Here is a 57,671-nt window from a genome sequence, read left to right as displayed (position 1 = left end):
GGTGAGCGGTCTCCTGGCGCCCCTCCGCTTGGTGGACATCGCCGCGGCGATCGTCATCCTTCTCATCATCCGGCCGCTGGCCGGGCTGGTGGGCCTGGCCGGGTTCAAGGCGGCATGGGGCGAGAAGCTGACGCTCGCCTTCTTCGGTATCCGCGGCGTGGGCTCGTTCTACTATCTCGCCTACGGCCTCAACCACATGCCCGCCGAGGGCGGGGAGCGCCTCTGGGCCATTGTCGGGCTGGTGGTGCTCCTGTCGGTTCTCCTGCACGGCCTGACGGTGACGCCGGTCATGCGGCAGCTCGACCGCAGCCAGGGGCGGGATCCCGATGCCGAAGGCATTCCTTTGTCTGGCGGGCGGGGAGCCGCTTCGTCGGAGACGACCTCGTGATTGTCGCCGAGGATATCAGAAGCGATCGCCATCCCGCATCGATCGGTGCGATCGGCGGCACTCCGGGGCGGCGGCGGCATCGCTGCCGTCAGCGATCGAAGCAGCCCGCCGAGCCTGCTGCCGGTGGTGGCCATTACCGTACTCCTGCGGTCACGCCGGCTCGGTCAGCTTGCGGACCCGGACCTTGTCGATGTTGCGCTCGTTCATCGACACGACCTCGAACTCCAGGTTTCCCGCCGTGACCTTGTCGCCGGCCTCCGGCATATGGCTGAGGCGCCAGAGGATGTAGCCGGCCAGGGTCGAGTAGCGGTCGGTCTCGTCGACGAGGTCGACGTCCAGCAGACTAGAGGCCCTGCGGATGTCGATCCAGCCGTCGACCAGCCAGGAGCCGTCCTCGGCCCGATCGGCGACGAGCTGCTCCTCGTCCTCGTCCGGGAAGTCTCCGGCGATCGCCTCGAGGATGTCGGTCGGCGTGACGATGCCTTCGAGCGAGCCGAACTCGTCGACGACGACGGCGATCTGCAGCGGCGACTTGCGCAGCTGCTCCATGAGGCGGAGCGCGTTGACGCTTTCGTGGACGAGCAGGGGCTGGCGCAGCGACCGTTCGGGGTTGATGCGCCCCTCCTCGAGCAGGTCGCGTAGCAGGTCCTTGGCGAAGGCGACGCCGGCGAAGCTGTCGAGGCTGCCGCGCGCCAGCAGGAAGCGCGAATGGCCGAGATCGAGGATCTTCGACTTCAGCGCCTCCTGGTCGTCGTCGAGATCGAGCCAGTCGATCTCGGTGCGCGGTGTCATGATCGACACCGCGGGACGCTCGGCGAGCGTCAGCACGCCGCGGATCATGTCCTTCTCCTCCGGCGCGAACAGCGCCTGTTCCTCGGCGCGCGACGCGATCGCCTCCGCCGCCTCGCCGAGCTGGATGTCGCCGCGCTTGCCCCCAAGCAGCCGCAGCACCGCGTCGGCGGTGCGGTCGCGCAGGTCGCCGGTCGTGATCAGCCTCTCCTTGTTGCGGCGAGCGACCTGGTTGAAGGCCTCGATCAGCACCGAAAAGCCGATCGCGGCATAGAGATAGCCCTTCGGGATGTGCAAGCCGAAGCCCTCGACGATCAGCGAGAAGCCGATCATCATCAGGAAGCCGAGGCAGAGGATGACGACCGTCGGGTGCTTGGAGACGAAGGCCATCAGCGGCCTCGAGGAGACCATCATCACGCCGATCGACACGATCACGGCGATCATCATCACAGACAGCTCGTCGACCATGCCGACCGCGGTGATCACGCTGTCGAGCGAGAAGACGGCGTCGAGCACGACGATCTGGACGATGACCTGCCAGAAGACGGCGTGGGCGACCTTGCCCTCCTTGTGGCCCATCGCGCCTTCGAGCCGCTCGTGCAGCTCCATCGTTCCCTTGAACAACAGGAACACGCCGCCGCCGATCAGGATGAGGTCGCGGCCGGAGAACTCGAGCGTGAGAAGGGTGAAGAGCGGCTCGGTCAGCGTCACGATCCAGGCGATCGAGGCGAGCAGGCCTAGGCGCATGACGAGCGCCAGCGACAGCCCGATCAGGCGGGCTTTCTCGCGCTGGTGCGGCGGCAGCTTGTCGGCCAGGATGGCGATGAAGACGAGATTGTCGATGCCGAGGACGATCTCCAGCACGACCAGGGTCGCGAGGCCCGCCCACATTGCGGGATCGGCCATCCATTCGAAGAACATTGCGGGTCAATCCGGCGCGCGGGCTCGCCGACCTTTCAATTGGAATAGGGTTGACGGCTCAGCGGGCGTGATCGCGAAGCGGCGTTCCGCGCTCCCGCGCCGGCTCGGCGAGACCAGCAGCCCGCCCGTCCTCCGCAAGATGGCCGAGGGTCGGCCGGAGCATAATCGCGGCCTCCGGCGGCAGCCTCAGGATGCGATCTTCACTCGCCTTGTGCCGAACCCGGATCTCGCGACGATCGCGCTTCCCGAGATTGCCGAAAGACTGGGCGATCTCGCGATCCCGGTCCGTGAACTCGAAGGATTGCAGCACATGGGCGGTCAGGGTCGGCTCCTTCACAGTCAGATCTGGAGCGTCGCCCGCTTGCTGCAATGTCTGAAATCACATTGCGGCGCCGGCCCTGTCCTGCCGCTCTACCCCGCGAGGACGATGTGGGTGGCGCGTTCCGTCGGCGCAAGATCGACGGTGCGATAGCCCGGGGCGCGGAGATCGAGGCCATTGAAGAGCGGCTCGCCCCGGCCGATCACGACAGGCGCCACGGCGAGGTGGATCTCGTCGACGTATCCGGCCTGGATGTATTGCCGCACCGTCGCGGCACCGCCGCCGATCTTGGTGTCCTTTGCGCCGGCCGCAGGGCGTGCCTGGTGCAGGGCGCTCTCGATGCCGTCGGTGACGGAATGGAAGGTCGTGCCGCCCAGCATCTCGATCGGCGGCCGCTGGTAGAGGGTCAGGATGAAGGTCGGCGCGCTGCAGGGCGGCATGTCGCCCACCGGCCTTTCCAGTCCTCGTCCGGCCCACCCCCGTCCGACCACTCGCCGCGGACCGGGCCAGTCAGAGTGCGGCCGAAGATCGAGGCGCCGCAACTTGATTCGGTGGCGGTTACATCAGCGTGCAACACAAGCGTGTACTGATGACCAGGCGAGCGGCAGTGGCGGCGGGAATTGCGCATGCAATTTAGGCGAGATATAATAATAGACTAAGCAACGCAGGGGTGAAGCCAATGTCGAGATTGGATCGGCTTCGCGAAGCCAGGGAGGAGATTCAGCGCGCGGCGCTCGACCGGTGGCGCGCCCGAACGGCGGAACGCGATCGCACGAAGGAAATCATCGCCACGCAAGGCCCGGGTTCGGCCGATTCGCCGGAGCGGCAGGACCTGTTCCGCAAGCGTTTGATGGGCATCAATCTTGTCAACGCCAGAAGCGCAGCGACAGACCTGCCCTTTGGCGTCGAGCGACGCATGGGAGCGTCGCTCGACTGGGTCGGGCTCGCTCCGAGCGAGCAAGCCCGGAAAGCAGGCCGGCCGGTCGCCCGCATCGTCAGCTCGACGGCGCCGAACATCGAGCCCGAGGGCTTTGCCACCGGGTTCCTCGTCAGTACCGATCTGCTCATGACGAACTGGCACGTGTTCCCCACCCGGACGGACGCGGTCGGCTGCGGCGCCAACTTCCTTCACGAGCTGACCGAGCGCGGCCTCGCTCGCGGGCTGACGTTTGCACTGGAGCCCGAGCGGTTCTTCCTCAGCGACCGATCACTCGACTTCGCCGTGATCGCGGTGGCGCCGCTCACCGATCGCGGCGAGGCGCTCTCCGACCTGGGACAGATCACGCTGATCGAAGCGAGGCCAAAAATCCTCAAGGGTCAGCCGGTGAACATCATCCAGCACCCTGAAGGTCAGCCGAAGCGATACGCGGTGGCGCAGAACCGGCTCGTCGACATCCTGGAGGCCGAGGGCTTCCTGCAGTACGAGACGGACACCCTCGAGGGCTCATCCGGCGCCCCGGCCTTCAGCGAGCACTGGGAACTGGTCGCCCTCCACCATGCGTCCATTCCCGCCATGCGCGACGGCAAACCACTGACGCGGAACGGCGAGTTGTGGACCAGGGACATGGGCGACGATGCCGTCCACTGGATCGCCAACGAGGGGACCCGGATCAGCGCGATCGTCGCGAAGTTGGCGACCATGAGCGCCCCCTCGTCCAGCGAAGCGGCAATCTTGCGCGCGCTGATCGCATTGACTGCGGACCCCGTGCCCGAAGCGATCGCGGCAGTCACCGGCGCGATGGGCAAGGAAGCAATCTCAATCAAGACCGCGGCGCCGCTCGCTGCAGCCGCAACAACGTTGCAGGAGACGAGGATGGGAGCCATTCAGTTTACGTTCACGGGGCCGGTCACGATCAACATAAGCGCGCCGGTTACGGCTGGCGCAATGACGACGGCCCCTGTCGCGGGGGCCGAACGTCCGGTTGCCGTCGAGCGATCCATCCGGTTCGATCCCGACTATGACGGCCGCGAGGGCTACGATCCCGGCTTCCTCGACGATGACGGGACGATCGTCGTGCCGACACCGACGATTGCGCCGGAGCGCCTTGCGGAGATCTACAAGGGCGAGGATGGCCGACCGCTCGTCCTGAAATACCACCACTTCGAGCTTGTGATGAACCGGGTGCGTCGGCTTCAGATGTGGTCGGCCGTGAACGTGGACTACTCTCCCGAGCGCAAGGTCGAGGGCGAACGCGAAGACTGGGGGAGCGACCGGTGGATACCGGATCCGCGGATCCCGGCCGCCGTGCAGATCTTCGACGCGGACTTCTACAAGCCGGCGGGCAACATCGACCGCGGGCACATCGTGCGCCGCGAGGACAATGAATGGGGGGATAACGACCTAGAGATCGAGTTCGCCAACAGCGACACATTCCATTGGACGAACTGCACCCCCCAACACGAGGCGTTCAACCAGGCCAATCCGGCGCGGAACGACCGCACTTATCGCGGCCGGGAAGGCGTCTGGGGCGCCTTCGAGAACCACATCCAGCGCAGCCGTAAGGAGCAGGACTCGAGGGCCTGCATTCTTGCCGGACCGATCCTGGACAAGGAGGATCCGAGCGCGGACTTCGGGCGCGGCGTGATCAAGTATCCGATCCGCTTCTTCAAAGTCGTCTGCGTGGCAGACGAGCTGCAAGGTGGCAAGGAGCTGAAGGTTTTCGCCTTCATTCTCAGCCAGCAGAACGTTGTCGACGAGTTTGGAATCGAGCGATTCGGGCCGGGCAAGTTCAAGCGGCATCAGGTCCCGCTCACGGATATTGAGCGGGAAGCCGGCATCGTCTTCGATCCGATGCTCCATTCCGCCGATCTGATGGCGGGGCAGCCTGCGACGGCCTTGGCGTCACTCGACGCCATCCGCGGTCTTTAGCGAAAGGCGGAGTGCCGGCGTTGCACGACCATGGCGCGGCGATCGGTGCGCTGCGTCGAGGTGTCGATGGATCAGTGACACGACCGCAAGCAGGTCCTCTGCCAGGAGGCGAAGGAGATCGGCGGCGCGCCGTGATCGGTCGCGCTGCCTCGCGAGGACGATGTGGGTGGCGCGTTCCGTCGGCACTTGCTCGACGGTCCGATAGCCCAGGGCGCGGCGATCGTGGGGCTATGACATGTGAAATTCTATTGCTGCAGCACATGTATGAAGGTGACGCGCCAACTTTGAGCGCCGTGATTGATGCATTCTCGAGGACAGCGTCGCGATGAATACGGCGGCGACAGGTATTTTGTTCGGCAGGCAAATCGCCTTACCCATCGCGCTGATGCCGTCCGCGGCCATGTTTTCGTCCAGCGAATAACCGCGACTCCGGCAACGCGCGACATCGTGCAAGATCGATTGCCTCGTAAACCGGCTATAGTTCCTCAGCTGATGTCGTATGGCATCGAACACGAGCTCGATCTCGGAATCGGCAAGCGCGGCAAGGATCGCTTGGCCACCGGCTCCAATGCCGAGCGGATGGCGGTCGCCGACACCTGACGTCATCGTCTGCACGTGGAAATGGCCTGCGATGGCGTCGAGGCAAATGGTTTCAAACCCGCTCCGCGCCACCAGGAAAGTCATGTCCCCCGTCATTTCGGCGACCTTGCAAAGGTGCATATGGGCGATCTCCTTGATGCCCTTGGCGGGCAAGGCGGCCAGCCCGAATTCATGGAGCAGGGGGCCGAGCCGATAACCGCGGCCATTCTGGCCCCGCGTAAGCATTCGCTCTTCGAGAAGACACTGGATGAGACGATGGGTGGTCGATTTGTTCAGCCCGCTTCCCTCGGCCAGGTCGATCAACCGCAAGTCGCGTGTATTGCTCGATGCAATCAATCGAAGCAGGCTGATGGCGCGTTGCACCGTCTGTACGGATGTTGGCACATTGCTCGTCATCGACGCTCCCCCCAGCGATGGTGCCGGGACAGAGTTTCATATAGTGGGAAATATGTCATCAAAGTCGCTGGCTCGCGGGCCACGAAGTCGAGCAACACTCCTTCGCTGACGACCACTTAACCCCAAAAAAAGCGCAATTCTCAATATCTTCGGGCCGTCTATTGAGATTTCTTACAGCATTTCATAAATTTCATATATTGGGAAGGACAAACAGGTTTCATTTTGACTTGCCAAGGCAGGGCTTCGAAACTCAGCGGCACAAGGAATGATTGGAGTCATTCATGCTGCACCGCGCACTGAGAAGCTTTTGCCTCCTGTTGTCCGTATTCATCGCGGCGCCGTACGCCAGCACTTTCGCGCAATCCCAACATACGCGGCCGATCAAGGTCATCGTTCCGTTCCCGGCGGGTGATCTGGCGGACGTCATTGTCCGCATTCTCTCCGAAGATATGGCCAAGAGCCTGGGGCAGCCGATCGTGGTCGAGAACCGGGCGGGAGCTTCCGGGCTCATCGGCTTGCAGGCTGTGGCCAGCGCGGATCCTGATGGTCATACGATCACGATGGGCCAACTCGGCAGTATGGTTATTGCGCCGATTATGAATAAGTGGCCGCTCGACATGAGGGCGGCCTTCGAGCCTGTCGCGCTCACTTACACCAACTACGTGACGATCGTCGCGACGCCAAGTTTGCGGGTCAGTTCACTGGAGGAGCTTATCGCGTACTCGAAGGGCAATCCCAAGGCTGTACGAGTCGCCACCGTCGGTTTGGGCAGTTTCCCGCATCTAATGTTCGAAATGCTACGGAAGCAAGCAGGGTTGGACTATACGCACATTCCCTACCGCGGTGGCGTACAGATTGTGCCAGACTTGATCACTGGGCGGATTGAAGTCGGTTCGCTCGGCTTTGCCAACGGTCTGGAATACTCAAAGGATGGCCGCCTCAGGGCTCTTGCAATGAGCGGACGTGCGCGGAACCCGGCAGCCTCGGATCTGCCTACGCTTTCGGAAACCGTGCCGGGACTCGAGATGCTCGGTTGGTTCGGGTTCTTTGCCCCGAAGGGAACGCCGCCTGCGATGATCAACCGCATAAACGCGGCTGTTAATCACGCGATGGCCAATCCGGAAACGGAAAAGCAGATCACCCGTCAGTACATTTTCGCCGCTCCAGGCACGCCGGCCGATTTCGGTCGGTTGTGGAATGAGGATTACGAGCGCTTGTCCAAGCTTATCCGCGAGCTAGGCATAGCGCAGCAATAAGCCAGAAGATCAACAAGCGGGGAGGCCCAAACGACAGTCCGTGCTCGCAGGGTGTTTCACATCGAACTTACTCGCATTTTTTCAGGTCCGTGAGAGAACAATGAATCGGAACATCGGCGCCAGCGTCCTCAAGCGGGTCGCTTACAGCTCCATCAATTCCCGTCCGCCGCTTGCACTGCCCAATAGTGCGCGTGTCGCAGTCTGGACGATCGTCAACGTCGAGAGCTGGAGTCCTCTTGGTCCAATGCCGCGTGCGGTGCTGCCACCGCCGATGGGGCAGGCATTGCTGCCCGACATTCCGAATTGGGCCTGGCACGAATACGGAATGAGAGTCGGCTTCTCACGGTTTCTCGATGTTCTGGGCAGTCGCAGCTTGAAGGCCACGTTCGCCGTGAACGGTACCGCGTGCAGCCAGTACGAGGAAGCATGCTTGGCGGCTCATCGTTGCGGCTGGGAGTTCATGGGGCATGGTTACTTGCAGGAGCCGGCGCACGTGACCAGCGACCAGATGGCCGCGATCACCTCGACGATCGAGGCGATCGCCAAAATCACCGGCGCTCCGCCACGCGGATGGGAAAGCCCCGGATTGACCGAAACCGACGATACTCTCGATCTGCTGGCCGAGGCAGGGATCGAGTACGTCGCAGACTGGGTGCTCGACGAGCAGCCCGTCTCACTGGAGACTCGAAGCGGGCGCATTGTTTCCGTCCCATATACAGTCGAGATCAACGACGTCGTCATCAGCGCAGTTCAGCAGCAGGCGTCAGATGAAATCTATCGCCGCGGCCGAGACCATTTTGATCGGCTTTACCTGGACGGTATGAAGGCCCCGCGCATCATGGCGATTGCCATTCACCCCTATCTCACCGGTGTGCCGCATCGCATCAAATATCTTGAGATGCTCTACGACCACATCATGTCGCACGAGGATGTGGTGATGTGGACTGGCGCCGAAATACTCGACTGGTATCGCACCCAGACGCGGTCCGGGTAGACGGCCGGGTGAGGGATCATACTCGATCGCCCATACACAATGGCCGGGTTGCCCCCTTCGAAAACAACCGAGTGTCCATAGGGTGCTCGCTCAATTTTGTCGAAATCGAGAACCACCATCACGTACAGGGGATCCACCATGGCACAGAATGACGATCACTCGAATGCAATGAAATCTTCAGACGATGGAGAGAGAAACTTCAGTGTCATGGCGGGAGGTGGAGTCGTACCGTTCCGGCTGCCGGCAGGCGCGTTGAATTTCCTCGACCGCAATCAATACAGCTCCAATATGGACGTCGTCGCCTATTTCCCGTCGATCAACCTGTCGATCTTCGGGGACGAGCACTCGTGCATGTGGGCAAAGGGGAAGCGTCGCCTCATCGCGTATAAGGGCGGCTGGGTCGACATCACCGAACCCAAGAAAGCCGTGGTGATCGGCGAGAGCAATCTCGGTGTGATGCAAAGCTGTGTGTACAACAAGGAGCTCAAGAAATGGATCCGGGTAATCGGGCATCAGATGCCGCTGACGCCGGGAACACCGCAGTATCCGCGGGGGAAATATCACCCGGACTATGCGCGCCAGGCGATCGATGATCCAGGCTTTCGCGGTATCAAGACATACGATGTGACAAATCCCGAGAAGACTGAACTGTTGAACGAGTTTGAGACGGGCAGGAATGGGTTCGGCGTTCATCTGCCGTTCTACGACGGCGGCAAGTACGCTTATCTGGCGGCAGGCTGGGACGACCAACTGCGCATGGAGAGCACGGAGCGTGTCTACAGCAACGGCCTGATGATCGTCGACATGACGGATCCGTCGAAGGTGAAGGAAGTGTCGAGGTGGTGGGTTCCAGGTCAGCGGCTCGACGAGGAGGAACTCTATCGTACCACTTATCCGTTTGCCGGCGATCAATGCTCATGGACCGGCAACCGTACCCCCTGCATCGTCCCGGTCAGGGTCGAGGACGGCGGCACCGTCGGCTATGGTGGTTGGGGACATTTTGGAATGTACGTCCACGACCTGTCCGACATCCACAACCCTAAGGTTTATGGCAAGGTTACTCACCCGCTCGAGGCCATCGGCGCCATTCCCTATCACCATGTCGTACCTGTGACGGCGGACCCAGTGCGCTATCCGCGGCTCCAGGATCTTGTCGTCGCGGTGCCCGAAGCGCTCGAAGCTGACGGCCGCGAGCCATTCCATACGAGTTATGTCGTTGACGTGAAGGACCTGACCAACCCACGCATTATCGGCATCTTTCCGCGACCCATGCCGCATCAGGATGCGCCCTACAAGGACTTTGCGATGGCACGCGGGCGATTTAGCTCCCGCGCCATGCAGCACTGGATCGCTCCAGGCAGGGCGCGCCCGGATGTTGTCGCGTTGTCGTATCTCAATGCGGGCCTGCGCTTGTACGACATTTCGGATCCGACGGAGCCAAAGGAGGTCGCTTATTTCGTTCCGCCTCGGGATGGCGAAATGGAGAACTATCTGAGCTGGCGCCGGGGTACGACAGAAGCCGTCTTTATCGAATGGGACCGCAACCTGATCTGGGTATCAACGCACGCAGGCCTGTATTGCTTGTCGGCGCCCTTCCTCGGGGCTCCGATATTGGAGCCGATGGCCGTTTCCCAATGGTCCGTACCTCATGTGAATTTGGGCTGGGACGATTGAATCCAGAAAGACGCATGGAGCAATCGCCAGGCCGAGCAATACGGTCGGACGGTCTTTGGACTTGGTGGAGTTGGATATGAATGATGCGCCGGGTCACTGGGAACAGACGGGCAAATCCATGGCGCCCAAATGGATCAAGCACCCCCAGGATTTCATCGCTGGGGTGGTGCTTATGGCGCTTGCGCTGTTTGCCCTATGGGCTTCGCGCGACCTGCAGGGCATGGACGGAGCCTCCTTCGGTGCCGGCACCGCTCCACGCATATTTGCGGGGCTGCTGTTTACGCTTGGCTTTGGCGTGATGTTGGTCGGCATTCTCTCCAAGGGACCACCGATCCAGAAGTATCGCTTTCGCGGCCCGCTCTTTATATCGCTGGCGATTGTTTCCTTTGCCTTTACGATACGCCCGTTAGGTCTCCTCATCTCCGCTTTCGTGAGCTTCATGCTCGCCGCACTCGCCACTGACGAGACCAGATGGGGCGAGGCGATCATCGTCGGCGTCTGCCTGACGGTCGGTTGCAGCCTGCTTTTTCCCTATGCGCTCGGCCTGCCGTTTCAGCTCTTTCCGCGTTTCATGACTCCGTGAGGCGTGATGGTCGATCTGTTCGCAAATCTCGCCCACGGGTTCGGGGTCGCACTGACTCCCATCAACCTCCTGCTGTGCCTTATAGGCGTGCTCGTGGGAACGCTGATCGGCGTGTTGCCGGGCATAGGCACCATCGCCACCATAGCGATGTTGTTGCCGATCACTTTCGGGCTTCCGCCGGTCGGCGCGCTGATCATGCTCGCCGGCATATTCTACGGTGCGCAGTATGGCGGCTCGACCACCTCGATCCTGGTCAATATCCCCGGTGAGGCGACGTCGATTGTCACCGCACTCGACGGCTTCCAGATGGCCAAGCAGGGCCGTGCCGGTCCGGCACTTGCGATTGCAGCGTGCGGGTCGTTCTTCGCCGGCTGCGTCGCGACGGTACTGATCGCGGTGCTCGGCGCGCCGCTGACGGAACTGGCGCTGGCGTTCGGCCCAGCCGAGTATTTCTCGCTGATGGTGCTCGGCCTGATTTTCGCGGTGGTGCTGGCAAAGGGTTCCGTGCTGAAGGCGATCGCGATGATCGTCTTCGGCCTGCTGCTGTCGATGATCGGGTCCGACATCGAGACCGGTGCCGCGCGCATGGCGTTCAACATTCCTGAACTGGCCGACGGCCTCGGCTTTGCGACGGTCGCAATGGGCGTGTTCGGCTTCGCCGAAATCATCCGCAACCTCGACGGCGACGGTAAGATGAATCGTGATTTGGTGCAGCAGAAGATCACCGGTCTGATGCCAACCAGAAAGGATCTGGAGGATTCGTTTCTTCCCGTTCTGCGTGGGACGGCACTCGGATCGGTGCTCGGCATTCTGCCGGGTGGCGGTGCGGTCATCGCCTCGTTCGCGGCGTATACGCTGGAGAAGAAGATGGCTAGGGATCCGTCGCGGTTCGGCCGTGGTGCGATTGAGGGCGTGGCGGCGCCTGAAAGCGCCAACAATGCGGCGGCGCAGACTTCCTTCATCCCGTTGCTCACGCTCGGCATCCCGCCGAACGCGGTGATGGCGCTCATGGTTGGCGCGATGACCATACACGGCATCGTGCCGGGCCCGCAGGTGATGCAGAAGCAGCCGGATCTGGTGTGGGGCATGATCGCGTCGATGTGGATCGGCAATCTGATGCTGATCGTCATCAACCTGCCGTTGGTCGGCATCTGGGTGCGGCTCTTGCGCGTGCCGTACCGGCTGATGTTCCCGTCGATTGTGATCTTCTGTGCAATCGGCATCTACTCCGTGAACAACGCGCCGCTCGACGTCATCCTGGCAGGCTTTTTCGGCCTCGTGGGCTACTTGTTGATCAAGCACGATTTCGAGCCGGCGCCGCTGTTGCTTGGCATGGTGTTAGGTCCGCTGATGGAGGAAAACTTGCGCCGGACGCTGCTGATCTCGCGTGGTGACTGGTCGGAATTCGTGACCCGTCCGCTGTCGGCGATGCTACTTGCAATTTCGGTGGGGCTTCTGGTGCTGGCAGTTCTGCCGTCGCTGCGCAGGAAGCGCGACGAGGTGTTCGTGGAGTAGCACCCGGCTGCGGTACGCAACTTCAGCTGAATGGCGTCGCTAGCCCCAGCAGCGATACCAGTCTGTGAGCCACAGTCTGGCTGCCTTGGCCAGCTCGTGAACTGGCCGAAGGCTTGCGTCGGGAATTTGGGCAAGGCACGGACGACAAGACGGCTCGGGTCACAGGTGGTCAGCAGCCGAGCGAGGAGGGTGGCCTGACGGCGCAGTAGTGCCGGCGCCAGCTTTCGATCGATACGGGAGCTTCGTGAGGAGTGGTCAAGATTGCACCGGTAGGCAAATCGTCTCGGAGCTTCGAAGCCCTCATTCTCGCGGTCGACACCGCCATAGCGCGGCGTTGCGCGCGGCTTCACGTGCCGGATCCCCACGCCGCGCGCGCCGCCCCGATTGCCGCAACGGCGATGATGCGCAGTCTCGCGGTCGTCATGCGCACTGTCGCCGACTTCGAGCCGACCGGTGTCGCCGTGGCTGCCTTGACCGTCGGTGGTCAAGGCACTCTTCAGGCCATGCAGCCCTGTATCTGGCGGAAGGTGTTGGTCGGGAAGAACCGTTGGAAGATGTCCGGACCGTTCACCCCTAGCGGGTTCTCCAGGCTCTGGTCGGGGCCCGCCGCGAAGCCGTCGAGCGAGACGCCGAACCCGGCCACTTTCACTTTGGTCATCGAGCCTCGCCATAGTGCGGCCGTCCAGGGGGCAATCACGGTGAGGCCCGCGGCCGCGAAGGCGCTGGTATCGGGCGAGGCGACGGCGAACCCGTGCGCGGCGGCGATCGCGGCAATGTAGCCGTCGGGGATCGGGAAGCCCTTTCCGGCCCGGCGCGCCGTCGCGGCGAGCTCCGCGTAGTGCCGCGCCGCTGGCGTGTCGAGGGGCAGGATGCGGCCCGCGAACTGGTCCAGCAAGCCGTCGATCCGCGCTGGCAGCATGTCCTTTCGCCTGCCGTCCTGTAGCGTGCGGAAGCCGAAGAGGAGTTCGGCCACGGTGATGCTGGAGACGACGCGGGCTCGTTCAGCTCTTCACGCCAGCTTCTTCAGGGCCGCGAGCAGCTCCTTCGCCAGCGGCCCGGCCGACGCGGGATTCTGGCCGGTGATGAGGCGGCCATCGACGACGACGTGCGGTTGCCAGTTGGCGGTCGACGAATACGACGCGCCCTCCGCCGTCAGGGCGTCCTCGAGCTCGTAGGGCACGTCCTCGCGGGCGTAGTCGAATTCTTCCTTCTTCGAGAATGACGTGAGCTTCTTGCCGCGCACGAACGGCGTACCGTCGCCGAGGTCGACGCCGAGCAGCGAGCACGGGCCGTGGCACACGGCGGTGACGAGCTTGTCCGTGGTCCAGGCCCGCACGATCGCCTTCTGGACCTCCGTATTGCGCTGGATGTCGACCATGGGTCCGAGGCCGCCGGGCACCAGGATCGCCTCGTAGTCCGCCGCGTCCACCTCCGACAGCTTTCGGCTGCGGTTCAGGCGGCGAAAGGCCTTGCTCTCGAAGAACGCCTTCTGGGCCGGATCGTTCGCATCATACGCGTCGTAGGGCGTCCATCCGCCGGCGGGCGAGGCGAACTCGATCGCAATACCCGCCGTGTCGAGCACGTCGAAGGGATGAGCGACCTCGGCGAAGAAGAAGCCGGTCTTGCGATTGTGCGGGCCGATCACGGCGGCATTGGTCACGATGAACAGAACGTGCTGGGTCAAGGCTTTCTCCTTGAGGATAGGGGCATCGTCCTCGACAGCGGCAGGTCTGACGAGCCGGCGGAGAAGAATAGGGGCAAACGCCTCGTCCCGCCGGTTAAGCATGGTAAAAACGGGGCATCGTCCGTGGCCGCAGCCGGTTGCGTGAAGCCGGCTCCCGCGCTAGACACTAAACAAGTTGGTTTAGTATTGGGCGCGACGGAGACGGTCGATGGGAGAAATGGTGAGCAGCGGCCGCACGACGGTCGAGCGACGGTCCGACCGCGAGCTCGTGGTGACGCGGACCTTCGACGCGCCGGCGCGGCTCGTCTTCGACGCGTGGACTAGGCCCGAGCTGTTCAGGCAATGGTGGGCGCCGAAGTCGTCGCCCGTGCCCCTGCTGTCCTGCGAGATGGACGTTCGCACCGGGGGCGGCTACCGGCTTGCGTTCGGACAGGACGCCGCGAACTCCATGGCCTTCTTCGGCAGGTACCTCGACGTGTCGCCGCCCGCGCGGCTCGTCTGGACCAATGAGGAAAGCACGGACGCCGCGGTGACCACGGTGACCTTCGAGGAAGGCGAGGGCCGGACGCGGCTGGTCCTGCAGGAACGCTATCCGTCGAAGCAAGCGGTCGACGAGGCTTGCGCCGGAATGGAAGGCGCGATGCCCGAGCAGTTCGCGCAGCTGGACGCGCTTCTCGTCACCTTGGTTCACAGTTAAGGGAAGGTCCCCTTGGGCAAGGTGCGTGTCGCGGGTTTTGGTGTATCGATCGACGGCTTCGGCGCCGGCCCGGACCAGAGCTTGAAGCATCCGCTCGGCAAAGGGGGGCCGGCGCTGCACGACTGGTTCTACCCGACCCGGGCCTTCCGATCGATGATCGGGCAGGAGGGCGGGACGGACGATCGCTTCGCCTCCGCCGCGATGGCGGGCTTCGGCGCCTTCATCCTGGGCCGCAACATGTTCGGGCCGGCTGGCAACGATTGGGGCGGGCCCGACTGGAAGGGCTGGTGGGGCGACAATCCGCCGTACCACGCGCCGACCTTCATCCTCACGCATCACGCCCGGCCGCCGATCGTGATGGCGGGCGGGACGACCTTCCATTTCGTCACCGACGGGATCGAGGCGGCGCTCGCCCGGGCCAAGGCCGCCGCGGGCGATCTCGACGTGAAGATCGGCGGCGGCGTATCGACGGTCCGCCAGTACCTGCTCGCCGGAGCGATCGACGAGCTGCATCTGGCGTTGTCGCCCGTCTTTCTGGGCCGCGGCGAATCCCTGTTCGCCGGCATCAACCTGCCAGGTCTCGGCTATCGGGTGACGGAGACGGTCCCGACGGCACTCGCGACCCACCTCGTGCTGACGCGCTGACTGCCGGGAGCGGGACCGTATCCTCGATCGGTGCGGCGGTGGCGACGCGGAATATGGGGCCCGGATCGTGCCCGTCCGACTGACGATCGAGGACTTTCGGAGACTTTCGTGATCTGATCGACCAAGATGGTCTGGCGCGCGATATTCGACACGGTAAAGTTGCCCCTGCAGGCGGCCGGCCTGCGCCTCGGCCAAGCACGATCGTGGATGGGACGATCATCGTGGCGCCGGGCTCGAGCAAGAACCGGGCATGAACTGGCCGGGGCTGCTGCCGATCCCGCCGTTCCGGATTACAAGAAAGTCGTCGAATCTGTCTTCCTCAGAAGATCGATAGAGCGACAGCCTCTTCTCGTCGTTCTGGGCGACATGGAGCATTTCAGGTCGAGCCCGATCTGGAAAAGCCGCCGCAAAGCCCGGCTTTTTCATTGCAAGGCCCTGGATGAAGCGAGCGATGAGGAGCTACAGGCCGACTCGACGCGATTCATCAGGTGGGCGCCTCGGTCGAAATACATTATCTCCGAAAAGGAGCGCAATCGTGTACCGAAAAACCGATCCATCATAAACGATACTCACTTCAGCTGCAGCAAGCGCAACGTGCAGGTCAATTTCGAGAAGGTGTTCGGCTACCGCTTGAGTGTCGATCCTCTCGGGGAAACAGGGAGCTGCGTCAGGAAAAGTGATCGCAATGCAGTGCACGATGGGCGAGTCATTCTTCTTCCTGTCGCGGAAATCGAGCCGAATGTCGTTTACGAGAAGATTGTCGATAACGAGTGCGGGCACGATCTTGTGTATGACATACGCCTGCCGGTATTCGGGCCGGTATCTCCTTACTGCATCGTCAAGCTGCGCGAAAAATCGATGAGGTTCGGGCGTACAAACGTGGTGTCTTTCCTTCTTCCGGCATCTTCGTTGCTGGACTCGGAAGAAATCAGCCTGTGCAGGAGTTTCGCCAAGGAGATCGGCCTGGATTTCGGCGAGCTGGATGTGCTCAGGGACGGACAGAGCGGAAAAATATACATTGTAGACGCAAACAATACGCCCGTGGGTCCGTCCCAATCCCTGTCTGCCGAGGAAAGAAGCCACGCGATAAAACTATACGCCCAGCATTTCAGCAATTCGTTCTTTGGGACGAAATACTAGCTGACCGACGCCACCCGGTAGAGCTCTGGCGGGGACGAAGGAATTGGGGTGACGGGGCAATCCGCCGCAAGACCGTCAGCTGACTGTGGCTTGCGTTGCGGCTGCTTTCCAGTCAGCACCGGCGCATGATTCGTCTCGACAATATCAGCAAGCAGCACGGCCACCAGATCCTGTTCATCGACGCGTCGATGGGTATCCAGAAGGGCGAGAAGGTGGGGCTGGTCGGGCCCAACGGCGCGGGCAAGACGACGCTGTTCCGGATGATCGCCGGGCAGGACCGGCCGGATGACGGCCAGGTGACGGTCGATGCCGGCATGACGATCGGCTATTTCAGCCAGGATGTCGGCGAGATGTCGGGCATGAGCGCGGTCGCGGCGGTGATGGACGGCGTCGGGCCGGTCAGTGCGCTGGCCACCGAGATCGCGGCGCTCGAGGCGGCGATGGCCGATCCGGAGCAGGGCGACAACATGGACGCGCTGGTCGAGCGCTATGGCGAGGTGCAGGGGCGGTTCGAGGAGCTCGACGGCTATGCGCTGGAGGCGCGCGCGCGCGAGGTGCTGGCCGGGCTGAGCTTCAGCCAGGAGCGGATGGACGGCGATGTCGGCCTGCTCTCCGGCGGCTGGAAGATGCGGGTGGCGCTCGCCCGCATCCTGCTGATGCGGCCCGACGCCATGCTGCTCGACGAGCCCTCCAACCATCTCGATCTCGAAAGCCTGATCTGGCTCGAGGATTTCCTCAAGAAATACGACGGCGCGCTGCTGATGACCTCGCACGATCGCGAGTTCATGAACCGCATCATCGGCAAGGTGGTGGAGATCGACGGCGGCGCGCTCATCACCTACTCGGGAAACTTCGATTTCTACGAGGAGCAGCGCGCGCTGAGCGAGCGCCAGCGCCAGGCGCAATACGAGCGCCAGCAGGCGATGCTGGCCAAGGAGATCAAGTTCATCGAGCGCTTCAAGGCGCGTGCCTCGCACGCCGCGCAGGTGCAGAGCCGGGTGAAGAAGCTCGACAAGATCGAGAAGGTCGAGCCGCCGCGGCGCCGCCAGTCGGTGCGATTCGAGTTCCGCAGCCCGCCGCGCTCGGGCGACGACGTCGTGAGCTTCAAGAGCGTGCACAAGGGCTACGGGTCGCAGCCGATCTATGAGGGGCTCGATCTGCGGCTGCGGCGCCAGGAACGCTGGTGCGTGCTGGGCGCCAACGGGGCCGGGAAGTCGACCTTGTTGAAGCTGGTCGCGGGCGAGACCGAGCCGGACGAAGGCAGCGTGGCGCTCGGCGCCAGCGTCCGCATGGGCTATTTCGCGCAGCACTCGATGGACCTGCTGGACGGCGACGAGACGGTTTTCGAATCGCTCGACAGTTCGTTCCCGCAGGCCGGCACGGGCGCGCTGAAGTCGCTCGCCGGCTGCTTCGGCTTCTCCGGCGACGATGTCGAGAAACCGTGCCGCGTGCTGTCGGGCGGCGAGAAGGCGCGGCTGGTTATGGCCAAGATGCTGTTCGACCCGCCCAACTTCCTGGTGCTCGACGAGCCGACCAACCATCTCGACATGGCGACCAAGGAGATGCTGGTCGCGGCCCTCGCGGACTTCGAGGGCACCATGCTGTTCGTGAGCCACGACCGCCGCTTCCTCGCCGCGCTCTCCAATCGCGTGCTCGAGCTGACGCCCGAGGGCGTCCAGCAGTACGGCGGCGGCTACACCGAATACGTCGCGCGAACCGGCCAGGAAGCCCCGGGCCTGCATCCCGGCGGGTAGCCTGCATCTACGCGCACCGGGCTACCTGAGCGGATTGACGATCTCCTTGCCGTCGAAATCGCGTTCATTGTCGGTGACGATCACACAGTCGTTCACCTCGGCAATGGCAGCGATGATGGTATCGAGCGCGCTGCGGGGACGGCCGTGCGTCTTTCCATCCGCCATGAGCCGGGCCCACGCGAGAGCCGCCTTTTCGTCGAAAGCAAGCACGCGGCCGGCAAACAGGGATTGAGGGCCCTCAGGCCCCGCAAACCACGCCTCGAGCTCGCGCTGGCGCTTGCCGGCGGGCTTCTCGAGCACCCCTCGCCAGATTTCTGCAACTGTCAGCGAGGAGATGTAGAGATCCTCGTCCGCCTGTTCCGCCATCCAGGTCAGCAGCGATTCCGACGGCGTGGGCCTGGTGACGTTGCTGATGATGTTCGTGTCGAGCAGGAACCTCATCGGATCCCGGCGTCGCGGCCCTCTTCGCGGGAGCGGGTCAGATCGAGTTCCGCGCCGACGAGCGGCGAACGCCGGAGCGCCGCGACAATGCCGCCTTTGCGCGGTGGGTCGCCCGAAACCGACCGGCTGACCGTCGCGCGCAGCGATGCCGCCTCGGGTGTATCTTCCGCAAGCTTGCGAGCGACAGACCGGATCAGCTCACGATCCGCCTCGCGACCGAGCACTTCGAAGCGCGCGAGCCCGCGTTCCCCGAGTCGGGAGCGATAGTTCCGAACAGCACGCTGCTGAGCTTTGCCGATGGCCGCCTCCTAGTATATCCAGTGATATAACCAGGGAGTCTGCCTGCGGCAAGCGGACCTGCTGCACGAGCGGCCATCGATTACGCGACAGGAGCGGCAGCACGGCTTAGCCGCTTCGGCGTGGGCACCGCGGCGCGTTGGCTAGTCGCTGACGAACTTTTACAATGGGTGCGCGAAATGACGGTGAGCTAATCGCCCAATCCAACCAGTCTGGCCCTCTAATCTCACTTGTGCCCGCGGCTCGGGAGCCTCACTCCATCAGTAATATAGCGGTGCTATAGACATAGAATATAGCGATGCTATATTCCAGGAATGAATACGAAGACGACACTGGTGGCAGCGGCCTTGACGCTGATCGAGGGGAAGGGCGAAGCGCATTTCTCGACGCGGGCGGTCTGCGACATCGCGAAGGTGACGGCGCCCACGCTCTATCATCATTTCCAGAGCGCCGACGGTCTGCTGAGCGCGGCGATCGCCGAAGCGTTCGAGCAGTTCCTGTCATCGAAGAGGTCGGCCATCCAGTCGCCGGACCCCGTCGCGGCGCTGATCGAAGGCTGGGATAACTATGTCGGGTTCGCCGCGGCGCGCCCGCGCCTGTACGCGGCGATGATGGCGCGTTTCCTGTCCGGCGCCGATCTGCCTGCGGCCCGGGAGGGGCAGGCGCTGCTGCGTCACCGCATTGCCCAGATCGAGGCCGCCGGCCGGCTGGCGATAGCGCCCGAGGCGGCTGTCCAGGTCGCCTGGGCCTCGGTCAACTCGGCCGCGATGCTGTTCCTGAGCGCCACGCTCCAGCCGGGCGTTGGGATGCGACCGCCCGATCCCGCCATCGTCGCCCGCCTGCGCGACAGCGCCGTGCAGGCGATCTGCACACCAGCTTTACCGGAGTAGATTCATGAAGATCCTCGTCACCGGCGGGTCTGGCTTTCTCGGCTCGCGCCTCATTCCCAGGCTCGTGGCGCAAGGCCACGACGTGCTCGCCATGAGCCGCACGTCCGCGGCCGACGGCAAGGTGCAGGCGCTCGGCGCGATGCCGGTCCGCGGCGACATGGACAATCCCGGCGGCATGGCGATGCCGACGGTCGAGGCGGTCATCCATCTGGCCGCCCACTTCCACTTCGCCGGTCCGCGCGCGCCGTACTTTCACGTCAACGTGGATGGCACGAAAGCCCTGCTGACGGCGGCACAGGCAGCCGGCGTTTCATCCTTCCTCTATCTGACGGCCGCCGCCGTCATCATGGACGATCGCGGTTCGCCGATCCGCAACGCCGACGAGCGCGCGCCGACCTTTCCCGACAGTTTCTCGCCCTATATCGCCAGCAAGGCGACGAGCGAGGCGGGCGTTCTTGCGGCCAACCGGCCCGGCTTCCGCACCATCGCGATTCGTCCGCCGGGCATCTGGGGGCCGGGCGACGCCTTCAGCCGCAACATCCCGCACGCCATCACGTCGGGCCAGTTCGCCTTCATCGCGCGCGGCGACTATCCCTATTCCACCTGCCATGTCGACAATGTCGCCGAAGCGCTGATCTGCGCTCTCGATCGGGGAGACGGCGGCAGAGCCTACTTCGTGCGAGATCCCGACAACACGACCTTCCGGGCCTTCGTCGACGGCCTGGCGAAGTTGCAGGGGCTGTCGATCGATAGGCTCCGTTCGGTTTCCTATGGGACAGCTTTCTTCATGGGGCGCATGATGGAGCTCGGTGCAAGGCTCAGGCGCTCGGATCAGGATCCCGCCCTGACCCGAACGATGGTGCGCCTGATCGGCCGCGAGTTCACGATCGACGACAGCGCCGCGCGGCGTGATCTGGGCTATGTCGGCAAGGTCTCGCGTCCGGAGGGCCTGGCTTCTTACGGCGTGGGTTAGTCGCAGCCGCCCTTCGGGCGGCACCGCGGCTTCCGGGATGGCGCGAACTTTGGCCTCGCGGCTGCGGTTGTTTTGCGCTGCCCACGCCTTCAGGACGCAATGCATCTCGTCGGGGAGGTTGCGAATGGCGACGGCGGCCGTGACGGCCTCCGCTGCGTGCGGGCGGTGATGTCGAGAAACCCTGCCGCGTGCTGTCGGGCGGCGAGAAGGCGCGGCTGGTCATGGCCAAGATGCTGTTCGACCCGCCCAACTTTCTGGTGCTCGACGAACCGACGAACCATTTCGACATGGCGACGAAGGAGATGGTGGTCGCGGCCCTGGCGGACTTCGAGGGCACCATGCTGTTCGTCTCACATGATCGCCGCTTCCTGGCGGCGCTCTCGAACCGAGTGCTGGAGCTGACGCCCGAGGGCGTCCATCAGTACGGAGGCGGCTACACCGAATACGTGGCGAGGACGGGCCAGGAAGCCCCGGGCCTCCACCCCGGCAGTTGGCCGGGGGGCGGCGCCGGTCCTCGACCCTGGCCTAGCGCGCGGGCTGGGGGTCTCCCGAAACCTCGATTGCGCGGGGCTCGTCGCCGCCGACCCAGCGGTACACGCCGCCGGCAACGAGGGCGCCGATCAGGGGCGCGACCCAGAACAGCCAGAGCTGCTCGATGGCCCAGCCGCCGGCGAACAGCGCCGGTCCGGTGCTGCGGGCCGGGTTCACCGACGTATTCGTCACCGGGATGCTCACGAGATGGATCAGGGTGAGGCAAAGCCCGATCGCGAGGGGCGCAAAGCCCTTGGGCGCACTGCCGTGGGTTGCGCCCAGGATCACGAACAGGAAGCCGAACGTCATCACCACTTCGCACACGAAGCCCGATCCCATCGTGAACTTGCCGGGGGAGTGGTCGCCGTAACCGTTGCTGGCGAAGCCGGCATGGACGTCGAAGCCGGCCTGGCCATTGGCGATGACATAGAGGATTGCCGCTCCGGCGAGAGCCCCCAGCACCTGCGCAATGATGTAGGGCGGCAATTCGCTGGCCTTGAACCGGCCTCCCGCCCACAGGCCTACCGACACGGCGGGGTTCAGATGGCAGCCGGAGACGTGGCCGATGGCGTAGGCCATCGTCACCACCGTGAGACCGAACGCGAGCGCGACGCCGGCAAAGCCGATGCCCAGTTGCGGGAACGCGGCGGCAAGGACGGCCGAGCCGCACCCGCCGAGCACGAGCCAGGCTGTTCCGATGAATTCCGCCGCAAGCTTACGAACCATGGTCGTGTCTCCCCCCGAGAGCATCGTCATTGGCGCCAGGTGCGGCGTCCCAGCCTCGGATAGCAGAGAGCGACGCTGGCAATTGACCGTGCGCGGGCAATCTCGATGCAGGCGCAGCCGCCGGTCTCAGTCCTGCTCGCTCGCGTGGCGCCGAGCTCGGGACGACATTTGTCCAGCCATAGCCCATACTCCGGAGGGCGGACCGGCTGTGCGGCACGACGAAGCCGGTTCGTTGCGCAGCCGAGGGGCTCGATCTGCGGCTTCGGCGCCAGGAGCGCTGGTGCGTGCTGGGCGCCAACGGGGCGGGGACGTCGACCCTGCTGAAGCTGGTGGCGGGAGGGACGGAGCCGGACGAGGGCAGCGCGGCGCTCGGTGCCAGCGTCCGGATGGGCTATTTCGCCCAAGCATGCTCGAACTGACCCCCGAGGGCGTCCATCAGTATGGCGGCGGCTACACGGAATACGTGGCGAGGACGGGCCAGGAAGCGCCGAGCCTTTCATCCGGGCGGGTGACGGAATAGTGCCGGCTGCGTCTCGCTAGCCCTTCGCGGCGGGTGCCGGCGGCACCGGCAGGATGATTTCAGAGGCGACCTTCCAGTCCTCTCCGACGCGCAGCCAGTTGATGATCATCAGAAACGGCCTGGCCGTTCCATCCTGTCCCGCATAGGAGACCGTGATGTTCATCGGCACGTAGGACTCCGCGATGTCGCGCGTCAGGCCGACGACCTTGAGCTTCGCATAGTCCGGCTCGAGCACGACCGGACCGGAGCTGCCGATGTCGTGCAGCTTCCGATCGACCGCCTCGTTGCCCCAGAAAGCCGCCCAGTTCCCCTCGGACGGGATCGCGCTCTTCGCCACCAGCAGGGCCGAGGGCGATTGCCAGAACATCCCATGGAGAGGCTCGAAGTCGTGCTTGTTGGCGAGTGTCATGAGTCTGCCGAACTGAGATCTGATCGCGTTCAGGCTCGCGGCATCCCGCGGCTCTTCGCCGGCGGCGGGAGCGGCCGCGACAGCCCCGGCGGAAAGTGCCGCGGCGGTGAGGGTGGCAAGAAACGTCTTGTACATGTCGGTAAGGGTCAGCTTGCGCATTCGTGGAGCAGGGCCGTGATTTTCGTATCGAGACGGCGGGCGACGGCGAGAGCGTCCAGGTTGCCGTACGGGCGGAGAAAGCTCTCCATTCTGTCGTAGGAAACATGGACACCATCGGGTCGTTCATCGACGAGGATCGTGACCGGCGCGTAGGAGCCGGCATCGGGAACGTGCTTGACCATTTCCTTCATGATGAGCGGATTGCCCACCAGAAATCGCATGATCCTCGGCGTCTCGAGTCCGGATTCGCGGCGCACATAGGCACCCAGATCGAATTCGGCGAAGAGCATCAAACCGGTACGGCCAAGGCCACTTTGCACAACGCGCTCCAAGTCCGGGAAGGAGCTCGCAGCCTTCGTCGCCCTGAAGAACTCGACCATGTCAGGTTGGCCGACCGCTGACGTGAGAGCGGCCACGACGGCGTCGAACGGTTTGGAACAGGTGAGGCTGAACCGTTCGACCTCGATCTTTGCAGTGGTCATTCTGTCCTCCACAACGACTCTCGTGAGCGGTTACGCATCCAGGAACGTCCGGACGTGGCTGACGAACAGCTCGTGGTGCTGAAAGAGGGCGCCGTGACCGGAGTCGGGATACAGAATGAGCTGAGCGTTGCTCAGCGCCTTGAACATTGCATAGGCATTGTCCGCCGGCAGCATGGTGTCGTGGCTGCCGCAGATCACGAGGACGGGCTGGGAAATCGCGCGCAGCATCGCGTGCTCGGGATCAGGCGTGGCGCACCAGGTGATCAGCGCCTTGGCCTGCGGATCGGTCACCGCGCTGCCGCTATCGGTGTCGCGATCTTCCTTACGCATCTTCGCCCGCTTCAGGAACGCGACGCCCGCTGACTGGCTGGCGGCCGACTTCGTGAAGAACAGCGGCAGGCGGGGATCCGGCGCCTCGGTGTGGGAGAACGCCTCCTGAAGGACCGCCAACAGATGTTCCTCTCCGCCCTTCGGAGCGGTGCCGACGAGGATGAGCCTGCGGACCAGCCGTCCGTGCTCGGCGGCGATCTGCTGGGCGACGCAGCCCCCGAGGGAAAAGCCCAGCAGGTTGACTTTGGAGAGGCCGAGCAGGTCGATGAACGCGACCGCGTCCCGGGCCATCGCCGCGATGTTGTCGGGCGTCTGGCCGGTCGAGCGTCCAACCCCTGCGTTGTCGAAAGCGATCACCGGGCGATCGACGGCCAGGGCATTCACGACGGCGGTATCCCACGCATCGATGTTGCCCGAGAAATGCTGCAGCAGAACCAGCGGCGTCCCGGTCGACGGGCCGAGACGGCGATAGGCGAAGCGGATGCCGCTGCCGTCGACGTAGCGGGTGGGCGCCGTTTCAAGCGTGGCGGCGGACGGGCGCAGGGTGTTGGCTTCAATCATGTCATTCTCCGGATGCGTGGTTCCAAGTGATCGAGTGAGCGTTGGCGGCGTGATGCTGCGACCAAGACCTTTTTCGAGGGCGTCGCTGCGGCAGCTGCGGTACTGGCGGAGGTGGGGTCATAGGCGCTAACCTTGGCTTCAAGCTCCACCTCACCCTGAGGAACGGAGCGAAGCGGAGTGTCTCGAAGGGTGACAACAGGCCCTTTTCCGATGCCTCATGATCGAGGCAGCTCCGTCCTTCGCGTTCCCATCCTTCGAGACGCTCCGCTTCGCTACGCTCCTCAGGATGAGGGGTATGTTGGTCTGCCGACCAATGTTAGCGCCTATGGGGCGCGGGCTCCCGGCACGACCGCGACGGGAGCCCCGGTCGTCACTCCGCGAGCGCGGCCTTTTCGATGACGTCAGCGACTTCCTTTGCGTGGACGACGAGGGAGGCATGGCTGCCGGCGACCTCCGTCGTCTGCGCCTTGATCCTGGCGGCGAACATCTTTTGCGCCTCGGGGGCGATGACCTTGTCTTTCGTGCTGATCACATAGAAGGTCGGCTTGTTGTGCCAGGCTGCCGTATCGACGGGCGCCTCGAAGGCCACGTGGTTCAGCGGGAGCTGATGGCTTGCCAGGGTCTCGGCGATCTTCGGAGGAAGGTCGGCTGCCACGGCAGACGGAAACGCCTTGGGATCGATGTAGAGGTTGCCCTTCGCGTCCGGATGGATTGCCGCGGTGCCTTCGGTTGCCGGGCCGGCCTTGGCCAGGCTGGCCAGAGATTCGCCCACGTCGGGCGCGAAGGCGGAGACGTAGACGAGCGCCGAGACCTTGGGATCGCCACCTGCTTGCGTGATGACCACGCCGCCCCAGGAGTGGCCGACGAGAACGGTCCTGCCGTTCTGCTTTGCGAGCGCGCGTTTGGTGGCGTCGACATCCGCTGCGAGGGATGTGAGCGGATTCTCGACGAGCGTTACGGTGTAGCCCTTCTTCGAGAGGATATCGGCAACGGGTTTCCAGCTCGTCTGGTCGACGAAAGCGCCATGGACGAGAACAATGTTGTGAGCCGCACCGTTCGGGAGACGAGCCGATTGAGCGGAGGCGACAATTGGTGCTCCAGCCAGGAGAGCGGTGGCGGCCGATAAGAGAAGAGTGCGCATGGGTTGTTCCTGTTGGAATGTCTGACGATGGGGGGCCGGGGAGTGGGCAGGGGTCGGGTGAGGTAACGGAGTTTCCATCTGCCCTTGGCGAAAATGGTTGCCGCACGACACGTCGGCCTACCGCGACATCACCTAATGCGCGGCTCTCTCAGACGACAGGGCTCAATCGTCCGAATATTGTGTCTGACCGTCCGGCGGATTAGCATCAGTGCATGGACATTCTCGCCGAAGTGCTCGATCGCGTTCGCTTCGGCGGGACTTTGCTCTTTCACTTCGAGCTCGGGCATCCTTGGAATTTGGCGTTGCCGGCGCGCCCTTACGCCCTGTTCCATTATCTCAGTCGTGGCTCTGCGACCCTCACGCTCGAACAGGGTCGGGAATTCCACATGACCGAGGGCGATTTTTTCGTCGTCACACGCGGCGAGTCTCATGTGATCTACTCGGATCGCGAGACGAAGCCGTTACCGATTCTCGACCTCGAACGACTGCCGGGACGTCTCGGTCTCGTTCGTCACGGTGGCACTGCGCAGCCGCTCTCGACGATGATCTGCGGCAATTTCACGGTGGCGCGGCCCTCGCGGGGCAGCATCCTGGAATTGCTTCCGCCCGTGCTTGTCCTGAAGCCGACGGAAGACGGCGGATGGCTCGAGGCGATACTGAAACGCATGGTGGGCGAGTCGGCGCTCGAGCGTCCCGGCCAGGGCGTCGCGCTTTCCCGACTCACGGAAGTGCTGTTCGTCGAGGTCTTGCGAAGCTGGATCAAGTCTCTCGGTCCCGGCGAAGGCGGGTGGCTGGGGGCGATGGCGGACCCGCACATCGGGCCGGCGCTTCAATTGATCCACGAACGACCGGATCGGCCCTGGACCCTTGGCGATCTCGGGCACAGCGTGGGGCTCGGTCGCTCGGCGTTTTCGGCTCGCTTCACCAAGCTCGTCGGTCAGCCGATGTACCGCTACCTGATCGCACGCCGCATGTCGGAGGCTGCGTTTCTGCTCGAAACGACCGACGAGGGGATCGCACGGATCGCGACCCGTGTCGGCTATGAGAGCGCGGCCGCGTTCTCAAAACTGTTCCATCGCCATCATGGCCTGTCGCCGGGCCGCTACCGTGCGGATCGCCGCTCCGACGGTGGCCGAAGGCACGGAGACGCTCTGGAAGCAGAAGCCGCCGATTGATCTCGCGACGCCGCGCCCACGATCAGGCCAGCAGCTCCGCGCCGAAATCTCGACCGACTGCATGACCAAACCTCGAGTCACGCCGGAGGTTGCGGGGCGCAGACTGCGGGGTGGACAAGGCCAGTCTATGCAGGCGAGATCAATCGTCGTCTGGAGTCCAACCGGAGACGCGAGCAACGCGCCCGGTATCGTTAGGAGGAAATGAGCCGTGAAGCGTCGATCCCTTTCCAAGGGCCTTGCGGCCCTTCCGCTGCTGTTGGCCGGTGCGGTCGGCCGGCCTGCGCCGGCCCAATCCCGCTGGACGCCCGACAAGCCCCTCCGGCTCGTCGTTCCTTTCGCGGCGGGCGGCAGCACCGATGTCACCGCGCGGCTGATGGCCCAGGCGCTGGGCGAGCGGCTGGGCCAGACCGTGGTCGTCGACAATAAAGCCGGGGCCGCCGGCAACATCGGCGCCGAAGTGGTGGCGCGGGCGGAACCGGACGGCTACACGCTGCTCATGGCGACGAGCTCGACGAACGCGACCAACGCGGCGCTCTATCGCAAGCTTCCATTCAATCCGGTCCGCGACTTCACGCCGATTTCGCAGATCGCCTTCATTCCGAACCTGCTCGTCGTCAATCCCGAGGTGCCGGCGAACAGTGTCGCCGAGCTCGTGGCCTATGCGAAGGCCAAGCCCGGCCAGTTGAACTACGGCTCGGGGGGCGCCGGCAGTTCCCTGCATCTGGCCGCCGCCGTTTTCGCCCAACGGGCCGGCATCGACATGGTGCACGTGCCCTATCGCGGCGGCGCACCCGTTGCGGCCGACCTCGTCTCCGGCAAGCTGCAGCTGAGCTTCAGCCCCCTGGTCGAGGTGCTCCAGCAGGTGAGGGCGGGCAAGCTGCGTGCGCTTGGCGTCACCACCGCGCGGCGTTCGGCGCTGCTCCCGGACATACCGGCCATTGCGGAAGTGATCCCGGGCTACGAGGTGGCGCTATGGAACGGCATCATGGGGCCGGCAGGACTGCCCGCTCCGGCGGTGGCGCGCCTCGGCTCGGAGATCGTGGCCATCGTCGGCAGTCCGGAAATGCGGTCGCGTCTCGCGGAGCAGGGTTCTGACCCCGTGGGCAGCACCCCTCAGGAATTCGCCGCTTTTGTCATTGCCGAGCAGCCGAAATGGGCGGAGCTGGTGCGCATTTCGGGCGCTACCGTCGATTAGACGGCCACTCCTTCATGCGCTTGTTGCGGCGCTCCAGCGGAGCGTTGCGACATCGCCTGCGCCCAGCGCCAGCGTGGCGTACGCGCCGCGGTGCCGAAGGCGAAAGCGCTTTGGGACTTCGCCGTCGTTCATGACCACCATCACGATCTGCGCATGGGGCGTCAGGCACGTCACGTTGGGAAGCCGATCGACCTCGCTCGAGTGGACCCGGACCGATCCCGGCCGGATGAACCGCGCCGAGTGGGCCATCAGGTAGTATCCGGGGTTTCGCCTGATCGTGGCTCTGATGGCGACGGCGCCGCGGCGGGGCTTGACCGTGGCCCCGATGGTGATGCCGCCCAGGGCTCCCACGGCGCCGAGGCGTGTGTGCAGGGCGTGCCGGGGATCGGACGCGAGGTTCCACTCGAGCGCGGTACGGCACCAGTTTCTCAGGGAGCCGACGATGACGTTCTTCGTATGCCAGCGCAGCGCGCCCATGAAGTCTTCCTTGGCGGAGACCCATTGCTCGGTGAAGTACACCTTCTTGTCCGGATACTGTGCCCGCACGTACGACATCGCGTCCGGCGTTCCGTTGTACAGATGCCAGGCAACGCCGGCGACGTAGGCACGTGCCTTCGGGTCGCTCAGCACCGCGAGCGGAAAGTCGGCGCCGTCGCAATTGTGGTCCCAGCAGAGGATTTCCGTTTCGGGCGCGTCCTTGCGCAGCGCCGGTCCCAGGTATCCGCCGATGAAGTCCGCCTGTTCCGCGGCGCTCATCACCATGCTGGGCTCGTTCCTCGGATTCTGAGGCTCATTCTGCGGCGTCACCGCGCTGATGTGGATGCCATGCGCGCGCATCGTCTCCACGTACTTCACGAAGTATTGTGCATAGGCCGGATAGCACTCCGGCTTCAGCCGCCCGGCCACGTAGCTGCCGTTGCTCTTCATCCACGGCGGGGCCGACCACGGCGCGGCGATGATCTTCAGCGTCGGATTGATCGCCAGGATCTCCTGCAGCACGGGAACGACCTCGCGGTCGCCGGCGGAAAGGTTGAAGCGCGCGAGGTCGGGATTCTTCGTGCCGCGGCGCAGGCCCCAGTAGCTGAAATCCTTACGGCCGAGATCGGAGGCGCCGATGCTCAGCCGCAGGCAGCTCAGCCCGACCGACTCCTCGGTCGGGCCGAACAGCTCCTGCAGCAGGTCCGCGCGCTCCGTCTTCGCGAGCCCCGCCAGCAGATAGGCGCTGCCGCCCGTCAGCGAGAACCCGAAGCCTTCGATGGGTTGGAAGGTCCGGCTGTCGTCGACGTCGATCGTGGGGAGCGGCTCGCGCGGCAACGATCTGGAAAATGCCACCGGTTGCAACGGCTGCAGCAACGAATGGGCATCCCGCGTAACCCAGCCTTCGATCACGCGCGATCGCTCGGCTGTTGCGCCCGGATCATCTTCGCAAACCAATCGAAGGACGCCTTGGGAACACGCTTCTGGGTCGCGTAATCGACGTAGACGAGCCCAAAGCGGTTCGCGTAGCCGGCGCCCCACTCGAGGTTGTCCAGGATCGACCACGCAAGATAGCCACGCACATCCGCGCCGGCGGCGACAGCCTGCTCCACCGCCCCGGTATAGGCGGCGAGATAGGAAATGCGCCCGCCATCGTTCACGCCGCCCGCTTCATCCAGCGTCTCGTTCGCGCCGTAGCCATTCTCCGTGACGTAGATCGGAAGCTTGTAGCGCCGATGCGTGGCGATCAGCTCGTTGCGGAACGCGTCCGGATCGATGCGCCAGCCCACGCCGGTCAGGGGGACATCGTGCGGCGCATCGGCCCAGGCAAAACCGAGCGGGCCCTGATCGGCGCGCGCATAGATCGGGCAATAGTGGTTCAGGCCGAACCAGTCGATCGGCTGGGCGATGCGCGCCATGTCTCCGGCCTGCACGAATTCCTGCACGCCGTCGACCAGCTCGGGCGGGTATTCGGCGAAGCATTGCGGGTCCGCGTAAAGCCGGTTCCAGCAGGCGTCCAGGAGGTTTGCCGCGACCGCGTCCTCCGGCGCGGCGCTGATCGGCAGGCAGATCTGCCTGTTGTGGATGGCACCGAGAAGAGCCCCCGGCGCCAATGCCCTGAGGGTGCGGACCGCCTCGCCATGCGCGAGGTTCACGTGGTGGGACGCCTGCAGGAAGCTCCTCCGGTCGGCAATGCCAGGCGCGTTCCAGCCCATGCCGTAGCCGAACAGCGTGCACACATTGGGCTCGTTGAACGTGGCGAAGTGCCGGACCCGATCGCCATAGCGGCGCGCGATCAAGGCGGCATAGTCGGCGAACCAGAGCGCGATATCGCGGTTCTGCCATCCGCCGAGATCGTCCAGGGCCTGCGGCAGGTCCCAATGATACAGGCACAGCCAGGGCTCGATGCCGCTCTGGAGCAGCTCGTCGATCAGACGATCGTAGAAGTCGAGGCCCAGGCTGTTGGCCTTGCCGCGCCCTTGCGGCAACACGCGCGGCCAGGCCACCGAGAACCGGTAGACCTGCGCGCCGAGCCGGCGCATCAGCGCCACGTCTTCGCGGTAGCGATGGTAGTGGTCGCACGCCACATCGCCGGTATCGCCGTTGGCGATGCGGCCCTTCTGTCGTCCGAACAGGTCCCAGATGCTGGGCCCGCGGCCGTCCTCTGCGGCAGCCCCCTCGATCTGGTAGGCCGCGGTGGAGACGCCCCACTTGAACGATGCAGGCAGTGCCAGTGAACGCACCGGCGCGGAAGGCGCAGAGGACCCCGGCACGGCCTCGGCATCGGTTCCAGCAGATCCCATGAGTCACTCCCTCGAATATGCGCCGCGTGACGGTTACCCGGACGCGGTCTCTGCCTCGACATGCAGCACGCGTTGGAAAAATCCGTCGAACAACCCGGCTCGACCAACGGCCACGACCGCTGCCGACGGAAGTTCCGCGACCAGCAACTCGGCCATCTCGCGTTGGCCTGCTGCATCGAGTGCGTTCGTTGCCTCCGCCAGGAAAATCCAGTCGGGCCGATGAAGCAACATCCGCGCGAAGCTGAGCCTCTGCTGTTGTGCGGCGGAGAGCACACGGTCCCAATTCTCCATCACGCCGAGGCGACCGGCCCAATCGCCCAAGCCTACGCGCCGCAACGCCGAATTGATGTCGTCCGGCGTGCACATGCCCAGTGTCATCGGGTAGCAGACGGCTTCGCCCAAAGCTCCTACGGGCAAATACGGCCGGTCACTGGCGATGAAGATGTTTGCATCAGCGGGCAGCGTGACTGTTCCGGCGCCCCATGGCCAAAGCCCGGCAATGGCAAGGATGAGCTTGTGGCAGACCTGCGTGTTGCCGTCGATCAGCACGTGTTCGCCCGGGCCGATCTGGGTCGTGATTTCGCGCATCAGCGGCACAGCATCGTGCTCCATCACGCGTACGGCGGCGAGGTGGAGCGAGGAGCCCTCGTGGCCCACCTCGATGCGGTTCTCGCCGAGTTTCTCCCGGAGCCCGCCCATCGCGTCCTGCAACGCCATCACGCGCTCGACGGAGGCCCGCCACAGCGAGATAGTGGAAAGATTGTCGACGGGAAACGACAGCGCGGCGGTGACCTGCTGGAACGCCTGCGCCATCTGCATCAGCGTGCCGAGCGTGATCAACCCCATGATGTAGCGCGGCGCCGCGACGAGAAGCGGAAACGGGGCTGCCAGCACGCTATACGCGGTGGTGAACACGATGATGCGCACCAGGCCATAGGTCTGGCTCTCCCAGCCGCGCCTCACGCCGCGCAGCAATTCCTGAAGATGCGTGCGCTCATCGGCATCGCCGCGAATCAAGGCGATGCTTTCCGAATATTCCCGGGCACGTGCCAGGCCGAACCGGAAGTTGGCTTCGACCGTTTGCCGCAGATTGGAGGCGCCGACCAACGGCAGCCCTGCCCATAGAGCCATGCTGGTGCCAATCGTCGAATAGATGAGCGCGATGAACACCATGAAGCCGGGGATGGGAATGACCGTCCCGCCGATTTCGACGTGCACGACACCGGAGAGCGTCCACAGCACGTTGATGAACGTAACGAGGAGCAAGATGCAGTAGAACAAGGACTGGCCCAGATCGACAGCCGACTCGGTCGTCACGCGGATATCCTCGGCGATTCGCCCGTCCGGATTGTCATGGTCGCCCGCGATCAGGCCGAGCTGGTAGTGCCTTCCTTCCGCCATCCAGACCGACAAGGTGGTTTTCGTCAGCCAGACACGCCAGGCGAATTGCAGGCGACGCCTGACATAGAGCGATGTGGAGAACACGGCGATGCTTGCCAGGAGCAGGAGCGCGAAAGTCACGATCTGCTCCAGGAACGTATCGAGCTGGCGCGCTTCCAGCGCGTTGTAGAGCCGCGCCGACCAGGCATTCAGGCCGGCCTGAACCGCAACCTGCGCAACCGTCAGGGCCGCGACCAATGCCAGACGACCCCGGTTCATCCATTTGTGCTCCGCCGACCAGAAGGGCAGGGCAAAGAGGATAAAACGCCATAGAAAGCTGCAGTGGCCGAGCATCCCTCTCTTGGGGTGGGTGCTGCCCGCCCCCGTATCCTGCTTCATGGGCTCAGCTTGCCTTGTCTGGTGCAGGCCAGAGCTGGATACGAACGCCTGATCCAAGATGTGTCGCGCATTGCAGCAGTGTCTCGTTCCCCAGAAGCGCTTCAAGCGAAGGAAGTATGCGTCCGCTCGGACGCGCCGCCAACCTCATCAGCGACGAGTGCGGTACCGCCCCGAGCCCGATGCGGCGCGCTGCCATGCACGCGATCGAGAACATCTTCTATAGTGTCGATGGCAAGAAGCCGACCGACGGCGCGCTTCGTGGTCGGTCGAAGACAGGAACGGAAAAGGGGGAGAGCGCATGATCGATGCCGGAATCGTCGGCCTCGGGTGGTGGGGCAATGTTCTGGTCGAATCGGTGCAGGGCAGGAGCGACCGCATCCGCTTCGTGCACGGCGTCGCGCGCGATCCGGCCTCGAAGCAGGAGATCGCCCGGCGCCACGGGCTCGTCCTGTCGCCGACCCTCGCCGCGATGCTGGCCGATCCCGCCGTGCAGGCGGTCGTGCTGGCGACGCCGCACTCGCTGCATCGCGCCGAGATCGAGGCGGTCGCGGCGGCGGGCAAGCCGGTCTTCTGCGAGAAGCCGCTGACCTTGACGGCGGCCGACGCCGTCGCCGCCGTCGGCGCCGCCCGTACGGCAGGCACCCTGCTGGCCGTTGGCCACAACCGGCGCTTCCTCCCGGCGCTCGGCGAGATGAAGCGGCTGCTGGCCGCGGGGGAGCTGGGCGAAGTGCTGCACGTCGAGGGCCATTTCAGCAACGAGAACTCCTCCGCGAATTTTGCGCCGTGGCGGCACGATGCCGAGGAATCGCCGGCCGGCGGCATGACCGGCACGGGCATCCATGTGCTGGATGCCTTCGTGTCGTTGCTGGGACCGGTACGCTTCGTCCATGCCCAGCTCGTCTCGCGCAAGCCGGCGCCGGGGCCGCTCGACACGCTGTCCGTGCTGCTGCGCTTCGCGAACGATGTGACCGGGACCCTGAGCGCCGTGCGCGCCACGCCGCGCTACTGGCGCACGCATCTCTTCGGCACCAAGGGCTCGGCCGAGATGCTGCAGGAGGACACGCTGCTCGTCCACGCGGTCGGGCAGGCGAGCCCGCTCCGTCGGGCGTTCCCGCCCGTCGACACGCTGCGGCTCGAGCTGGAGGCCTTCGCCGATGCGATCGAGGGCCGGGCGCCCTATCCGATCGATGCCGCCGACATGATCGCGACCGTGGCCGCCTTCGAGGCCGTGTGCCGCTCGGTGAAGAGCGGCCGCACGGAGACCGTGGGAGCCTGAGTTCCAAGGCGCTGCAGGCGCCGACGAAACGCCCGCGCGCTGGTAGATTGGTCTGCGCGGATGCCATGGGCTATTCTTCGAAAGCCTGGCACAACGGCTTTGGAGAACGGCCTTGAACAAGATTCGTGTGACTCTTCTCATTCTGGGAACACTCACTGCCGCCGCCTGTCAGACTCCACAACAGAAGATCGGCCAGAAGGAAGACATGCTGGCGGCCGCCGGGTTCAAGTTCGTGCCGGTCAATACGCCGGCGAGGCAAGCCGCATTCAAGCAGTTGCCGCCGAACAGGTTCGCGCGCGAGACCCGCGATGGGCGCACCTTCTACGTCTATCCCGATCCGACGGTCTGCGGCTGCCTGTATGTCGGCGACCAGAAGGCCTACGGCACCTACAACTTCGACGTCCTGCAGAAGAACCTGGCTGACGAGCAAGCCATGGCCGCCAGTGCGATGATGGCGACCTGGGACTGGGGCCCCTGGGGTGGTTATCCCACTGGCTGGTACTACTAGCCCGCGGCTTTGGCACCGGTGCGCTCGAGTCCGTCGACGCGCCGAGCTTGGCGAGCTTGGTGGTGACGAGTGGCAGGCCGCGCTCGACTCAACTAGGGCTGACCGGGGGTGGCGGTGGACGCCGAACCGCCGCAGCAATCGCGCTGGCGCGCGGATGATCGATGCTCTCGAGAGCGTCGATCGCCGCGTCCGCGAGGTCTGGCATGGTGCGGGCGAGCCGGCCGAGCAGGACCATGCACTCCTCGTCGGCAATCGCCGGCACGGATTCGACGACATCCACGGACGGCGCCTCGCGCAGCAATTGCTTGAGGCCCGGGCGAGCGTCGCTGCGTCCCAGTCGTCCGAGCGCGCACGCTGCCGAGCCCGCCACCGCCCGATCGCGATCTTCGAGGAGACGTATCAGGAGGGCTATGACCTCCGGGGAGCGGCGGGCGCAGCGGCAGGCGGCGGCCCGAATGCCCGGATCGGCGTGTTGCAGCAGCGAACCGAGCACGCTGGGGGGCAGGGGCGCGTGCACCGTGGCGGCCGCGTCGACCGCGACCCCCAGCGTCGGGCCCTGTACGACCGCCCGGGAAATCAGCCCGGAGACGACCTGCCCGGCTTCGTGACCGCCAATTTCGCCAAGGGCGCGAAGCGCCGCCGCCTGTTCGGGCACCAGGCGGTCCGCGCCGAATCCCTTAAAGCGTCGGCACAGCGCCGCGAGGGCGGGGATGGCTCCGGCAAGCCGCCGCCGCCCGGCTTCCGCAGCGAGCAGAGTTCCGTTCGCGAGGCTCGCTTCCGGGATGGCGGCGATCAACGCCGCGTCGTCCTTGTCGGCCGCTGAAACGGGTTGTCCCATGCTTGGCGGCGGGGACGGTCCCGTCCGCACGGTGGCATCGGAGAAAAGATCGAGCTGACGTTCGCTCACGCGGGAATGATGCGCTGAACCGACGCCCTGTCAAAGGGGCTCGTGGATGCAGGCAATGACCGCAAACGGCTAGCTCGCTGCCCCTCATCGCATGGCGCCCCGCCTTGCCGCTGAACGCCCGCGCTGCCAGACTCGCGTGAAGACCGCCATTCGAGCGGTTCACCATGGAGGAAGCGATGACGGACACGTTCCAAAGGACAAGGCGTGACTTTCTCACCGTCGCTACGGTCGGAGGAGCGGCGGCGACGCTCGGCATGATCGGCGTGAGCCCGGCAATGGCGGGTGTCGCGGCCGGCCGCTCGGAGAAGCCGCTTAAGGCTGCGTTCTCCAACGCCGGGCTTCAGGCCACCTGGTGCGCCCAGGGCAAGTCCGCGGCTGAATACTGGGGCAAGCTGTTCAATGTCGAGGTGACGTGGTTCGACGGCCAGCTCGACGCCGTCAAGCAGCGCGCCGCGGTCGACAACATGGCCTCGCAGAAATGGGACTTCGTCGCCATCCAGGCCTTCGGCATCGGCACGCTGACCCAGCCGGTGCAGAAGATGATCGATGCCGGCACTCCGGTGATCGACATGGACACGCTGATCGCGCCCCTCGACAAGATCAACGTCCACAGCTTCCTTGCTCCCGACAACGAGTTCATGGGCGCGTCGGTGACGCAGGCGCTGGTCGCCAAGCTCGGCGGCAAGGGCAAGATGATCATGACCCAGGGCGCGCTCGGCCACACCGGCGCGCAAGGCCGCGCCAAGGGCTTCAATTCGGTGGTCAAGGCGAATCCCGGCATCGAGGTGCTCGACACCCAGCCCGCCGACTGGGACGTCACCAAGGTGGCGCGCCTGTGGGAGACCTATCTCACCAAGTATCCGCAGATCGATGCCGCCTTCTTCCACAACGACGACATGGCGCTCGCTGCCTACAACGTCATGAAGGCGCGCAACCGCACCAATATCCTGATCGGCGGCGTCGACGCCATGCCGCCGGCCATCAACGCCGTCTCCGACGGCCGCGTGTTCGCTACCGTGCGCAATCCGAGCTGCCGCATCCATGGTGGCGCCATCATCGCCGGCGTGGCGGCGGTCACGGCCGGCGAGAAGGCGGGCTCCGGCATTCCCAAGAGCATCGTCACCGACGGTCCGGTGGTGACCAAGGAGAACGCCGCGGGCATGTTGTGGATGCAGGATCACTTCCTGATCTAGGGCGGACTCGCGTCCGTGTGCACATTGGCGCCAACTTTGTCCGATGCTCTCGATGGGATCGGACTGCTGGGAGCGCGGCTCTCCAGAGCCGCTCATGGGATGTGGCAATGCGAAGAAGAGCGGCTCTGGAGAGCCGCGCTCCCAGCGGACCGAAGTTGGCGCCAGTGGCTTGCGTGCCCGCGTCGGACATGACCGAAGAAGCCGTGCCGCCGCTGGAGTTGCGCGGCATCTCCAAGTCGTTCGGCGGCGTCGCGGCGTTGCGCGACGTCGACTTCGTGCTGCGCCGGGGCGAGATCCACGGCCTGGTCGGCGAGAACGGCGCCGGCAAATCGACCCTGATGAAGATCATCGCCGGCCTGCACGGCCAGTACGACGGCCGCATGACGATCGACGGCCGGCCGGTGCATTTCCGCTCGCCGCGCGAGGCGCTGGCGGCGGGCATCGGCATGGTGCACCAGGAGCTGAGCGTCGTGCCCGATCTCAGCGTGGCCGAGAACGTCTATCTCGGCCACCAGCCGACCCGGGGCGGGATCGTCGACTGGCGTGCCATGACGGAGGGGGCCCGCCGGCAGCTCGCTGACCTGGGCATCGACGTCGACCCGGGCGCGCGCATGGGCTCGCTGGCGATCGGCCTGCAGCAGCTGATCGAGCTGGCCCGCGTGCTGTTCTCGGGCGCGCGCATCGTCATTCTCGACGAGCCGACGTCGGCGCTCTCGCCGCCCGAGGTCCAGCGCCTGTTCGAGGTGCTGCGCGGCGTGCGCGCCAGCGGCCGCAGCATCGTCTTCATCTCGCACTTCCTCGACGACGTGCTGGGGATCTCCGACACCGTCACGATCTTCCGCAACGGCCGCCTCATCGCCACCGAGGCGGCCGGCGCCATCGACAAGGGCTGGGTGATCCAGCGCATGATCGGCCGCGGCCACGAGGAGCTCGAAGGCAGCTACACCGGCGCGATCGCGCTCGACAGCCGGCCCGGGGCGCCGGTCGTGCTGGGCGTGCGCGGGCTCGGCGCCGGCCGCGCCTTCGCCGACGTGTCGCTCGATGTCAGGGCCGGCGAGGTGCTGGGCATCTACGGCTTCATGGGCTGCGGCCTGATCGAGCTGGCCCGCACGCTGTTCGGCAAGCTCAGGGCCAGCTCGGGCACCATGTCGATCGGCGGCAGGGTCCTGCGGCCGCGCAGCACCGCCGAGGCGTGCCGCGCCGGCATCGCCTTCGTGCCGGAGAGCCGACGGTCGATGCTCTTTCCCACCGAGCCGGTCTACAAGAACATGTCGATCAGCGTGCTGGGCCGGATCGGCCGCCTGTTGCTGCGGCCCTCGGTCGAGAAGGACATCGCCCGCCGGCATGTCCAGTCGCTGTCGATCCGGCCGCCGACGGTCGAGACGCTGCTCGGCAGCCTGTCGGGCGGCAACCAGCAGAAGGTCGCGCTCGCCAAGTGGCTGACCTGGCCGCCCAAGGTCCTGGTGCTGGCCGAACCGACGCGCGGCATGGATGTCGGCGCCAAGGAGGACGTGGTCCGCATCGTCAAGGGGCTGCGCGACCAGGGCATGGGGGTCGTGGTTCTGTCGACCGAGCCCGAGACCGTGCTGTCGCTCGCCGACCGCATCGTGGTGATGAAGAAAGGGCGCATCGTGCACGAATTTGCCGGCGAGACCGTCAGCAAGGACCAGCTTCTGGAGGCGGCGTGACATGGCAACGATCGGGCCCTTCCTGCGCAACCAGATGCGCATCATCGCGCCTTTCGCGACGCTGATCGTGCTGGTGGCTTTCTTCAGCCTGACCAGCCGGTCGTTCGCGTCGCTGGACAATGCGGCGAACATCCTGACCCAGATCTCGGTCACCGGGATCATGGCCGTCGGCCTCACCTTCGTCATCCTGTGTGCCGAGATCGACCTCTCGGTCGCCGCCATCGCCAACGTCACCGGCATCGCCGTCGCCTACTTCACCCTGCAGGAAGGCTACGTGAACATCGCCAACGTGCCGCTGCCGGGGTTGGCCGCCATTGTCCTGGCACTGATCGTTTGCTTCCTGCTGGGCGTGGTCAATGCCGTGGGCATCACGCTGATCGGCATTCCGTCCTTCATCATGACGCTCGCCATGATGCAGATCGGTGCCGGTATCTGCGCGCTGCTGGTGCGCGGCCAGATCGCCTATGCCGTGCCCGACCTGGTTTCCCTCCTGGGGGCGGGCAGGGTGGCTGGCCTGCCGTGCCTCGTGCTCGTGGCCGCGGTGTTCCTGCTGGCCGGCCACCTGGTGCTGACCTACACGCGCTTCGGCCGCTACGTATACATGGTCGGCGGCAACCGCGAGGCGGCCGAATATGCCGGCGTCAATGTCAGGCTGGTGCTGGGGGCCGTCATCGTCATCTCGGCGATGTGCTCGGGCGTCGCCGGCATGCTTGGCGTGGCCCACTTCGGCAGCGCCCAGCAGAACGAGTTCGACGGCTACCTGCTGGATGCCATCGCCGCCGTCGTGGTCGGCGGCACCAGCCTGTTCGGCGGCCGTGGCGGCATCGGAAACACCATCATTGGGCTACTGATTCTGGGGGTGTTGAACAACGGCCTCGACCATGTCGAGATCGATAGCTTCCTCAAGATCCTGATCCGCGGCCTGATTCTGCTGGCGGCGCTGATCATCAATGTCTACGTCCAGCGGGTCCGCGACGCCGAGCGCATCAGCAGCTGACCGGGTGCTACGCTCCCCGGAGCGGGGCAGGTAGAAGAACAGCGGAGCCATTCGCGGCGAGGGGCTTCATCGGTCTCTACGAGGGTAACTCCAACGAGTTATGTCATGACGGCTCGAACCGCCGCTATAGGCTATCTGGCGCTGAACGGAGCCGCCGATGATCGAGCACGACATTATTGAACTTCAAAACGATCGCATTCGAGCCCTTGAGATGGTCGTGGGGGTCATGGCGAAGGTAATCGATGCGACAGGTAACAACGTTTTGGACGAGTTGAGAGACGTGATCGATAGTCGATTAGGCGATCTTGAGGCTGCTGATCAGTTGGGAGGAGCTGCCGGGGGAGCGTCGCGCCGGTCGTTGCAGTTGGCCCGGGAAATCCTCGACGAGGCGCCGCGCCGATCGAAGGCAGTGCCTCCAGCCGGCTGCTGATCGCTGAGCAGCGTCTGGGCGGCGGAGGCATCAGAGATCGCCTGAATCAACTGCAAGGACCGGCGCTCGTCCCCGCGCCCGGCATCGAGTCGGCGTGTCGTAAGAGGGCCACATATGAAGCGTAGATCAGAAGCTTCCAAGGTGGCTTCCCATCTGCCACCGCGAACTTGACGAAGTTCACAAAATCAGTGAGGCAACTTATCTTGTGTTAATTTGGTGACCGCGATTACCCCGTATACGTTTGGCTACTGCATCTTGTGGGAGTCAAGGGATGGGACAGACTGTAGCTACGATCGTCATCGAGGCGCGCTCGTTGGTACGCGAAGCACTGGTCTCGCTGATGACCAGCCATGCTTATCAGGTCGTCGGAGGCTTCGCTTCAACGGCCGAGATGGAAAATTCCTTGCGTGCCGCAGATGCGCCGAGGCTCGTCATCCTTGGTGCCCTTCCGGCCGATGAGGCAGCCAGTGCCGCGGGCAGCATTCGCAAGCGGTGGCCGGAAACCAAGATCATTCTCCTCTTCGATCATGCGTCGTCGGCCGATTTTCAGAAGCTGCTGGCTTCGGAGATCGATGGATGCATTCCGCTATTCGCGTCGCCCGATACGCTTGTCGGCACTCTCCAGCAGATCGTTAAGGCAAACCTCAGGATCCTGGTTCTCAAGACCGAGACAGCGCCGATCGCACAGGCGATGGAATGGCAGGAAAAGAGCGATGAGCCCGTCCTGGCTCCAGCCTCTCTGGCACCGAGCGAGGACGCGGAGGACAGGGCGGTTGACCGCACCAATTCGCTTCGAATTGTTCACGGTCTATCCCAGCGCGAGGAGGAAATCCTCAAGAGCGTTGTGAGGGGCCATTCAAACAAGATGATCGCGCGCACGTGCGGTGTTACCGACGCGACGATCAAGGTCCACATGAAGTCGATCCTGCGGAAGATCCGCGTGGAGAATCGCACGCAGGCGGCCATTTGGGCGCTCGAGCAGGGTTACGGTGTCAATTCCAGTCGCCGCTCGCCGGAGCTTCGTCCCGTGCAAGGGTTCGCTGCGGCCTGAACCGTCTGGGTGGCACAACGATGGATGCGGACGTGCGCGCGTCTGTCGAGGAGCTCGATCCCTCGGCAGAAATGCAGCGGCGAGCATTCGAGCGATCGACATTGCGATCTTCCGGTTTGATGGCGTAACGCTCGGAACGGCTTGCTGTCGAGCGGGGGCACTGCTCGACGAATGGGAGCGAGAGCGTCGCGAGGTCCGCGTCGAGTCGCCGATCAAGACACAGCCGCCATCATTGACGACCGCGATGGACGAGGCGCCGATCTGCCATCAAGGCGAAAATTCGAAACCCGTCGGGCACCGGTAAGTCCCGACACCAGGAAACTACCACAATTAAGCGCCGTCCGACGCCCCGAGTGGATCTGGCGTCGCTAGGACAGAATCGGCGCCAGATCCTCTCGATCATCCAACTATGCATCATATTGCGTGATGCGAGACAGATGGCTCTCGCCACAGGCCTCGTCACCGGGGTTCAGGCATCGCGGTTATGGGCGCACGTAGCTCCAACCCTGTTCCTGCAGCTCCATTATCCGCACGACACCGGACGACACGACGGTGGCCTGCGAGACAAGCGGTATCTCCTTCTGCTCGACCCGGCTCATGTTCGCCCTTGTGTTGTCGCAGGCGGAAAACGAGATCGACCGCGACGTTGCTGCCAGCGACTTGATCCGCTCCTTCACCGGCGAGGTATCGTCGCGCAGCATATTCAGGCCGGGGCCAAAGGTGACGATCTCGATCTGAACCGGCTCTCCGATTCCCTTGTAGTGTTGCTCGACATTGACTGCGTTGTTGAGCGCCAGGTTCATCACTGCCGGTTCATTCGTATTCACCTGAAGCACCAGCCGATGCCCCTTGCTCTTGCCGGGGGTGGCTGGAGGTGCCGCCGACTGCTTGGTTTGCGCCACCGCCGCTGGCGGCGCGTCCAGCAGGGGCAGAACCGCCACGCACAGCGCAGCGACCAGAACAGAAATTCTCGATCTTGCCATCATCCCTCCTGATGTCGGTAGAAGCATGCCGCGGCCATCACCATTTCCGCGTCGTGTCGGGTTTGATCGGCCATTTGCAGGAAACGGCCATTCGCTCCCGTGTCGTCTTCAAGCCGGCCAGTGAATAGCGCCCCTCCCATGCTCCGCCCTGGCCGCCAAGGATGCGGAAGGCGATCTCGCCCTGAGCCGGCAGCGAAGCCAGCAAGCGGACGACATCGGCACCGATGGCCACGCCCGTCCCGAACGGCACGGCAGCGGCCGGAAGCATCGTTGGCGAGCCACCGTCGACGGTGTAGGAAACGGTGTAGCGGTCGCCGGCCGGCAAGCCGCCGGGAGCGGTGAGCGTCAGGGATGTGTTCCCGCCGCGGCACGCAATCAAGAGCTTGAGGCCGGAGCCGTCCGGTGCACCACTGGCTGTCGCAGACGCGATCACAACCGGCGAATAATCGAGCGGTGACGTCGTCTCGCTGAACATCCAGCTTTCCGGCGTCGCCGTGCTCCCGGAGCCGGACGCAGTCCGCGGTCGCACGGACTCCGGTGTGATTTCGCGAGAGAGCCTGTCCAGACACTTCGCCCTCTCGGCATCTGGGAGGCTCGCGCACGCTCGCGGCTTGTCCAAGGGATCGCCGGCCCCCTGTGCGATTGCAGGGGCGCCCGCCGACGCGAGCGCGACGAGGAAGCAGGCGGTAACGGGCTTCATTGCTTTCGCTCAACCTGGCGGCTCTGGCGGTCCAGCCACTCCTGCGCCGCAGGGAAGCGGCCAAGGCCTGGCACTGTGGCACCCAGATTGACGGTTTTCCAGTTCGGGTCGAAACCGGGCACCTGGAGCTTGTCGATTCGGCCGAAGAGACGATCGGTGAAGCGGGCCACCCGCAGATATCGGTTCGAGTTCGCGGGCCAGTTGTAGCTGACCAGGACAGTGGGCACGGCCAGAGTCGCAATGCGTTCGCCCGGCTTTACCAGCGCGGGATAGTCGGAAGCTTCCAGGAACGCCGGCAGGTAGTAGTCCTCGAACTTCAGGTCGTAGGTCACCGGCAGAAACTTGAAGCCGCCTTCCCACTGGCCACGGATGAAGGCGTCGACCGGCTTGGCCGTGACGAAAACGACGGCCGCCATGTCGCCTTTGCGCATCTGTTGCAATGCCAACTGATGCGGAATGAACGTCTTTTCGATGTTGATGCCCAATCGGCTGAAGATCAGCGGTCCGGAGTAGGCGGCTGCCGTGCCCAAAGTGTTGAAGTTCACCTTCTTTCCTGCGAGATCCTGAAGGCTCTGGATCTCCGGTCGGACGAAGACGTGAAGCTCGGACGGGAAAAGACTGAGCAGATACTTCACGTGGAAGCCGATATCGGGGAACGCGACCTTGTACTCATCCAATGAGTCGGAATTGATGATCGCCAGATCGACGCCGCGCAAATAGAGGAGGGAGTTCAGGTTCTCCGTTGGACCGCGCGTGACGATCGGGAGGACGTGAAGATTCTCCCCGTCGTCGACCACGCGCGCCATTTCCGCGGCCAGCCGCAGCGGGGCACCTTCGATGAGGCCTGCGGCGAGGCCCAGGGTCCAGGCATTGATCTTGTCCTGCCGCTCGGCGTAGGTCGGTGCGCGTCGGGCCGCTTGATCCTGCGCTTCGGCTGAGGCCGACCACCAAAGTGACGGAACGACCGCCGCCCACAGCACAACGGCGCTTGCCAGCTTCTTCATGGACCTCACCATCATTGATCGCTCTCCCATCGCCCGTTCGTGCCGTCTATCGGGCTCCCATCCGTTGCTGCAATGCCTCCAGCCGGAGCTTGGCCTCGCCGACACCGCCAGCGAGCGCCTTGCGGTAGAGTTCGCGTGCCTTGGCGACGTCGCTCTGGGTGCCGAAGGTCTGTCGCGCCGACAGGAGTAATGGGTCATATGTCTCCGCCAGCCAGAACAGCGCCTCTGTGCTGCCCATCTCTGCCGCCTGGTCGAGCATGTTCCGCGCGGCGCCGATATTGCCCTGCTCCAGCAACAGGCTGGCGCGCGCGATCAGGCGGATGGCTTGCGGATCGCCTGGCTCAGGGCCCACTGCCGGCTTCGCCGTTGCTTGCGGTGCCGAAGGTGGAGCAGCTGAGGGTTGCTGGACGGTAGACGACGCTGCCGACGGCAAGCGGCTGCTGCGTCCCGCCGTGCCTTCCCGGATGGTCGCCAGTTGCTGCTCTGCGCGCTGGGTCCGAGTGCGCTCCGCGTCGAGGGATTCTCGGGCAACCGCGGCGTCCGATCTTGCCTTCTGCAACTCGCTTCGCATCGCTGCCAACTGATTGTCCTGGGCAACAGCTTCGACGGCCTTTGCTTTCGCCTGCTTCTCCAGGCTTGACCTTGCCTCGGTAAGCTCGGCGGCGAGCTTCTCTGTCTTGTCCCGTTCCTGCTGCAGCGCGCGGCGCTGCTCGTCGGTGCTGCGCTCCGCAGCCTCTTTCACGCCCGCGATCTGGTCCTTCGCCGAACGCGCCGTGGACAGGTGGGACTCGACTTCCCGTCGGGCCGCCGCCAATTCAGTGCCGAGCTTCTCGGCTCTGGCTTGCGCGTCGCGCAGGGCCTGGCTTTGCCCGTCGGCGCTTCGCTTGCTCGTCTCGACCGTCCGCCGGGCCTCATCGCGTGCGGCCTGCGCCGCCTTTGCCTGTGCCTCGGCCTCCTGTTGCGCGGCCACCAGCTCGACCGCGAGCTTCTCGGCCTTGGCTTGCGCGTCGCGGAGGGCTTGGCCTTGCTCGTCGGCGCCTCGCTTGCTCGTCTCGACCGTCCGCCGGGCCTCATCGCGTGCGGCCTGCGCCGCCTTTGCCTGTGCCTCGGCCTCCTGTTGCGCGGCCACCGGCTCGACCGCGAGCTTCTCGGCCTTGGCTTGCGCGTCGCGGAGGGCCTGGCCTTGCTCGTCGGCGCCCCGCTTGTTCGTCTCGAGTGCGCGCCGGGCTTCATCTTGTGCGGTCTGCACCGCCGCCGTCTGCGCCTCGGTCTCCTGTCGCGCTGCTACCAGTTCTGCCGCGAGCTTCTCGGCCTTGTCTTGCGCGTCGCGGAGGGCCTGGCCTTGCTCGTCGGCGCCCCGCTTGTTGGTCTCGAGTGCGCGCCGGGCTTCATCTTGCGCGGTCCGCACCGCTGCTGTCTGCGCCTCGGCCTCCTGTCGCGCTGCCACCAGCTCGGCCGCGAGCTTCTCGGCCTTGGCTTGCACGTCGCGCAGGGCCTGGCCTTGCTCGTCGGCGGCTCGTTTGGTCGTCTCAACCGCGCGCCGGGCCTCATCGCTCGCGGTCCGCGCCGCCGCTGTCTTGGCCTCGATCTCCAGCCGCGCGGCAGCCAGTTCACCGGCAAGCTTTTCAGCCTTGTCTTGTGCCTGCCGCAGCTCGGTCGTGGTCCGTGCGCTCGCCTCCTTCAGCCGCGTGGCCTCGTCACTTGCCGAGCGCAACATCGCGGCCCGTGACTCTCCTTCGCGCCGTGCTGCAGCAAGCTCGACGCGAAGCTTCTCGGCCTTGTCTCGCTCCTGCTTCAGGGCGGCTTGCTCGGTTGTACGTACGTTTGCCTGTGCGGACTTGTCTTCCTGCTGCTTCAGCGCCTGGCGCAGTTCGCCGGTGAGGCGCTCCGTTTCTGCCTCCGCACGCGCGGCTTGATCGATCGCCTTCTGGGCAAGTGAGGCTTGGGTGGCGGTGTCGCGTTGCGCCTCCGTGAGTTCGCCGGCAAGTTTGCCGGCCTTGGCGAGCTCTGCCTGAAGTGCCTGACGCAGTTGCTCGATGGTATGCTGACCGGCCTCTCTCTCCCGACTTGCCGCTTCGCCTGCCGAGCGGAGCAATACAACCTGCGACTCCGCTTCTCGCCGCGCCGCCGTCGCATCGCTTGCGAGCTTCGTGGCCCGTTCCATTTCCTCTCGATGCGTGTGCTTCAAGCCCGTCGCGTTCTCCGATTCTGCCGTCCACGGGAGGCGGAGCGCGCCGAGATCATCGTGATAGAGCAGGGGCCCGACCGCCACGCCGGCGAGCAAGCCGGCTGCCATCGTCAGGATGCTGCCTCGCTTACGAACGATCCAGCCGGCGGCAAGCCCGGCCCCGGTGTTTGGGGGATCCCCTTGCATCGCGTCACGCGATGGCTGCGCGGTCAGGCCGCCGGGAGCACTCCGGGAAATGCGCGGGTCCGCGAGCGGCTTGCTCTTGTCGACCGCCGCCACGGTGGTTTGGGGCAGATGCCAATGTGTCGCGTTGAGTTGAATAGGTGCGTCGTCATCATCGAGCCATTGTGCGGCTTCGGCCGACCAGCGCGCGACCGCATAGGTGCCACTTGCGTCATCCTCCAGGATGACGAAGACGCCATTCCTCGGGGCGGTATCGATTGCCTTGCGCATGAATCCCCAGCGCTGGAACGAGCGGTAGCCGAGAAAGATCGCTGCCCATGCAGCGTCGGCCAACCTTCATACCCTACGCCATCGGAGTGGCGCTCACGCCAGGGCTTTGTAGGTAGTTCTTTTGGCGCAGCAGCAGGTTGGGGACCTGATTCATCCAGTGAACCCGAGCAGGACGTTGCCGACGTGGTCGCAGTTGTCGAGCGCATCCACGATACCGGCCGGTATAGGGCGACGTACTGCAGGGGGATACGGGCGCGGATCTGGGGGCTTTGCGAGAAATAACAGAATTTGCTGGAAGGGCTGACCTAGCTGATCGCGTCGGCGACCCGCAAGCGGCGCTGTTGTGGGTGAGCCGCAGCCAGCGACATCTGGCCGGGCAATTGGCCGTGCGGGGCAAATGGGGGATGGGTCAGCGTCGACCTCGATCACGACACCGCCGTCTTCGCCACCGACGTCGTCGCCTTGGCAAGTTCCGACATCATCGTTCGCTCTTCGTTGTTTCGCGTCGGCCGCGAAATAGTGCAGAGACGCCAGCCGCGATCATCATGAAGCCCATGCTCCACCGCCGCTAACCCAATCGGGCACGACGGCGGCCGAAGACGAAATCTTCGGCCGCCGAGCCGAGCGACATGACGCCGGTCAGGACACCACGGTGAAGTTGTTGTTGCTGAGGGAGACCGTGCCGTTGAGGTGCGCAAACTGCACGGCGGCATAGGTCGATCCTGTGCCGTCGCGATCGTAGTACAGGTTGCCGTTCGCCGAGTTGTAGATGATGCGATCGCTCGAATCCTGGGCGGCCGCGCCCGCGAAGAACGCTGACGCCGAGAGCGTGCCCGTGTTGAGGGCGGTGAAGATGCTCTGGTCGAGCCTTATTGTGTCGTTCGACGAACTGAAGTCCGCGATCGTGTCGATGTTGCCGGTCAGCGCCGAGTCGAACACGAATGTGTCCTGGCCGCCGCCGCCGGTCAGCGTGTCGTTGCCCGACCCACCGTTCAGCGTGTTGGCATTGCCGTCGCCGGTCAGCGTGTCGTTGAAGTTGCTGCCCGTCAGGTTCTCGATCGAGATCAGCGTGTCGGTTCCCGGGCTGCCGGTGTTCTGCGGCCCGGAGATCGCCAGGCTCACCGTCACCGCCGAAGTCGCGGACCCGTAGGATGCCGTATCGGTCCCGGAGCCGCCGTCGAGCGTGTCGTTGCCGAGGCCGCCGGTCAGCGTGTCGTTGCCCGACCCGCCGCTCAGCGTGTTGGCATTGCCGTCGCCGGTCAGCGTGTCGTTGAAACTGCTGCCAGACAGGTTCTCGATCGCGATCAGCGTGTCGGTTCCCGCGCCGCCGGTATTCTGGCTCCCGGAGACCGCCAGGCTCACCGTCACCGCCGAAGACGCGGAGCCGTAGGAGGCAGTGTCGGTGCCGCCGCCACCATTCAGCGTGTCGTTTCCGGCGCCGCCCTCCAGCGTATTGGCGTTGCCGTTGCCGGTCAGCGTGTCGCTGGAGCTGCCGCCCGTGAGGTTCTCGATCCCGATCAGCGTGTCGGTCCCCGCGCCGCCGGTATTCTGCGCCCCCGAGACCGCCAGGCTCACCGTCACTCCCGAAGACGCGGAGCCGTAGGATGCCGTGTCGGTCCCATCGCCGCCGTCGAGCGTGTCGTTGCCGAGGCCGCCGGTCAGCGTGTCGTCGCCGTCGCCGCCGCTCAGCGTGTTGGCATTGCTATCGCCGGTCAGCGTGTCGTCGAAGTCGCTGCCCATCAGGTTCTCGAGCCCGACCAGCGTGTCGTTCCCCGCACCGCCGGTATTCTGCGACGAGGTGAGGGCCAGGCTCACTGTCACCGCCGAGGTCGCGGAGCCGTAGGATGCCGTGTCGGTCCCGATGTCGCCGTTCAGCGTGTCGTTGCCGGCGCCGCCATCCAGCGTGTCGTTGCCGGCGTCGCCGTCCAGCGAGTCGTTTCCGGCGCCACCGCTCAGCGTGTCGTTGTCCGACCCGCCGCTCAGCGTGTTGGCGTTGCCGTCGCCGGTCAGCGTGTCGTTGAAGTTGCTGCCCGTCAGGTTCTCGATCGAGATCAGCGTGTCAGTTCCCGCGCTGCCGGTATTCTGCGCCCCGGAGACCGCCAGGCTCACCGTCACCCCCGCAGTCGCCGAGCCGTAGGATGCCGTGTCGGTCCCGGAGCCGCCGTCGAGCGTGTCGTTGCCGAGGCCGCCGGTCAGCGTGTCGTTGCCCGACCCGCCGCTCAGCGTGTTGGCATTGCCGTCGCCGGTCAGCGTGTCGCTGGAGTCGCTGCCCGTCAGGTTCTCGATCCCGACCAGCGTGTCGGTTCCCGCGCCGCCGGTATTCTGGCTCCCGGAGACCGCCAGGCTCACCGTCACCGCCGAAGACGCGGAGCCGTAGGAGGCAGTGTCGGTGCCGCCGCCACCATTCAGCGTGTCGTTTCCGGCGCCGCCCTCCAGCGTATTGGCGTTGCCGTTGCCGGTCAGCGTGTCGCTGGAGCTGCCGCCCGTGAGGTTCTCGATCCCGATCAGCGTGTCGGTCCCCGCGCCGCCGGTATTCTGCGCCCCCGAGACCGCCAGGCTCACCGTCACTCCCGAAGACGCGGAGCCGTAGGATGCCGTGTCGGTCCCATCGCCGCCGTCCAGCGTGTCGTTGCCGAGGCCGCCGGTCAGCGTGTCGTCGCCGTCGCCGCCGCTCAGCGTGTTGGCATTGCTATCGCCGGTCAGCGTGTCGTTGAAGTCGCTGCCCATCAGGTTCTCGAGCCCGACCAGCGTGTCGTTCCCCGCGCCGCCGGTATTCTGCGACGAGGTGAGGGCCAGGCTGACCGTCACCGCCGCAGTCGCGGAGCTGTAGGATACCGTGTCGGTCCCGGAGCCGCCGTCGAGCGTGTCGTTGCCGGCACCGCCGTCCAGCGTGTCGTTGCCCAACCCGCCGCTCAGCGTGTTGGCATTGCCGTCGCCGGTCAGCGTGTCGTTGAAGTTGCTGCCCGTCAGGTTCTCGATCGAGATCAGCGTGTCGGTTCCCGCGCTGCCGGTATTCTGCGGCCCGGAGATCGCCAGGCTCACCGTCACCGCCGAAGACGCGGAGCCGTAGGATGCCGTGTCGGTGCCGGAGCCGCCGTCGAGCGTGTCGTCGCCGAGGCCGCCGGTCAGCGTGTCGTTGCCCGACCCGCCGCTCAGCGTGTTGGCATTGCCGTCGCCGGTCAGCGTGTCGTTGAAGCTGCTGCCGGTCAGGTTCTCGATCGCGATCAGCGTGTCGGTTCCCGCGCCGCCGGTATTCTGGCTCCCGGAGACCGCCAGGCTCACCGTCACCGCCGAAGACGCGGAGCCGTAGGAGGCAGTGTCGGTCCCGCCGCCACCATTCAGCGTGTCGTTTCCGGCACCGCCCTCCAGCGTATTGGCGTTGCCGTCGCCGGTCAGCGTGTCGTTGGCGCTACCGCCCGTCAGGTTCTCGATCCCGACCAGCGTGTCCGTTCCCGCGCCTCCGGTTGCCTGCGCCGTGGTGACCGCCAGGCTCACCGTCACCGCCGTCGTCGCAGAAGCGTAGGAGGCCGTGTCGGTCCCGGAGCCGCCGTCAAGCAGGTCGTTGCCGGCACCGCCAGCCAGCGTGTCGTTGCCGTCGCCGCCGGTCAGCGTGTTGGCATTGCCGTCGCCGGTCAGTGTGTCGCCGAAGTCGCTGCCCGTCAGGTTCTCGATCGCGGATAGCGTGTCGGTGCCCGCGCCACCGGTCGCCTGCGCCGTGGTGACAGCCAAGCTCACCGTCACCGCCGCCGTCGCGGAGGCGTAGGAGGCGGTGTCTGTCCCGGTGCTGCCGTTCAGCGTGTCGTTGCCGGCGCCGCCGTCCAGCGTGTCGTCGCCGAGGCCGCCGTTCAGCGTGTCATTGCCCGCCCCGCCGACCAGCGTGTTGGCATTGCCGTCACCGGTCAGCGTGTCGCTGAAGCCGCTGCCCGTCAGGTTCTCGATCGCGGTCAGCGTGTCGGTCCCCGCGCCGCCGGTATTCTGCGCCAAGGAGTTTGCCAGGCTCACCGTCACTGCCGAGGTCGCGGAGGCGTATGAACCCGTGTCGGTCCCGGAGCCGCCGTCCAGCGTGTCGTTGCCGGAGCCGCCGTCCAGAATGTCGTTGCCGCCATTGCCGCGAAGCGTGTCGTTGCCCGCGAGGCCGCTGATCGTATCGTTGCCTCCGCCGCCCACCAGGGTGTCGGCCGCAGAAGTGCCGGTGAGTGTCAAGTCGTCGTCACGGCCCTCGACCGTAATCGTTGCGGTGTTAGGCACGCCGTCGTTGACGCCATCGCTGATCCGGTAGCTGACGGTCAGCAGCTCGGATTCACCGGCATTGAGCGCGTCGAACTGGGTTGGGTCGAAGCTGAGCACACCGTTGGAGACGGTGAAGGCCACGCTGCGCGAGGCGTTCGACGAGGTGACGGTGACCCCCGACAGCACGGAGATCGCGTTGCCCTCGGGATCGCTGGCGCCGGCGAGCAGGTCGATCTGCACCGGGGTGGTCACGTCCTCGTTGGTGTTCGGCGCGGCGATCGGAGCGATCGTCGGTGCCTCGTTGACGTTGGTGACGGTGATCGCCAGCGCCTGGGTGACTGCCGGGGCCGTGCCGTCGCTGACGCTGACCGTGACGTCGTAGACATTGTCGGCGCCTGCGTCGGCCGGGGCCTCGAAGTTGGGAGCGGAGACGAAGCTCAGCGCGCCGGTCGTGGCGTTGACGGTGAAGAGCGCGGCATCGGCCCCACCGGCGATGGCATAGGTGAGCGTGTCGCCTTCAGCATCGGTGGCGGCGAGCGTCGTGGCGGCCAGCTGGTTCTCGGCGACCGAGGCGATGGCTGGTGAGGAGAAGGTCGGCGCGATGTTGTCGTGGCGGCCCTCGACGGTGATGGTTGCGGTGTTGGACACGGCACCATTGACGCCGTCGCCGATCTGGTAGCTGACGGTCAGCAGCTCGGTCTGGCCGGTGTCGAGCTCGCCGAACTGGGCGGGATCGAAGCTGAGCACGCCACCCGGGGAGACGGTGAAGGCCACGGTGCGGGCGGCGTTCGACGAGGTGACGGTGACCCCCGACAGCACGGAGATCGCGTTGCCCTCGGGGTCGGTGGCGCCGGCGAGCAGGTCGATCTGTACCGGGTTCGCCGCGTCCTCGTTGGTGTTCGGCGCGGCGATCGCGGCGATCGTCGGTGCCTCGTTGGTGTCGGTGACCGTGATCGCCAGCGCCTGGGTGGTCGTCGCGCCCTTGTCGTCCCTCACGCCGACCGTGATGTCGTAGACGTTGTTGGCGCCCGCGTCGGCCGGAGCCTCGAAGTCGGGAGCGGAGACGAAGCTCAGCGCGCCGGTCGCAGCGTTGACCGTGAAGCGTGCGGCGTCGACACCGCCGACGATCGCGTAGGTGAGCGGGTCGCCGTCAGGATCGGTGGCGGTGAGCGTCGCGGCCGCAACCTGGTTCTCGGTGACCGAGGCGGTACCCGCCGACGTGAAAGTCGGCTTGCGGTTGGGGTTGTCGGGGGCAAAGTTGACGTCGACCCAGTAATTCGACGCGTTGTAGCTCATGGTCGGGAAGAGCCCGGTCGCGCCGGAGTTGAAAACGCCGCTGCCCACGCCGGCGGTCAGCACGCCGTCCGGACCGGTGTGAGCGGCCGAGAAGTAGTTCCCGGTGACGGCGAAGTTCTGCGTGGTGCCGTAGGACACGACATAGGTCGCACCGGCCTCGATCGCGACCGACGTCGAAAGGGCGCCGACCTGCCAGCCGGATTCGCCCACGCCCGAGGTAACGGTGGCCGATGCGATCAAAACACCGTTAGCATGCCACAGGTTCAGGACACGCGTGTCGGCATCGTTCGCATCCGCCGCGCCGCGGAAATAACGCAGCGCGTTGATGACGCCCGAGGTGTTTGCCGTGAACCTCATGCCGAGTTCGTAGTCGGTCGGGTCGGCCGTATCGATCGTCGCCGGTGCATCGGTCGAGCCGAAGACGTTCGAATTGATCGTCTCGGCCACATCGGTGACGCTGATCGCCAGCGCCTGGGTCACGGCCGGGGCGATGCCATCGCTGACGCTGACCGTGACGTCGTAGACGTTGTTGGCGCCCGTGTCAGCCGGAGCTTCGAAATCGGGGGTGGAGACGAAGCTCAGCACGCCGGTCGAGGCATTGACGGTGAAGCGCGCGGCATCGGCGCCGCCAACGATCGCGTAGGTGAGCGTGTCGCTGTTGGTATCGGCGGCGGTGAGCGTCGCGGCGACAAGCTGGTTCTCGGCGGCCGAAGCAGTGGCCGCCGAGGTGAAGACCGGCGCGCTGTTGACGGTGGGGACAAACGTGACGTCGGCCCAGTAGTTTGCATTGTTGTAGGTCTGGGTCGGGAAGATGCCGGTCGTGTCGGAGGCGAAGACACCGCTGCCAATGCCGGCTGTCAGCAGGCCGCCAGGTCCGATGTGGGCGGTGGAGAAGTAGTTCCCGGTAACGGCGAAGTTCTGTGTGGTCCCGTAGGATACGACGTAGGTCGCGCCGGACTGGATTTCGATCGGCGCTGAGAGGGTGCCGATCTGCCAGCCCGATTCGCCTGCGGTCGAGGTGATGGTGACCGACCCGAGCCGGGTGCCGGTGGCAGTCCACAGGTTCATGACGCGCGTGTCGGTATCGTTCGCGTCCGCCGCGCCACGGAAGTAGCGAAGCTCGGTGATGGTGCCCGCAGCGTTTGCTGTAAACCTCATGCCGAGTTCGTAGTCGGTCGGGTCGGTGGTGTCGGTTGCGGCGGGCGCGTCGGTCAGGCCGAAGACGTTCGAGCCGGTGCCGTTCTCGGCAACATCGGTGACGGTGACGGTGATCGCTTGGGTCACGGCCGGCGCGATGCCGTCGCTGACCCCGACGGTCAGGTCGTAGACGTTGTCGGCGCCCGCGTCGGCCGGAGCTTCGTAGTTTGGCGAGACGACGAAGCTCAACACTCCGGTCTGGGAGTCGATGGTGAAGCGCGCGGCGTCGGCGCCGCCGGTGATCGCGTAGCTGAGCGGATCGTTGTCGGCGTCGGTCGCGGTGATCGCGCCGACGGTCAGCCGGTTCTCCGGTGAGGTCAGCGCTGCGGCCGAGGTGATAACCGGCGCCGTGTCCGGGTCGAAGGCGATGTCGACCCAGTAGTTGGTGCCGTTGAACGGGTTCGACGGCATGACCGCTGCGCCGCTGCCCTGGTAGAAAACGCCGTTGCCGCCGCCGACCCCGTCCTGGTCGACGCGCACGACTCCGTTGCGCCCCCAGAAGGAATCGTTGTCGAGGCCGTCGAAGGCCAGGTCGTTCGCCTCGACGAAATAATTGCCCGTCGCCACGTAGTTGTTGTCGGTACGGTAGGAGACGACATATTGCATCCCCGCCGTCAGGGTGACGGGCGACGACAGGGTGGCAACCTGCCAGCCTACCTGACCCACGCCCGAGGTGAAGGTCACCGTGGCAAGCAGGGTGCCGTCGGCACGCCAGAGATGGCCCTCGCGCACGTCGGTGTCGTTGGCGTCGCCGCTGCCGCGCCAGTATTTGAGCTCGGTCACGCTGCCGGAGCGGTCGACGGCGAAGCGCATGCCGAGCTCGACCGTTGTCCCCTCGTTGTACAGGACCGGTGAGCCCGGCGTGGCGTCGTTGAAGGCGCTGAAAAGTGCTTCGTTGGCGTCGGTGACGGTGATCGCCAGCGCCTTGGTCACAGCCGGGGCCGTGCCGTCGCTGACGCTGACGGTGACGTCGTAGACGTTGTCGGCGCCCACGTCGGCTGGAGCCTCGAAGTCGGGGGCGGAGACGAAGCTCAACACTCCGGTCTGGGCGTCGATGGTGAAGCGCGCGGCGTCGGCGCCGCCGGTGATCGCGTAGCTGAGTGGATCGTTGTTGGCGTCGGTCGCGGTGATCGCGCCGACGGTCAGCCGGTTCTCCGGCGAGGTCAGCGTCGCAGCCGAGGTGATGACCGGAGCCGAGTTCGGCAGCACCATGCCGGCGTCGAAGGCGATGTCGACCCAGTAGTTGGCGCCGTTGAACGAGTTCGACGGCATGACCGCTGCGCCGCTGCCTTGGTAGAAAACGCCGTTGCCGCCGCCGACCCCGTCCTGGACGACGCGCACGACTCCGCCGGGGCCCCAGAAGGAATCGTTGTCGAGGCCGTCGAAGGCCACGTCGTTCGCCTCGACAAAATAGTTGCCCGTCGCCACGTAGTTGTTGTCGGTACGGTAGGAGACGACATATTGCACTCCCGCCGTCAGGGTGACGGGTGACGACAGGGTGGCAACCTGCCAGCCTGTCTCGCCCACGCCCGAGGTGAAGGTCACCGTGGCAAGCAGGGTACCGTCGGCACGCCAGAGATGGCCCTCGCGCACGTCGGTGTCGATGGCGTCGCCGCTGCCGCGCCAGTATTTGAGCTCGGTCACGCTGCCGGCACGGTCGACGGCGAAGCGCATGCCGAGCTCGACCGTTAACCCCTCATTGTACTGGACCGGCGTGCCCGGCGTGGCGTCGTTGAAGGCGCTGAAAAGTGCTTCGTTGGCGTCGGTGACGGTGATCACCAGCGCCTTGGTCACAGCCGGGGCCCTGCCGTCGCTGACGCTGACGGTGACGTCGTAGACGTTGTTGGCGCCCACGTCGGCTGGAGCCTCGAAGTCGGGGGCGGAGACGAAGCTCAGCAAACCGGTCTGGGCGTTGATGGTGAAGCGCGCGGCGTCGGCGCCGCCGGCGATCGCGTAGGTGAGCCGGTCGAAGTCGGCGTCGGTCGCGGTGATCGCGCTGACGGTCAGCCGGTTCTCCGGCGAGGTCAGCGTCGCAGCCGAGGTGATGACCGGAGCCGAGTTCGGCGGCACGATGCCGGCGTCTAAGGCGATGTCGACCCAGTAGTTGGCGCCGTTGAACGAGTTCGACGGCATGACCGCTGCGCCGCTGCCCTGGTAGAAAACGCCGTTGCCGCCGCCGACCCCGTCCTGGTCGACGCGCACGACTCCGTTGCGCCCCCAGAAGGAATCGTTGTCGAGGCCGTCGAAGGCCACGTCGTTCGCCTCGACAAAATAGTTGTTCGTCGCCACGTAGTTGTTGTCGGTACGGTAGGAGACGACATATTGCACCCCCGCCGTCAGGGTGATGGGCGACGACAGGGTGGCAACCTGCCAGCCTACCTGACCCACGCCCGAGGTGAAGGTCACCGTGGCAAGCAGGGTACCGTCGGCACGCCAGAGATGGCCCTCGCGCACGTCGGTGTCGTTGGCGTCGCCGCTGCCGCGCCAGTATTTGAGCTCGGTCACGCTGCCGGAGCGGTCGACGGCGAAGCGCATGCCAAGCTCGACCGTTGTCCCCTCGTCGTACAGGACCGGCGAGCCCGGCGTGGCGCCGTCGAAGGCGCTGTAGGTACTCGCCGCCGTGACGATGACGGCCTTGCTGTCCGGGGTGATGTTGTAGACGTTCAGGCTGTCGTCAATTGCACGGGCCTCGATCGTGTAAGCGCCCTGCTTCGTTGGATACCAGTAGTAGCTCCAGGTGGCCCAGTTGTCGGCCGAATTTGCGACTTTCCAGGTGGCGCCGCCGTCGAGGGAAACCTCGACTGCGGCCACCTGCCCGTCGGTAGTCGACGGGTTGCCGTCATTGTCGGTCGCCGTGCCGGTGATCGTCACGACCTTGAGAGCCTCGGTCGTGTCAGGCAGCTCGTTGATCGAGGCCACCGCTGGCGTGGTGTCGGTCGACGCGCTGGCACGCTTCAGCCCCTGCGAAATCAGGAAGGCGTCGGCGACTCCCGGCTGGATCCCCATGTCGGCGAACATGTTGATCGTGAACTGCTGGAGGTCGGTATTGGCGATGTCGGCGCCGTAGGGAGAGCTGTCATGCTGGTCGCTGAGGCCCCAGCTCCAGAAAGTGGTGCCGGCGCCGAAGACCAGCGAGCCGCTCGCCGTGCGATAGAGTGACAGATTATGCGTCGCGACGCCCGGCGCGGTATTGTTGCCCTGGTCGACCAGAATGGCGTCCCAGGGCAGCGTCGTCTCGGACAGCTTGATGAGGCCTGCGGGGCGCAGGATGTCGTCAGGCGAGGTATCCCACTCGTAGCCGAGAATGCCTGGGGCAATGTCGAGCTGGCCGCCGTTGGCGATGGTAGTGTCGCGCCAGACGCGCAGGCTGGCGTAGTTCGCCGGCACGTCGAGGGCACCGCCGAACTGGCCGGTGCCGTCGGGCCCGAAGAGCTGGCCGGTGAGCTGGTTCTGGCCACAATGGCATGCCGGATTCATTCCGGTGATCGGATCCACGTCCGCGAGGTTGCCGCCGCCGGCGAGCGGGTTGCCGTGGAAGCGGGTGTCCATCCACGTCCCGGTCCAGATGTCGCTAGGATCGAGGTTGTAGTAATCGTTCGGGCCGGCGTTGGGGTCGCCGACCGCGAGCGTCTCCTTGTAGCAGACGAGGGTGCGGTATTCCGTGCCGTCCGCGCTGTAAGCGACGTCCCAGCGGGTCTTCCAGTAGCATTCGTTGCCGCTCCAGAAGAGCAGGTTCACGCCGGAATCGCGCGCTTCCTCGACGTTTGCACGCTGATCGCCCGACCAGTATTCGTCATGTCCGACCGAAATGAACGACTTGTAGTTCTTGAGGTAGTCGGCCCCGAGCCTATCGGTGTCGATGCCTGAAATGTAGGAAACGTCATAGCCCTGCTGCTCGAGCCAGTAGATCGCGGAATAGTCGGCGCCAAAAAGATAGTCCTGCGCACCCGCGTTCGTGCCGGTGCCGTCGTCGGTGATGAAGGGACGATTGTAACTGACCGCGTAGGCGCGGTCCTGCGAGTGGCTGCCGGCCCCTGGAATTGGGTCCCAGTTGATGCTGCCGTTCTGGTCGCCGTAGAGATTGGCGCCAACCACGCCGTTGTTGCCACCCCAGGCATTGTAGGCCTGCCAGGTCGTGTCGGAGGTCTGCAGGACGATGTCGTGGGTCTCGCCGTCGTTGCGCACGACGAAGGGAATCTGGTTGACGGCGCCTTCGATAGGGTCGCCGTTCTCATCGAGGCGCTGCAGGCGGGCAAGATAGACGCCGGAGACGGCATCGGCCGGCACGTTCCAGCCATCCGTCACCGACCAGTTGCCGGCGTCGACCATGCCGCGCGAGGCGTCGACGAGCGCGTCCGGCTGGACCGTGGCGTTGGTGTTCGTCCAGTCGGCGACCTCGCGGGCGCCGCTGCCGCCGTAGTAGCCAAGGCGGAAGATCTCGACCTTGTAGTCGCTCCCTGCGTCGCCGTTCACGTTGATCTTGAAGTCGACGCGGCTGCCCGCGTTGACGCTCATGTCAGTCGCGAAGCCCTCGATCTCGGTGCTGTGGGGGACATCCCAATATGACTTGTCGGCACGTCCCTCGGTGATCTGGTTTTCTTCCAGGATCCTGTTCATTTATGCCCCGCAAAACCGCGTTAATGAGAGGAAAGACTAAAAATTCCCGCCAGCGACTGCAGGATTCCTGCGGTCGACGCCTCCACTCGGGATGCTGATAGGAGGAACAATCTGCCTTGCGCTGCCCGAGCACGAAATGCCGAGCGGCCGGGGCAATCGGAGTAACCCATTTTCACCTCGGCAAACTCCGTCCTTGCGGGCGGCCGCAGCTCTCGGGAAGGTTGGGCGAGGACGAACAACGGGGCGAACGGGTCTCCCTCGTGGTCCGTACTCGTTCGGCGCCGCCGGCAATGACCGTGGGCAAGAGCAGGTGTCGCTTCGCACAGTGCGGCCGATGGCT

Annotated in this window: 45 protein-coding genes and 2 pseudogenes (1 of these 47 only partly in view); 25 read left to right on the top strand and 22 right to left on the bottom strand. The window is 65.1% G+C overall.

What is annotated here, in order from left to right; translation table 11 throughout:
• Positions 1 to 388, top strand: partial view of a cation:proton antiporter gene (locus tag ACQY8M_RS28570; RefSeq protein ID WP_428663025.1) — the 3' portion only. The gene continues 932 nt to the left of window position 1, outside the view; the window shows 388 of its 1,320 coding nt (coding positions 933-1,320); the start codon falls outside the window, past its left edge; it ends in the stop codon at positions 386 to 388.
• Positions 389 to 538: 150 nt separating this feature from the next.
• On the opposite strand, the gene ACQY8M_RS28565 is transcribed toward ACQY8M_RS28570, so the two are convergent.
• The 3 genes from ACQY8M_RS28565 to ACQY8M_RS28555 all read right to left on the bottom strand — a co-directional run bounded on the left by ACQY8M_RS28565 (position 539) and on the right by ACQY8M_RS28555 (position 2,857).
• Positions 539 to 2,098 (bottom strand): TerC family protein, encoded by a 1,560-nt coding sequence (locus ACQY8M_RS28565; RefSeq protein ID WP_428663022.1) that lies wholly within the window; start codon positions 2,096 to 2,098, stop codon positions 539 to 541.
• A 58-nt stretch (positions 2,099 to 2,156) separates the two neighbouring features.
• Positions 2,157 to 2,435 carry a hypothetical protein gene (locus ACQY8M_RS28560; RefSeq protein ID WP_428663019.1) on the bottom strand — a complete coding sequence of 93 codons (279 nt, stop codon included), beginning with the start codon at positions 2,433 to 2,435 and terminating at the stop codon, positions 2,157 to 2,159.
• 74 nt (positions 2,436 to 2,509) lie between these two features.
• The gene (locus ACQY8M_RS28555) at positions 2,510 to 2,857 is read right to left on the bottom strand and encodes a dihydrofolate reductase family protein (RefSeq protein ID WP_428663016.1); all 348 of its coding nucleotides are present in this window, start codon (positions 2,855 to 2,857) and stop codon (positions 2,510 to 2,512) included.
• 410 nt (positions 2,858 to 3,267) lie between these two features.
• Between ACQY8M_RS28555 and ACQY8M_RS28550 the strand changes: the two genes are divergently transcribed.
• A complete protein-coding gene (locus tag ACQY8M_RS28550) occupies positions 3,268 to 5,286 on the top strand; it encodes a DNA/RNA non-specific endonuclease (protein WP_428675526.1) in 2,019 nt (672 codons plus the stop codon).
• Between the two features lie 228 nt (positions 5,287 to 5,514).
• Here ACQY8M_RS28550 and ACQY8M_RS28545 read toward each other — a convergent pair whose 3' ends face one another.
• Positions 5,515 to 6,282, bottom strand: coding sequence for an IclR family transcriptional regulator (locus ACQY8M_RS28545; protein ID WP_428663014.1), 768 nt, complete (start codon positions 6,280 to 6,282; stop codon positions 5,515 to 5,517).
• A 281-nt stretch (positions 6,283 to 6,563) separates the two neighbouring features.
• On the opposite strand from ACQY8M_RS28545, the gene ACQY8M_RS28540 reads away from it, so the two are divergent.
• The 5 genes from ACQY8M_RS28540 (at position 6,564) to ACQY8M_RS28520 (ending at position 12,304) form a co-directional block, all read left to right on the top strand.
• Positions 6,564 to 7,538, top strand: coding sequence for a Bug family tripartite tricarboxylate transporter substrate binding protein (locus ACQY8M_RS28540; protein ID WP_428663011.1), 975 nt, complete (start codon positions 6,564 to 6,566; stop codon positions 7,536 to 7,538).
• Between the two features lie 100 nt (positions 7,539 to 7,638).
• On the top strand, positions 7,639 to 8,532 hold the full coding sequence (locus ACQY8M_RS28535; protein WP_428663008.1) for a polysaccharide deacetylase family protein: 894 nt from the start codon (positions 7,639 to 7,641) through the stop codon (positions 8,530 to 8,532).
• Positions 8,533 to 8,670: 138 nt separating this feature from the next.
• Positions 8,671 to 10,206: an LVIVD repeat-containing protein gene (locus ACQY8M_RS28530; protein ID WP_428663006.1), complete on the top strand. Its 1,536-nt coding sequence runs from the start codon at positions 8,671 to 8,673 to the stop codon at positions 10,204 to 10,206.
• 76 nt (positions 10,207 to 10,282) lie between these two features.
• Positions 10,283 to 10,789, top strand: a complete 507-nt coding sequence (locus tag ACQY8M_RS28525; RefSeq protein ID WP_428663003.1) for a tripartite tricarboxylate transporter TctB family protein — start codon at positions 10,283 to 10,285, stop codon at positions 10,787 to 10,789.
• 6 nt (positions 10,790 to 10,795) lie between these two features.
• Positions 10,796 to 12,304 (top strand): tripartite tricarboxylate transporter permease, encoded by a 1,509-nt coding sequence (locus ACQY8M_RS28520; protein WP_428663000.1) that lies wholly within the window; start codon positions 10,796 to 10,798, stop codon positions 12,302 to 12,304.
• Positions 12,305 to 12,800: 496 nt separating this feature from the next.
• On the opposite strand, the gene ACQY8M_RS28515 is transcribed toward ACQY8M_RS28520, so the two are convergent.
• Positions 12,801 to 13,277 carry a PIN domain-containing protein gene (locus tag ACQY8M_RS28515; protein WP_428662997.1) on the bottom strand — a complete coding sequence of 159 codons (477 nt, stop codon included), beginning with the start codon at positions 13,275 to 13,277 and terminating at the stop codon, positions 12,801 to 12,803.
• Between the two features lie 36 nt (positions 13,278 to 13,313).
• A complete protein-coding gene (locus ACQY8M_RS28510; protein ID WP_428662995.1) occupies positions 13,314 to 13,988 on the bottom strand; it encodes a type 1 glutamine amidotransferase domain-containing protein in 675 nt (224 codons plus the stop codon).
• 208 nt (positions 13,989 to 14,196) lie between these two features.
• On the opposite strand from ACQY8M_RS28510, the gene ACQY8M_RS28505 reads away from it, so the two are divergent.
• From ACQY8M_RS28505 to ACQY8M_RS28490, 4 genes are all read left to right on the top strand, one after another.
• A complete protein-coding gene (locus tag ACQY8M_RS28505; protein WP_428662992.1) occupies positions 14,197 to 14,685 on the top strand; it encodes an SRPBCC family protein in 489 nt (162 codons plus the stop codon).
• Positions 14,686 to 14,697: 12 nt separating this feature from the next.
• Positions 14,698 to 15,330, top strand: coding sequence for a dihydrofolate reductase family protein (locus ACQY8M_RS28500; RefSeq protein WP_428662990.1), 633 nt, complete (start codon positions 14,698 to 14,700; stop codon positions 15,328 to 15,330).
• Positions 15,331 to 15,456: 126 nt separating this feature from the next.
• Positions 15,457 to 16,470: a hypothetical protein gene (locus tag ACQY8M_RS28495; RefSeq protein ID WP_428662987.1), complete on the top strand. Its 1,014-nt coding sequence runs from the start codon at positions 15,457 to 15,459 to the stop codon at positions 16,468 to 16,470.
• A gap of 125 nt (positions 16,471 to 16,595) precedes the next feature.
• On the top strand, positions 16,596 to 18,224 hold the full coding sequence (locus tag ACQY8M_RS28490; protein WP_428662985.1) for an ABC-F family ATP-binding cassette domain-containing protein: 1,629 nt from the start codon (positions 16,596 to 16,598) through the stop codon (positions 18,222 to 18,224).
• A gap of 21 nt (positions 18,225 to 18,245) precedes the next feature.
• On the opposite strand, the gene ACQY8M_RS28485 is transcribed toward ACQY8M_RS28490, so the two are convergent.
• Entirely contained in the window at positions 18,246 to 18,665 is a 420-nt protein-coding gene (locus tag ACQY8M_RS28485) for a PIN domain-containing protein (RefSeq protein WP_428662982.1), read from the bottom strand.
• On the bottom strand, positions 18,662 to 18,964 hold the full coding sequence (locus ACQY8M_RS28480; protein ID WP_428675525.1) for a hypothetical protein: 303 nt from the start codon (positions 18,962 to 18,964) through the stop codon (positions 18,662 to 18,664). The genes ACQY8M_RS28485 and ACQY8M_RS28480 overlap by 4 nt, the downstream gene beginning before the upstream one ends.
• A 345-nt stretch (positions 18,965 to 19,309) precedes the next feature.
• Here ACQY8M_RS28480 and ACQY8M_RS28475 point away from each other — a divergent pair, with 345 nt between their 5' ends.
• From ACQY8M_RS28475 to ACQY8M_RS28465, 3 genes and pseudogenes are all read left to right on the top strand, one after another.
• A complete protein-coding gene (locus tag ACQY8M_RS28475) occupies positions 19,310 to 19,852 on the top strand; it encodes a TetR/AcrR family transcriptional regulator (RefSeq protein ID WP_428662979.1) in 543 nt (180 codons plus the stop codon).
• A 4-nt stretch (positions 19,853 to 19,856) separates the two neighbouring features.
• Positions 19,857 to 20,825: an NAD-dependent epimerase/dehydratase family protein gene (locus ACQY8M_RS28470; RefSeq protein ID WP_428662977.1), complete on the top strand. Its 969-nt coding sequence runs from the start codon at positions 19,857 to 19,859 to the stop codon at positions 20,823 to 20,825.
• 158 nt (positions 20,826 to 20,983) lie between these two features.
• A pseudogene (locus tag ACQY8M_RS28465) lies at positions 20,984 to 21,304 on the top strand (ATP-binding cassette domain-containing protein); the annotation flags it as partial.
• A 46-nt stretch (positions 21,305 to 21,350) separates the two neighbouring features.
• Here ACQY8M_RS28465 and aqpZ read toward each other — a convergent pair.
• Positions 21,351 to 22,082 (bottom strand): aquaporin Z, encoded by a 732-nt coding sequence (aqpZ, locus tag ACQY8M_RS28460; protein WP_428662975.1) that lies wholly within the window; start codon positions 22,080 to 22,082, stop codon positions 21,351 to 21,353.
• A 230-nt stretch (positions 22,083 to 22,312) separates the two neighbouring features.
• On the opposite strand from aqpZ, the pseudogene ACQY8M_RS28455 reads away from it, so the two are divergent.
• Positions 22,313 to 22,486, top strand: a pseudogene (locus ACQY8M_RS28455) (ATP-binding cassette domain-containing protein); the annotation flags it as partial.
• Between the two features lie 132 nt (positions 22,487 to 22,618).
• On the opposite strand, the gene ACQY8M_RS28450 reads toward ACQY8M_RS28455, so the two are convergent.
• The 4 genes from ACQY8M_RS28450 to ACQY8M_RS28435 all read right to left on the bottom strand — a co-directional run bounded on the left by ACQY8M_RS28450 (position 22,619) and on the right by ACQY8M_RS28435 (position 25,684).
• Positions 22,619 to 23,146: a hypothetical protein gene (locus ACQY8M_RS28450; RefSeq protein ID WP_428675523.1), complete on the bottom strand. Its 528-nt coding sequence runs from the start codon at positions 23,144 to 23,146 to the stop codon at positions 22,619 to 22,621.
• Between the two features lie 11 nt (positions 23,147 to 23,157).
• The gene (locus tag ACQY8M_RS28445) at positions 23,158 to 23,652 is read right to left on the bottom strand and encodes a DUF302 domain-containing protein (protein WP_428662973.1); all 495 of its coding nucleotides are present in this window, start codon (positions 23,650 to 23,652) and stop codon (positions 23,158 to 23,160) included.
• Positions 23,653 to 23,682: 30 nt separating this feature from the next.
• Positions 23,683 to 24,543 (bottom strand): alpha/beta fold hydrolase, encoded by an 861-nt coding sequence (locus ACQY8M_RS28440; protein ID WP_428662970.1) that lies wholly within the window; start codon positions 24,541 to 24,543, stop codon positions 23,683 to 23,685.
• A 370-nt stretch (positions 24,544 to 24,913) separates the two neighbouring features.
• Positions 24,914 to 25,684, bottom strand: a complete 771-nt coding sequence (locus tag ACQY8M_RS28435; protein ID WP_428675522.1) for an alpha/beta fold hydrolase — start codon at positions 25,682 to 25,684, stop codon at positions 24,914 to 24,916.
• 212 nt (positions 25,685 to 25,896) lie between these two features.
• Between ACQY8M_RS28435 and ACQY8M_RS28430 the strand changes: the two genes are divergently transcribed.
• Positions 25,897 to 26,859 carry a cupin domain-containing protein gene (locus tag ACQY8M_RS28430; protein ID WP_428662967.1) on the top strand — a complete coding sequence of 321 codons (963 nt, stop codon included), beginning with the start codon at positions 25,897 to 25,899 and terminating at the stop codon, positions 26,857 to 26,859.
• Positions 26,860 to 27,067: 208 nt separating this feature from the next.
• Positions 27,068 to 28,054: a Bug family tripartite tricarboxylate transporter substrate binding protein gene (locus tag ACQY8M_RS28425; protein WP_428662964.1), complete on the top strand. Its 987-nt coding sequence runs from the start codon at positions 27,068 to 27,070 to the stop codon at positions 28,052 to 28,054.
• 12 nt (positions 28,055 to 28,066) lie between these two features.
• Here ACQY8M_RS28425 and ACQY8M_RS28420 read toward each other — a convergent pair whose 3' ends face one another.
• From ACQY8M_RS28420 to ACQY8M_RS28410, 3 genes are read right to left on the bottom strand one after another with little or no spacing between them, the layout of a single operon-like run.
• The gene (locus tag ACQY8M_RS28420) at positions 28,067 to 29,386 is read right to left on the bottom strand and encodes a glycoside hydrolase family 30 protein (RefSeq protein ID WP_428675520.1); all 1,320 of its coding nucleotides are present in this window, start codon (positions 29,384 to 29,386) and stop codon (positions 28,067 to 28,069) included.
• Positions 29,387 to 29,439: 53 nt separating this feature from the next.
• The gene (locus tag ACQY8M_RS28415) at positions 29,440 to 30,834 is read right to left on the bottom strand and encodes a GH1 family beta-glucosidase (RefSeq protein ID WP_428662961.1); all 1,395 of its coding nucleotides are present in this window, start codon (positions 30,832 to 30,834) and stop codon (positions 29,440 to 29,442) included.
• 33 nt (positions 30,835 to 30,867) lie between these two features.
• Positions 30,868 to 32,613 (bottom strand): ABC transporter ATP-binding protein/permease, encoded by a 1,746-nt coding sequence (locus ACQY8M_RS28410; RefSeq protein ID WP_428662958.1) that lies wholly within the window; start codon positions 32,611 to 32,613, stop codon positions 30,868 to 30,870.
• A gap of 116 nt (positions 32,614 to 32,729) precedes the next feature.
• Between ACQY8M_RS28410 and ACQY8M_RS28405 the strand changes: the two genes are divergently transcribed.
• The 3 genes from ACQY8M_RS28405 (at position 32,730) to ACQY8M_RS28395 (ending at position 34,397) form a co-directional block, all read left to right on the top strand.
• Positions 32,730 to 32,915 (top strand): hypothetical protein, encoded by a 186-nt coding sequence (locus tag ACQY8M_RS28405; protein ID WP_428662956.1) that lies wholly within the window; start codon positions 32,730 to 32,732, stop codon positions 32,913 to 32,915.
• Complete coding sequence (locus tag ACQY8M_RS28400; RefSeq protein WP_428662953.1) at positions 32,912 to 33,889, top strand: Gfo/Idh/MocA family protein; 978 nt, start codon at positions 32,912 to 32,914, stop codon at positions 33,887 to 33,889. The genes ACQY8M_RS28405 and ACQY8M_RS28400 overlap by 4 nt, the downstream gene beginning before the upstream one ends.
• A gap of 112 nt (positions 33,890 to 34,001) precedes the next feature.
• Positions 34,002 to 34,397, top strand: a complete 396-nt coding sequence (locus ACQY8M_RS28395) for a hypothetical protein (RefSeq protein ID WP_428662950.1) — start codon at positions 34,002 to 34,004, stop codon at positions 34,395 to 34,397.
• An 88-nt stretch (positions 34,398 to 34,485) separates the two neighbouring features.
• On the opposite strand, the gene ACQY8M_RS28390 is transcribed toward ACQY8M_RS28395, so the two are convergent.
• On the bottom strand, positions 34,486 to 35,304 hold the full coding sequence (locus ACQY8M_RS28390; RefSeq protein ID WP_428662947.1) for a HEAT repeat domain-containing protein: 819 nt from the start codon (positions 35,302 to 35,304) through the stop codon (positions 34,486 to 34,488).
• Positions 35,305 to 35,480: 176 nt separating this feature from the next.
• Between ACQY8M_RS28390 and ACQY8M_RS28385 the strand changes: the two genes are divergently transcribed.
• From ACQY8M_RS28385 to ACQY8M_RS28365, 5 genes are all read left to right on the top strand, one after another.
• Positions 35,481 to 36,497: a substrate-binding domain-containing protein gene (locus ACQY8M_RS28385; protein WP_428662944.1), complete on the top strand. Its 1,017-nt coding sequence runs from the start codon at positions 35,481 to 35,483 to the stop codon at positions 36,495 to 36,497.
• 188 nt (positions 36,498 to 36,685) lie between these two features.
• Positions 36,686 to 38,185 carry a sugar ABC transporter ATP-binding protein gene (locus tag ACQY8M_RS28380; RefSeq protein ID WP_428662942.1) on the top strand — a complete coding sequence of 500 codons (1,500 nt, stop codon included), beginning with the start codon at positions 36,686 to 36,688 and terminating at the stop codon, positions 38,183 to 38,185.
• Between the two features lies 1 nt (position 38,186).
• Complete coding sequence (locus ACQY8M_RS28375; protein WP_428662939.1) at positions 38,187 to 39,182, top strand: ABC transporter permease; 996 nt, start codon at positions 38,187 to 38,189, stop codon at positions 39,180 to 39,182.
• A 157-nt stretch (positions 39,183 to 39,339) separates the two neighbouring features.
• Positions 39,340 to 39,612, top strand: coding sequence for a hypothetical protein (locus ACQY8M_RS28370; protein ID WP_428662937.1), 273 nt, complete (start codon positions 39,340 to 39,342; stop codon positions 39,610 to 39,612).
• Positions 39,613 to 39,883: 271 nt separating this feature from the next.
• On the top strand, positions 39,884 to 40,663 hold the full coding sequence (locus ACQY8M_RS28365; protein WP_428662934.1) for a LuxR C-terminal-related transcriptional regulator: 780 nt from the start codon (positions 39,884 to 39,886) through the stop codon (positions 40,661 to 40,663).
• Between the two features lie 482 nt (positions 40,664 to 41,145).
• Here the strand turns inward: ACQY8M_RS28365 and ACQY8M_RS28360 are convergent, their stop codons facing one another.
• The 5 genes from ACQY8M_RS28360 to ACQY8M_RS28340 form a co-directional block, all read right to left on the bottom strand.
• Positions 41,146 to 41,673, bottom strand: a complete 528-nt coding sequence (locus ACQY8M_RS28360) for a hypothetical protein (protein ID WP_428662932.1) — start codon at positions 41,671 to 41,673, stop codon at positions 41,146 to 41,148.
• 10 nt (positions 41,674 to 41,683) lie between these two features.
• Positions 41,684 to 42,121, bottom strand: a complete 438-nt coding sequence (locus ACQY8M_RS28355) for a hypothetical protein (protein WP_428662929.1) — start codon at positions 42,119 to 42,121, stop codon at positions 41,684 to 41,686.
• A 221-nt stretch (positions 42,122 to 42,342) separates the two neighbouring features.
• Entirely contained in the window at positions 42,343 to 43,350 is a 1,008-nt protein-coding gene (locus ACQY8M_RS28350) for a TAXI family TRAP transporter solute-binding subunit (RefSeq protein WP_428662926.1), read from the bottom strand.
• A gap of 46 nt (positions 43,351 to 43,396) precedes the next feature.
• Positions 43,397 to 46,054: a hypothetical protein gene (locus tag ACQY8M_RS28345; protein WP_428662923.1), complete on the bottom strand. Its 2,658-nt coding sequence runs from the start codon at positions 46,052 to 46,054 to the stop codon at positions 43,397 to 43,399.
• A gap of 576 nt (positions 46,055 to 46,630) precedes the next feature.
• Positions 46,631 to 57,331, bottom strand: coding sequence for a DUF4082 domain-containing protein (locus ACQY8M_RS28340; RefSeq protein WP_428662920.1), 10,701 nt, complete (start codon positions 57,329 to 57,331; stop codon positions 46,631 to 46,633).
• Positions 57,332 to 57,671 lie beyond the last annotated feature (340 nt).

Origin of the sequence: Reyranella sp., assembly GCF_965279465.1 — a bacterium.
Taxonomy (GTDB): Bacteria; Pseudomonadota; Alphaproteobacteria; order Reyranellales; family Reyranellaceae; genus Reyranella.
This window is presented reverse-complemented; position numbering and strand designations above follow the sequence as displayed.

Excerpts from the sequence above, each read along its gene's own strand:
- ACQY8M_RS28565 (WP_428663022.1), bottom strand. The coding sequence starts at position 2,098 with ATGTTCTTCGAATGGATGGCCGATCCCGCAATGTGGGCGGGCCTCGCG.
- ACQY8M_RS28555 (WP_428663016.1), bottom strand. The coding sequence starts at position 2,857 with ATGCCGCCCTGCAGCGCGCCGACCTTCATCCTGACCCTCTACCAGCGG.
- ACQY8M_RS28550 (WP_428675526.1), top strand. The coding sequence starts at position 3,268 with ATGGGCATCAATCTTGTCAACGCCAGAAGCGCAGCGACAGACCTGCCC.
- ACQY8M_RS28545 (WP_428663014.1), bottom strand. The coding sequence starts at position 6,282 with ATGACGAGCAATGTGCCAACATCCGTACAGACGGTGCAACGCGCCATC.
- ACQY8M_RS28540 (WP_428663011.1), top strand. The coding sequence starts at position 6,564 with ATGCTGCACCGCGCACTGAGAAGCTTTTGCCTCCTGTTGTCCGTATTC.
- ACQY8M_RS28535 (WP_428663008.1), top strand. The coding sequence starts at position 7,639 with ATGAATCGGAACATCGGCGCCAGCGTCCTCAAGCGGGTCGCTTACAGC.
- ACQY8M_RS28530 (WP_428663006.1), top strand. The coding sequence starts at position 8,671 with ATGGCACAGAATGACGATCACTCGAATGCAATGAAATCTTCAGACGAT.
- ACQY8M_RS28525 (WP_428663003.1), top strand. The coding sequence starts at position 10,283 with ATGAATGATGCGCCGGGTCACTGGGAACAGACGGGCAAATCCATGGCG.
- ACQY8M_RS28520 (WP_428663000.1), top strand. The coding sequence starts at position 10,796 with ATGGTCGATCTGTTCGCAAATCTCGCCCACGGGTTCGGGGTCGCACTG.
- ACQY8M_RS28505 (WP_428662992.1), top strand. The coding sequence starts at position 14,197 with ATGGGAGAAATGGTGAGCAGCGGCCGCACGACGGTCGAGCGACGGTCC.
- ACQY8M_RS28495 (WP_428662987.1), top strand. The coding sequence starts at position 15,457 with ATGGTCTGGCGCGCGATATTCGACACGGTAAAGTTGCCCCTGCAGGCG.
- ACQY8M_RS28490 (WP_428662985.1), top strand. The coding sequence starts at position 16,596 with ATGATTCGTCTCGACAATATCAGCAAGCAGCACGGCCACCAGATCCTG.
- ACQY8M_RS28485 (WP_428662982.1), bottom strand. The coding sequence starts at position 18,665 with ATGAGGTTCCTGCTCGACACGAACATCATCAGCAACGTCACCAGGCCC.
- ACQY8M_RS28470 (WP_428662977.1), top strand. The coding sequence starts at position 19,857 with ATGAAGATCCTCGTCACCGGCGGGTCTGGCTTTCTCGGCTCGCGCCTC.
- aqpZ (WP_428662975.1), bottom strand. The coding sequence starts at position 22,082 with ATGGTTCGTAAGCTTGCGGCGGAATTCATCGGAACAGCCTGGCTCGTG.
- ACQY8M_RS28450 (WP_428675523.1), bottom strand. The coding sequence starts at position 23,146 with ATGTACAAGACGTTTCTTGCCACCCTCACCGCCGCGGCACTTTCCGCC.
- ACQY8M_RS28445 (WP_428662973.1), bottom strand. The coding sequence starts at position 23,652 with ATGACCACTGCAAAGATCGAGGTCGAACGGTTCAGCCTCACCTGTTCC.
- ACQY8M_RS28440 (WP_428662970.1), bottom strand. The coding sequence starts at position 24,543 with ATGATTGAAGCCAACACCCTGCGCCCGTCCGCCGCCACGCTTGAAACG.
- ACQY8M_RS28435 (WP_428675522.1), bottom strand. The coding sequence starts at position 25,684 with ATGCGCACTCTTCTCTTATCGGCCGCCACCGCTCTCCTGGCTGGAGCA.
- ACQY8M_RS28430 (WP_428662967.1), top strand. The coding sequence starts at position 25,897 with ATGGACATTCTCGCCGAAGTGCTCGATCGCGTTCGCTTCGGCGGGACT.
- ACQY8M_RS28415 (WP_428662961.1), bottom strand. The coding sequence starts at position 30,834 with ATGGGATCTGCTGGAACCGATGCCGAGGCCGTGCCGGGGTCCTCTGCG.
- ACQY8M_RS28410 (WP_428662958.1), bottom strand. The coding sequence starts at position 32,613 with ATGAAGCAGGATACGGGGGCGGGCAGCACCCACCCCAAGAGAGGGATG.
- ACQY8M_RS28405 (WP_428662956.1), top strand. The coding sequence starts at position 32,730 with ATGCGTCCGCTCGGACGCGCCGCCAACCTCATCAGCGACGAGTGCGGT.
- ACQY8M_RS28400 (WP_428662953.1), top strand. The coding sequence starts at position 32,912 with ATGATCGATGCCGGAATCGTCGGCCTCGGGTGGTGGGGCAATGTTCTG.
- ACQY8M_RS28385 (WP_428662944.1), top strand. The coding sequence starts at position 35,481 with ATGACGGACACGTTCCAAAGGACAAGGCGTGACTTTCTCACCGTCGCT.
- ACQY8M_RS28380 (WP_428662942.1), top strand. The coding sequence starts at position 36,686 with ATGACCGAAGAAGCCGTGCCGCCGCTGGAGTTGCGCGGCATCTCCAAG.
- ACQY8M_RS28375 (WP_428662939.1), top strand. The coding sequence starts at position 38,187 with ATGGCAACGATCGGGCCCTTCCTGCGCAACCAGATGCGCATCATCGCG.
- ACQY8M_RS28370 (WP_428662937.1), top strand. The coding sequence starts at position 39,340 with ATGATCGAGCACGACATTATTGAACTTCAAAACGATCGCATTCGAGCC.
- ACQY8M_RS28365 (WP_428662934.1), top strand. The coding sequence starts at position 39,884 with ATGGGACAGACTGTAGCTACGATCGTCATCGAGGCGCGCTCGTTGGTA.
- ACQY8M_RS28360 (WP_428662932.1), bottom strand. The coding sequence starts at position 41,673 with ATGCTTCTACCGACATCAGGAGGGATGATGGCAAGATCGAGAATTTCT.
- ACQY8M_RS28355 (WP_428662929.1), bottom strand. The coding sequence starts at position 42,121 with ATGTTCAGCGAGACGACGTCACCGCTCGATTATTCGCCGGTTGTGATC.
- ACQY8M_RS28350 (WP_428662926.1), bottom strand. The coding sequence starts at position 43,350 with ATGAAGAAGCTGGCAAGCGCCGTTGTGCTGTGGGCGGCGGTCGTTCCG.
- ACQY8M_RS28340 (WP_428662920.1), bottom strand. The coding sequence starts at position 57,331 with ATGAACAGGATCCTGGAAGAAAACCAGATCACCGAGGGACGTGCCGAC.